Source organism: Pseudoalteromonas sp. 5Ae-yellow (assembly GCF_014077565.1).
Classification (GTDB): Bacteria; Pseudomonadota; Gammaproteobacteria; order Enterobacterales; family Alteromonadaceae; genus Pseudoalteromonas.
Genome location: NZ_JACGWD010000040.1, coordinates 1 through 41,204 on the forward strand (window position 1 = coordinate 1; position 41,204 = coordinate 41,204).

Here is a 41,204-nt window from a genome sequence, read left to right on the forward strand (position 1 = left end):
GATAGCCACGCGGTATGAAAAGCTTGAACGAAATTATCATTCAATGCTCGCTTTAGCATTTACTATGATGTGGCTACCAATGTGGGCTGATTGATATATGTACTACAAAGATCAACAGCCCCTAGTGCGTTAAATAATGCCATGAAGGAATTTCGACTATGATGGGTGATTTTTTATTTTCAGATGAACCAGAAGAAACAATCGATGAGATTGAACACGGTACCTGGAAAGTATTAATCGTTGATGATGAACCTGAAGTTCATGCTGTTACAAAACTAGCACTGAGTGATTTTGAATTTCAAAATAAACGCTTAGAGTTTATTAGTGCCTACTCAGGTGCTGAAGCGAAAGAGCTCATAAAAGAGCATCCAGATGCCGCTATTGTGCTACTTGACGTGGTAATGGAAACCGACGACGCTGGTTTGCAGGTTGCTAAGTTTATTCGTGAAGAAGCTAAAAATAATCATATACGGATTATTTTAAGAACAGGCCAACCTGGCCAGGCACCTGAACGTCAAGTCATTATTAATTATGATATTAACGATTACAAATCGAAAACGGAGCTAACGGCTCAAAAATTATTTACTGTTATTATGTCGAGCCTACGCTCGTATCGGGATATTATTTCGATTGAGCAGTCACGCGAAGGGCTTGAGAAAATAATTATAGCGTCTCGTGATATTTTTTCTGCGCATTCAATAGAGCACTTTATTGAAGGCGTTATGCAGCAATTAACATCTTTATTGGGTATTGCTGATCAAGCTATGTATGCCACCACTTTAGTTGCACAAAACCCAGAACATGAAAAAAATAAAAAACTAATAGTTTGCTCTGGCACTGGCGATTTTGAAAAAAGTGAAGGTAAAGAGCTTGATGAGGTATTACAAGCTGAGCAGTTAAGTGCGTGTCATCAGGCGCTTAATGATAAAAGTATCATTTATAAAGATAATTACTTATTTGCGTACTGCAGTAGTGAGTACAATCATAATTCAATGCTGTTCATATCAGGTGTCCCAAAGGATTTAACGGATACTCAGCGTCATTTAATCAAAATATTTTCTCAAAATGTGCAACTTGCCTTTGAAAATGTGCAGCTTCAGTCTGAAATAGAAGCGACACAACAAGAGCTTGTTTATAGGTTAAGTGAAGCAGTAGAGCAGCGCTCAACCGAGACAGGTAATCATGTTAAACGTGTAGCACATATTTGTCATATTTTAGCTGAGGGCTATGGTTTATCTAAACATGATGCAGATTTAGTAAGGTTGGCGTCTCCTCTTCATGATGTAGGTAAAGTGGGTATTCCTGATGCGATTTTAAACAAACCAGCAAAGTTAGAACCTCAAGAATGGGAAGTGATGAAAACCCATACTGATAAAGGCTATACTATTTTAAAAGACTCTCCCCATGAAATTGTGAGTACAGGTGCAATTATTGCAAAAGAGCATCATGAAAAATGGGATGGGTCTGGTTACCCACAAGGTCTAAGCGGAAACGCAATTAATGTATTTGGTCGCATAGTCGCACTTGCTGATGTATACGATGCACTTCGCCATAAACGGTGTTATAAAGAGCCTTGGACATTACAAAATGTGGTTGATGAAATTAATGCTGAAAAAGGCACACATTTTGAACCAAAAATGGTTGAAGTATTTAACGAAAAGCTTGATGAGTTAGAGGCGGTTCTTAGCCGTTTTCCTGATTAAATTTTTATAAAACAGAAGTACAGGGGCATATGGATTATTTAGCAGTAAAGCACTCGCACATGGCAATTGCGATGTTAAGTGTAATATTATTTTATGTTCGCGCTTTTTCGCGAATGGGCAGTGGTAAATTAGCAAAAAATAAAGCGGTAATGATTGGTAGTCACAGTATAGATACTTTGTTATTAGTGTCTGCACTTACGCTTATATTTATGGCTAAAATTAATCCGTTTGAACAATATTGGCTATTAGAAAAAATAATTTTAGTGGTTATATACATCTGTATTGGGGCTAAAAGCGCCAGACAAACTAAAATGACGGCGAAAGTTGCTTACGTTTTAGTTAACACCGCTGTTATTTTAGCGATAGGTTATTTAGCGACGTCTAAATCAGCTTTTTTGCTTTAAGTAATATCTGACTATTTGAGCTTTATAGTTGTTTTGTAAAGCTCAAATACAACTCCCTCTCAGAAAATATTCAAATACACCTCTATATTGGTATATAGCTTTAAAGTTAGGTAAACTACGCCTTCGTTTTCTAAAATGTTGCAGTATTAATGACTACCCTCGGGTTTGACGAACACGATGAATCTTATCTTGATGATGCTTACGATGAATTTACACCTCCAGCGATTTACCGCTGTATTAAAGCAGAGTCAAAGTGGGACCCTCAGATAGATTTAACACCATGTTATGAAACTTTAACTGACTTTGAACAGCAAATTTCAGCGCTGTGTTTAAAAGTGAGTGATGAGCACGATCGCCTCGAAAAATTATTAGATATGTTTTACAGTGATTGGCTATTTAGTGCATCAGGTTTAAAAGTGCCTGAATATAAATTAAATACATTAAGCTATACGCTTTCTATGCGCAGTGGTTCACCTACAACACTGGCAATTATACTTTGTCATTTTTTACAACAAGCTAACTGTGACGCGAACCTTAGTCTTACCCAAGGTGATATTGGCGTACATGTGGCGATTAGTGACGAAGAAGGCTACATAATAGAGCCAAGCAGTGGACAACAAAGTTGGTATATTATCCCTGAAAACGCAGATGAAGATGATGGTCAAGAGCAAGAGCCACTAGAACTGATTTTTGATGACGAAGTATATAAGTTATTTTTAGCTCAGCAAAAATGGTCTTTCATTAGCGAAAATAAATTTGGTCATGCTTTAACCTGTGTAGAGATGCTAATGGAGTTAATAGGCGACGACCCGTATGAGAGACGCGACAGAGGTTACTTATTAAATCAGCTCGGTTGCCCTAAAATGGCACGTGATGATTTACAGTTTTTTGTAGATGAGTGTCCGGACGATCCTGCAATAGAGATTATTCAACACCAAATAGAAGAACTAGAAGATAATAATAAAACGCACCATTAAGAATAGGAATAATTATGGTTGAAACTCAAAGCGCATTAATTACAAATGATGCCGTTGTGCTTGGTTTGCTTGCTATTATTTTGGGGTTTATTTTTAAAACCTCAAACAGTGAGCGTCCAGCTTTAAAACGATTTTATAAATACGTACCTGCTTTATTACTGTGTTACTTTTTACCTTCGTTATTAAATACCTTTGGTATTGTAGATGGTAATAAATCTAATGTTTATTATGTGGCTTCGCGCTACTTACTACCAGCCTGTTTGATACTACTTACCATTAGTATTGATTTAAAAGCGATTATTAACTTAGGCCCTAAAGCACTTATTATGTTTTTAGTGGGTACTTTAGGCATTGTTATTGGTGGGCCATTAGCTATTTTAGTGGTGAGCGCATTTGACCCAAGTATTGTTGGTGGGCATGGCCCAGATGCCGTATGGCGCGGTATGACAACTGTTGCAGGTAGCTGGATTGGCGGCGGTGCTAACCAAGCATCAATGAAAGAAATGTTTGAAGTTGGTGGTGATATATTCTCAGTAATGATTACAGTAGATGTAATTGTCGCTAATATTTGGATGGCTGTTTTATTGTTAATGGCAGCAAATCATAAAAAGATTGATGCAGCGACGGGTGCTGATACAAGCGCAATTGAAGATTTGAAAAAGCGTGTGGAAGAATATCACGCAGAACATGCACGCATCCCAACTCTTAATGATTACATGACGCTGATTGCAATTGCATTTGGTATAACTGGCTTAGCACACTTTTGCGCTGACTTTTTGGGGCCGTACTTTGGCACTACTTATGAATGGGCAAAAGAATACAGCTTAAACAGTAAATTCTTTTGGCTAATTGTTATATCAACAACGATTGGTATAGGCTTATCGTTTACTAAAGTGAGGCAAATAGAAGCGTTTGGCGCTTCAAAAGTAGCTTCTAGCTTTTTATATATTTTGGTTGCATCGATTGGTTTACACATGAATGTAACCGCTATTTTCAATAACCCTGGGCTATTTTTAGTGGGTGCAATTTGGATGTTAGTGCATGCAAGCATCATGTTAATTGTGGCTAAACTGATTAAAGCACCGTTATTTTATATGGCAGTGGGTTCTCAGGCTAATGTGGGCGGCGCAGCGTCAGCACCTGTTGTAGCATCAGCGTTTCATCCGTCATTAGCGCCTGTTGGTGTCTTGTTAGCTGTACTAGGCTACGGTGTGGGTACTTATATGGCTTATATTTGTGGATTAATGATGCAAGCAGTTGCACCTTAAGGAATTTAAATGAAAGACCAAATTATTAAAATTAATGAAATTGAACTTGCAAACAACAAACCGTTTGTATTGTTTGGTGGTATTAACGTATTAGAATCTCGCGATTTAGCAATGCGTGTTGCAGAGCATTACGTAGAAGTTACGACGAAACTAAATATTCCTTATGTATTTAAGGCCTCATTTGATAAAGCTAATCGCTCTTCAATCAATTCGTACCGCGGTCCAGGTATGGAAGAAGGTTTAAAAATATTCGAAGAAATTAAAAACACGTTTAAAATTCCACTAATTACTGACGTACATGAACCGCATCAAGCTGCACCTGTTGCAGAAGTTGTTGATGTAATTCAGTTACCTGCTTTTTTAGCGCGTCAAACAGATTTAGTTGTGGCGATGGCTAAAACAGGTGCAATTATCAATGTGAAAAAACCACAGTTTTTAGCGCCACATGAAATGCGTCATATCATTACTAAATTTAATGAAGCTGGTAATAACAACGTAGCTCTTTGTGAGCGTGGTTCTAGCTTTGGTTACAACAACCTTGTGGTTGATATGCTGGGTATGGATGACATGAAGGCAATGGCACCTGTTATTTTTGATGCAACACATGCGCTACAACGCCCTGGTGGACGAACTGACTCTGCTGATGGTCGTCGTGCACAAGCTGCAGAGCTTGCGCGCAGCGGTATGGCATTGGGTATTGCTGGTTTATTTATCGAAGCGCATCCAAATCCTAACGAAGCTAAATGTGATGGCCCATGTGCGCTAGCACTTAGTAAGTTAGAAGGCTACTTAACGCAAATGAAAGCGGTTGATGATTTAATTAAAAGTTTTGCCCCACTTGATACAAGTGCAAGCGATTTATAATTAAGCATGATGTTTATTAAAAAGCGACTCAGGTCGCTTTTTTTATGCCTTTAATATACACAAACTTATATGATGTATATAATCTCACGCATAAGAAAAACTAATTCTAAGCTTGGTTATTATGTCAAGACGGGTACCTCCATTAAACGCATTAAAAGCCTTTGAAGCGGCTGCACGCCATTTAAGTTTTACAAAAGCTGCTGAAGAGCTTTATGTAACGCAGGCGGCAGTAAGTCATCAAATAAAAACACTTGAAGAGCATTTAGGGCTGAAGTTGTTTTTACGTAAAAACCGCTCTTTATTATTAACTGAAGAAGGCCAAGGCTATTTTTTAGATATTAAAGAGATTTTTACTCAGCTTATTGATGCAACTGAAAAGCTATTAGCTCGTGGCGCTAAGGGCTCACTAACGGTAAGCCTAACCCCTAGTTTTGCTATTCAGTGGTTAGTGCCTCGTTTGAGTTTGTTTAATGAGTTACATCCAGAAATAGATGTGCGAATAAAAGCACAAGACCAAGATGAAAACTCACTCACTGATGACGTAGATATTGCTATTTATTATGGAAGGGGTCATTGGAATGGCGTACAAGCGTACAAGCTTCATACCGAATATTTAGTACCACTTTGTAGTCCTATGTTATTAAGCGGGGTAAAGCCGCTTGATCAACCTAGTGATTTAGCGCATCACACACTATTACACGACACTACACGTAAAAACTGGAAAACGTGGATGAAAACCGCAGGCGTGCGTAACATCCAGGTAAATCAAGGGCCTATATTTAGCCACTCTTCTATGGTGTTACAAGCAGCGGTACATGGACAAGGTGTGGCAATTGGCAATAGTGTATTAGCTAAACCCGACATAGACGCAGGGCGTTTGGTAATTCCGTTTAATCATAGCCTAGAGAGTAAAAATGCGTATTACTTAGTGCTTCGTGAGTCGCAAACAGAGCTTGGTAAAATAGTTTCGTTTAAAGAGTGGATGCTGAGCCTAGTAGAGCATGAGCAAGAACATGAGTATTAATAATGATTGAATGGTTTAAAAGCACGGAGCAACCTACAATAGCACAGTTTATATTTGCACATGGCGCAGGTGCTGGTAGCGATTCTGACTTTATGCAGCACATGGCAAAATTAATAAGCGAGCAGGGTGTTGATGTTGGTTTATTTGATTTTGAATATATGCAAATCGCTAAACAAACTAATAAACGCAGGCCTCCTGAGCGGGCACCAAAGTTACTTATTTATTATGAACGAGTGCTAACGAATGCGCAGCCAGATTTACCGTTGTTTATAGGGGGTAAATCGATGGGCGGTCGCATGGCATCAATGCTTGCATGTAGTACAGAGCAAAGCCTTTCAGGTGTTATAGCATTTGGTTATCCATTTCATCCGCCTGGTAAGCCAGAAAAATTACGCACCGATCATTTTGCTGATATTGTTTGCCCTTTTTTGGTATTACAGGGCGAGCGAGATACATTTGGTACACGTGAAGAACTTCTTACTATGAAAATGCCAAAGCAGCCTTTGTTTACTTGGCTGAGTGATGGCGATCACTCATTAAAACCACGTAAAAAAAGTGGCGTAACTGAACTGCAAAATAGAGAAACAGCAGCGTTAAGTGCCGTTGAATTTATTAAGCAACAAATTGAGATACGTTAAGACTCGAGCAGGGGGTTAGATGATTAAATTATTTTTAATGACCGGTAGTATTTTTTGTATGCTTTCGGTGATGTTAGGTGCATTTGCTGCCCATGGTTTAAAAAGCCGCTTATCGGAGTATTCATTAGGCGTTTTTAAAACGGCTGCTGAGTATCAAATGGTACATGGACTTGCACTTATTGCGGTGGCTATTTTAATTAAATGGGGCATAAACCTGAGTTGGGCTGGTGGCTTTTTTATAATGGGCACACTACTTTTTAGTGGTAGTTTATATTTACTCGCTCTAACAGGAATGAAGTGGCTTGGGCCTATAACACCGCTTGGTGGGTTGTGCTTTATTATTGGTTGGATTGTTATTTTAGTGCAAGTTGCACGATTTAAGTTTTAAAGAGTTTAAGGGTTAATATGTCTAGTGTTGTGATTTTTTGTCGTAGTGGTTTTGAAAACGATGCCGCTGCTGAAATAACGTTTCATGCTGCAGAGCAAGGTTTTGCAGGGTATGTAAAAGCAAAACCAAATACAGGTTATGTTGTTTACGAATGTTTTGAAGCGCATCACAGCGATGAAATAATCAAAAAAGTTGATTTTAAAAACATGGTGTTTGCACGTCAATGGTTTGCCGGCACATTACTTGAAAACATGCCAGTAGAGGACCGTGTGAGCGCAGTAGTTGAAGCTGCTAAAGATTTTACATTATGCTCAGAACTGCGCGTTGAAACGCCAGACACAAACGAAGGCAAAGAGCTTTTAACGTTCTGTAAAAAAATATCAACGCCGCTTAAAAAAGCCCTCGAAAAACAAAATACAGTACTGCGTGAGCCAAAAGCAAACCGCCCAGTAATGCATGTCATGTTTTTAACAAACAATACGGCTTATGTTGGTTACTCGTATAGCTTTAATAATTCTCCATTTTTCATGGGTATTTTACGCCTTCGTATGCCAAGCGATGCACCGAGTCGTTCAACGTTAAAACTCGACGAAGCGTTTAATGTATTTATTCCTGAGCAACAACGTGAATCACGCGTGGCAGCAGGTATGCGCAGTGTTGATTTAGGTGCATGCCCGGGTGGTTGGACTTATCAGCTTGTACGCCGAGGTATGTTTGTAAGTGCGATTGATAACGGCCCAATGAATGACGATTTAATGCAAACTGGGCAAGTTAAACATTTTAGAGCAGATGGTTTTAAATATCGCCCAGAAAAAAGAAATATTACTTGGTTAGTGTGCGATATGGTGGAAAAACCAACCAAAGTGACTACGCTAATGATTGACTGGGCAGTAAATGCATACGCAAAAGAGTTTATATTTAACTTAAAACTACCTATGAAAAAACGCTTTGATAGTGTTTATGAATGTCTTTCGATGATAAGAAAAGAGCTTGAGAAACATAGCATTAATTACGAGTTACAAGCTAAACATCTCTATCATGATCGTGAGGAAATAACCGTTCATTTAAACGTTACTAAGGTGCCACAAAATTTGTATAGTTAATATGTAGAGGCTAAAAGTGGTAAAAAACAATATTAATAAATGGCTAAGTTTACTTTTTTTATCACTTTTAATCACAGGTTGTGGCGGCGGAGAAGGTAGTGATTCAACTAGGCCTCTGGTAACGCTGCGCCCAGTGTTACGCTCTCTGTTAGTAGTAACGTTATTGTCTCTAACCAATCGTTTACTATTACTGCGCTTGCAAGTGATAGTGACGGGCAAATAGCCAATTATCAATGGCAACAACTTAGTGGTCCTGAATTTACATTTATTGTTAAAGGCAATACGCTTACAGCTACTGCACCGAGTGTAACCACTGACACGACCTTTAGTTTTTCAGTTACTGTTACTGATAATTCAGGTGCTACTGCACAACAAGTATTTTCAGGCACTATCACTTCTCAAAATAATGCACCTACAGTTAATATTACAGGCCCAAGTAGTGCACTTGCTAACACACAAGTAAGCTTAGTTGCTAACGCTCAAGATACAGATGGAACCATAAGCACTATTAGTTGGATTCAGTCAGCGGGAGATAATGTTGATTTTAGCCAATCAGATGGTGTACTTAGTTTTACTGCCCCCAATGTATCTGAAAATACAACGCTAGGCTTTAGCGTAACCGTAACAGATAATGCCGGTAAAAGCGCTCAAGCGAGTAAAACAGTTTTAATTAATCAAGTAAATAGCGCACCAACAGTCATTGTTACAGGCCCAGATGAAGCTGAAAAAGATGACAGTGTAACCCTAGTTGCAGATGCACAAGACAGCGATGGTAGTATTAATAGCATAACCTGGCAGCAAACAAGTGGCCCTGTAGTTGAACTTACCCAAACAGAAACAAGTATTAGCTTTAATGCGCCCACTGTTGCGCAAAATACCAATGTAACGTTTGTAGTAACTGTTACCGATGACGATAACGCTACAAATAACGCCCAGAAAATAGTTGTAATATTAGCCCCAAATAACCCACCGACTGCCGATGATGTAAATATAAATGTGCAATATAACCAAGCCACAGAATTTAGCTTAGTGGTTAGCGACGCAGATAACGATAGTGTACAGATTGACTTTGGTGATGATTTAAATGGAGCGCAAATCAGTGTTATTGATGACCAAGTCTTACGTTTTAGTTACACACCTCCTGCAAACAGTATCACTCCACAAAGCTATACGTTAACGGCGACTGATACAAAAGACACAACCGAATTTGTAGTGAGTGTTACCGTTGTTGATTCAACGCCCGCTACAATTAGTAATGTAACGCCCCAAAATAGTAATGAACCAGTATTTGTAGATAGCCCTGTTAGCATTACATTTTCAGATATTATGCTCGTGAGTACTTTAGCCGTTAACTCTAGTAGTGGTACTTGTACTGGAAGCGTACAAGTGTCAGCAGATAATTTTACTACTTGCTTGGCCTTAACTATTGAAAGTTTGTCGGGTACTACCAGCGACACAAGTACTTATTTTCATACTGTAAATTTAAGCGCAAGCTTTGATGAAGACACTCAATATATTGTTCGTGTTACAGCTGATTTAGCTAATTTTGATAGCACAACTATTTTGGCGCAAACTGCCACCTCGTTTACAACTTCTAGCCAAGATATAAAAATAACAGAGCTTTCATCTGTGCAATTTAGTAATGACTTACCTTGGATTGAACTTTATAACGGCACCGGTGCGACAGTAAATTTACAAGACTACTCTCTTAAAGCTCGCAGTATTAATATGTCTGATAGTACGTTGAGTGATGAGCAAGTATTTGCGTTGCCTAATAAAGAGCTTTTAAATGGCGCCTATATTATTTTACAAAGCCGCTTTGGCGATGATTTTTTAGCAAGTGCGTCATTAAATAACACTAAGCTTGTGCTTGTTGGTAGCGCGAATGACCAAATTAGGCCTTATTGGTACATAAATGGTTTTGCAGAATTACTTAATAGTGCGGGTACACAAACTATCGACTTTGTTAAGTTTGGAAGTTCAACCCAAGAGCCTGTAACAGCCTCGCAGTGGCAAGGCGAAAATGCTGCAAAAATACTGCCAGAGCAGGGCGCCAGCTTAAAGCGTACGCTCGGCGCAACCGATACTAACCAAAATACAGACTGGAACTACTCAGTATTCAATACTCCGGCAGGGCCTAACGATATATCTTGCTCAATAGATGATGATGAAGACGGTATTCCAGATTGCGCAGAGGTAGAGGGGGCAACATTTGGTGGGCTGCCTTTATATGAATGGGGAGCGCGTACTTCACAAAAAGATATATTTATTGAAATAGATTATATGGATAGTAGTGATGTTGGAATAACGCCTCATCGAACTGCACTCGAAAAAATTGTTAGTGTATTTGCAAATAAAGGCTACACCGTTCATTTTGATGTAGGTGATTTATTTGATCAAAATAGCGATATTGCGCCGGAAAACTTTGATTTAGGTGGCGGAAATGTTGTCCCTTTTAATAGCTATACTCCGTTTGAGTATGATTTAAGTAGCCCTAATTTATTTACTTATAAAATGGAATATACCGATATAACCCGCAGACCCATTTTTCATTACTTATTAATGGCAAGTAGTGGAAATGAAGATGGCAGTATTAGTGGATCGGGTATTGCTGAGATCAGCGGTAATGATTTAATGGTAACTATGGGGGGTGGGGCTTAACTTTGGATACGCAAACAGCAACCAATGTAACTTATAATTATCAAGCATCAACTATCTTTCATGAGCTAGGTCATAACTTAGGCTTATACCATGGTGGCGATGAAGAGGTTAACTTTAAGCCTAATCATTTAAGCTCTATGAATTATTTATATCAATTAGCGGGTTTATCAACAATAGGTAATAACGAAGGCGATCGTTATTATGAGCGCTTTTATCCAGGCAATGTTAGTTGTGATATTACACCAAATACTAATAGTCATTTAGGCTCTACAGATGATTTTATTATTGATTATTCAAGTGGTAGTTCAGCAGATTTAAATGAGAGCACAATACTTGAAGCACAGGGGTTAAATCGAAATGGATCACTACCTGTTGATTTTAACTGTAATGCAATTAACACAGAAAGCTTAACTGGCTTTGATACTAACCAAGATAATACAATATCAATACTTAGTGATGTAGATGAGTGGAACATGCTTAATTTGCAGTTTTATATGCAAAGTGCAGGTAATCGATTTGGCGTACCAAATACCAATAATAGTAAGGTGTATAATTTACAAAGTAATTTACAAAGTAATTTACAAAGTAATTTACAAAGTAATTTACAAAGTAATTTACAAAGTAATTTACAAAGTAATTTACAAAGTAATTTACAAAGTAATTTACAAAGCTCGCCTACTTATATTGAAACGCTGCCAAGTTATATAAAAGAAGCGCAACCAAGTAGTGCAATTATTGCTGAGTTAAAAGCAATTAAAGAGCATTAATATGAAACTAGGGTTAAGTATTAAGTTTATTGTTTGTAGTAGTTTTTTAAGCTTACTAATAGCGTGTAGCGATACTAACAATGCACGTGAATGGTTACTAAAAAATGACAATTTATATTACAAAAATACAGCTATTGACTGGCGAGTTGAATCAGTAAAGGGCTGTAAGACATGCGTTATAAGCCAAGATGTTGTTTATCAGCCTGAAGGCATTAGTAGTTATAATACGTTAATGCAGAGTCAAAATTGGGTGGCGGTACATGAGTTAAGTAAAATCAATGTTATCCGTTTAAAGATGCCAGATCAAACACCTTACTTATTCGTAGAGCGTATAAACGGGCGAACATTAACGCTGTTTAACCAGCAGCAAAACTACAGTATAAAAATAGGTGAAGTTACAGCCGTTAATTTTAACAATCAGCGCTTTAGTATTTTGATTAAAAACTTCGAAGAAGTAGATAAACAAAGCGTTGCATTACCAAGGCGTGCATCGCTTGAGTTTATTGCTTTAAAAATAGATTAAAAAAAGCACCTTAGGTGCTTTTTTATCTCGGGTGCGGTGACCTTTGAATATTGAAAAATCAGCAACCTATTAATTAACTACGGTATTTTGGTCGATAATTATCGACCCACAAACGTGTTGCACCACACACAGCTACAGGCATAACTATTAAGTTTACAAAGGGTATAGCGGTTAATAACATAACGGCAAAACCAAACCCATATGATAAACCTTGCTTAGATTTTAAATCGTCTTTCATCTGCTTAAAGCCAATTTTATGGTTATCAAATGCATAGTCTTCATACTGCACCGCGTACATCCAGCAGGTAAATAAAACCCATAGTATTTGACCTATGACAGGTAAAATCCAAAGAAGTATAAAAAAGCCAATAGCGCGAGGAAGGTAATAGCACAGCTTTGTCCACTCACGGGCAAGCATTCGAGGTACATCTTTAACTAATTCGGAAAAACCGTCATCATTAATTTTTTGACCCGTTAAATAGAGCTCAACTTTTTCACTTAATAAAGCATTAAAGGGGGCCGCAATAAAATTAGTGATTACAGTAAATAGCATGCTGTAGCTAAATAATACGACTAATACTGCAATTGGCCACATTAGCCATTCAAGCCAGCTTAACCACTCTGGGAGCATATTATTTATGTAGCTAAAGCTATCACTTAGCCATCCAAATAAGAAAAACAACGAGCTACCAAATAGTAAAACATTAATTAAAAGTGGGATAAGTACAAAACGCTTTAACCCTTTTTGGCTAATTAATTTAAACCCCGAAAAAAAATATTCCATACCTTGTGTGATCTGCACTGTAACCTCAAAAAATATTTATCACTAGCTACAGTATAAATAGCTTAATAATTTTGAACAGTATTTTTAAGTAACAAAGTGTTAGCTTTAATGTTGCGGTTTTGGTTATATAGTACCTATAGGTGTTTAGTAATATGCAATTATGATTAATCAATGTAGATCAGGTTAGTTTTTTATTAATAAAAGAATAAACTTACTAATCATGACTATACTGAACTTTACTACATAGAAAAAAGCATCTGCATGAGACTTTTTGTTGTATCAATATGTATAAATAATGCGAGCGAGTGGAAATGGGTACGGATCGGTTAAAAAAGTTATTATCTCACCAGCAAGGCATTTTATCTAAAATTGCATTAGGGGTACCCTTAAATGAGGTGCTTACTGAAATTTGTTTATCAATAGAGCAGATTATTGATGATGAGTCTGCAAGGTGTTCCATTTTATCAATTAAAGGCCAGCAGCTCTTTCATTGCGCAGCCCCTAATATTCATCCAGAGTACTGTGATTTGCTTAATGGTATTTACATAGGGCCAAAAGTCGGCTCATGTGGTACTGCCGCATTCTCGAAGTCGCGCACAATTGTAGAAAATATTGAAACTTCACCGCTGTGGGAGGACTTTAAAGATTTAGCGCTAAAGTTTGATCTTAGGTCATGTTGGTCAACACCTATTTTTTCGACTCAAGCTGATTTGTTAGGCACCTTTGCTATTTATCACAGCACACCTAAAACCCCATCAGAGCAAGATTTAGAATTAATAGATTTTTTTGTACACTTTTCAAGTATCGCTCTTGAGAAAAGTAACGAATTTGCGAAGGCAAAACAGCTTGTCGTTAATTTACAGCACAGTAATGAAAAATTTAAAGCCTTCACCAAAGTAATGCCCGATCTCATCCTCATTTTAAGTGAAGATGGCACATATACCGATGTTTATGGTACCTCTAATGAGTTGCTGCTTGATTCGTCGACGGATCTTATTGGTCAAAATGTTAAAGACCTGCTTCCTCAAAAAGATGCGCAGATGATAATTGACGTTATTGAAAAAACACTTTCGACTAACGAGATGCAAATTTTTGAGTACGAATTAGATGTACCAAAAGGAAATATAGTTTTTGAGGGACGGGCTGCGGTTTTAGATCATTACAATCCCAATAGCCCTACAAAAAGACATGTAATATGGATGGCCAGAGATATTTCAATAAAGAAAAAAGCTGAGCAAGAAGTCCACAAACTCGCCTTTTACGATCCATTAACTAAACTTCCAAATAGAAGAATGCTTAGTGACAGATTAAGCGCGTGTGTAGAGAGTATCAAGCGCAATAAAAATATAGGGGCGTTATTGTTTTTAGACCTAGATAACTTCAAGCGTATTAATGATTCACTTGGGCACAGTGCGGGTGATGAAGTACTTGTGGAATTATCAAAAAGGTTAAGCGCAATAATAAAAGGCTCTGATACGTTGGCCAGAGCGGGTGGCGATGAGTTTATTATTTTACTAAAACACGTTGGAGAAAATACACAGCAGGCGAGCATCGAGTGCAAAATAGTAGCCAAAGAGATTCAAAGAGCTTTTCATGATAAATTTGAAGTGGGCAACCTTGCATTTCAAGTAAGCTGCAGCATAGGTATTTGTCTAATTGATAGCGTAAATGCGCAGGCAGGCAATATATTAAAATTTGCAGACACGGCTATGTATCATTCTAAAAATAAAGGGGGGAATAGCAGTAGCTTTTACGATCCAGCCTTACAAACACTGCTTGAAAAACAAACTGAACTAGAAACCGATATAGTCAGAGCGATTGCATCTGATGAGTTTTGTGCTTATTTTCAGCCTCAGGTAAATACGTATGGTGATGTTATTGGTGCTGAAGCACTCATTAGGTGGAACCATCCTCAAAAAGGGTTAATAGCGGCAAACGAATTTATACCAATTGCAGAGCAATACGGGCTTATTCAAAAACTACAAAATATTGTTTTACATGATATATGTATTTTAATAAACGAACTTAAAGCAGATAACATAATAGACGACTCGTTTAGTGTTTCAATTAATATTAGTCAAAGCCAGTTTAATTCATCAAATTTAAAAGGAGAGCTGTTTAGCACTATCAATAAATTTGATATTCGAGCTTCACAAATTAAGTTGGAAATAACCGAGTCGATGATTTCAAACGATATAGAATATACAATTAAACAAATGAAAGAGCTTATTGCTGCAGGCTTTTTGTTTTCGATTGATGATTTTGGAACTGGGTATTCTTGCTTAGCTTATTTAAGTGCGTTTCCTGTTAAAGAACTAAAAATAGATAAGAGCTTCATTGATAAAATTTTAGACAATGACATTGGTTTTAATATCGCGCAAACAATTATCAGCTTAGGAAAAAGCTTAAACTTAGCGGTAGTGGCAGAAGGTGTAGAAACCGCTGAGCAGTACAATTTACTTAAAAAAATGAATATTGATTCGATGCAAGGTTACTTAATCGCAAAACCAATGGATAACGAGCGCTATTTAAAATGGCATAACGCTAAAAATAAGCCTCACGATCTAATTACTTAAAGCTCAACGCAATTTAAGAGCAATAATCTAACTGCTCATTTTTGTACTGGATTATTTATTGCTCTTATTGATGAAATTTCACAATGCAGTCTCCCCTAAAGATTTTTTTGTTAAACAGTGCTAAGCTACGCCCGCTTAAATATATTATTTAAAGCTTAATCAACTTATAACAATGAATGGAAGCTTTATGCAGTTAGTCGATTTGAACCCTAATGACCCCGATGTAGTCAATGTATTTGATGATATAGACCGACTTATAAACTCTTTATATCCTGTTGCTACCGCGCAGTCTCTGGAGTTAGACGAATTAACCTTACCTAATGTGTATGCGATTGGTTTAAAAACCGAAGAGGGAATTATAGCCTGCGGGGCGATTGTAGAGAAATTTGATACTCAACCTTATGGCGAAATAAGACGTTTATACGTTAAACCAAGCCATCGTGGTAAAGGGCTATCGAGACGTATTATGCAAATTTTATTGCATCAAGCTGGTGAAAAGCAAATCCCGTTAATACGTTTAGAAACAGGGCCAAAGCAAATAAAATCGATCAGTTTATATGAAAATTTAGGCTTTAAACGTTGTGGCAGCTTTGGCTCATATGTCGATAATCCACAAAGTGTATTTATGGAATTAGGGCTTAATCAATAAAAGCCTATTAACCTACGGCATATAAGATTCATATGTCGTAAGCTTTCTTCCTTTATTATTGCTTAGCAATAAATGACATAATCGCTGTAAACATACCTTTTATGGCTTAGTAAAAATACTTCACTGTTTTTAACACCTATCTTCGTATAAAATCCGCCACATTAATTAATACTAAATACGCAAAGCGAGAATTTTTATCTTTTTTAAAAGTAGCAATGAACCAATGAGCGAAATAACAGTAGTAACCCACAATGGTAATTTTCATGCAGACGACGTTTTTAGTATTGCGGTACTTAAACATACTTTGCCAGCGTTTAAGCTTGTTCGTACTCGCGATAAAGCGCTTATAGAAAGTGCTGATATTGTTGTTGATGTAGGCGGCGAATATAACCCAGATACAGGTCGGTTTGATCACCATCAACGCGGTGGTGCGGGTGAGCGTGAAAATGGCACTCCTTTTTCGTCATTTGGTTTAATTTGGAAAAAGTACGGTTTAACGCTTTGTAATGATAATCAAGCAGTAGCAGATAGAGTTGACTCTGGCCTGGTATCGACTATAGATGCCATTGACTGCGGTTACGTAAAAGGCGTGGTTGAGGGCATAACACTGAGCCAAACAATTTCAATGTTTAACCCTACATGGGAAGAAGAAAGTAACTTTGATGCCTGTTTTGATGAAGCTGTTGAATTTGCAGCGCGTATGTTAACGCGTTTTATCGCTTCAGCTCACGGTAGTGTTAATGCAAAAGCGATTGTTGCTAAAGCAATTGAAAATGCAGAAGATGCCCGAGTAATTGTGCTTGAAAAATACACCCCATGGAAAAAAACAGTGCATATTTTATCAAGCGATGCGTTATACATGGTTTATCCATCGCATTCAGGGCAGTGGATATTACAAACAGTGCCAGTTGAGCCAGGATCGTTTGAGGATAGAAAATCGCTTCCTAAAGCATGGTCAGGTCTATCTGATGAAGCGTTTGTAGATGAAACAGGTATTGAAGATGCCGTATTCTGTCACAATGGTTTATTTATAGCGGGTACTAAGTCGTTTGAAAGTACAATGAAGCTTGCCGCAATGGCGTTAGCTGAATAAGTAAAATAGCTAAGTAACAACATTTGTATGTTACTTAGCTAATTAAATTACGTGAGAACGTTATGTTTGAAGTAAAAACTATCGCGCTATTTGTCATAACCGCTCTTGCCGAAATTATTGGTTGTTACCTTCCTTATCTTTGGCTTAAAGAGGATAAAAGTATATTACTTTTAATTCCTGCGGCTTTAAGTTTAGCTTTATTTGCTTGGCTATTATCTCTTCACCCTGATGCAGCTGGTCGTGTATATGCAGCTTATGGCGGCGTATATATTTGCGTTGCGCTATTGTGGTTATGGGTTGTTGATGGCGTAAAGCTCACTATGTGGGATGTTATTGGTGGAGCTGTTGCTTTACTTGGTATGGCCATTATTATTTTTGCACCTAAAAGTGTTTAATCTCGTCCAATCTCCTTTTGTTAGAATATCCTATACTCAAATAAATTAAACTGCAGAGATAGGAAGCCAATTATGAATATTTACAAATCACTGCTTTTACTCTTTGGATGCCTTGTTTTGATAGCTGCTTGTAGCAAAAATCCTTTAAAAACCAATGTTACTACCTCGCTACCTACGCCTTGGTGGGAGCCATTAACGCCTGATGTTGTTATTAATAACAATAAATTTTATTTACAAGGTTGCTCGTCCATCACTCGAGTTGCTAGTGAAGGCAGTATAAAAACAGCAAGCATTGTTTTAAATATACCAACTCGGTTATTGTCTAGTTGCCCAGAAAACCAAAGCAATAAACGCCTTAAATACGATGGCACGTATCTTACATTAACGCTTTGCAGAGTTGCATTTGGCGCTGGTGGCTGCGCAGATGAGCGCTATAAAACTCTCGATTTTGTTAATTGGGAAGAGTACATAGGTATTACATGGCTCAAAAATGAAAAGTACGAAGCATGGCGCAAACTTGGATCTACATCTTCAAAAGCAGACTCAATAACCAAAGTAGTAATCAATTGAACAAAAACTTATATAGTTCTGGAAGTGAAACTCATCTGCATAGTCCACTATATACTGCTAAATCATAAAGTTAATTAGCAGCTAAGCCTTATTAATTGAGGGCTCGTTGGCTGTGTAATAAAATGGGTATTTGTAATCTTAAAAATTACTCGTTACGAGTAAAAATACTTGTTGGACTTGAATCCCTATTTTTCTTTTAATGCGCGCAATCAGCCGATACTCACTATTGGCATTCATCAAATAAAAGAGAAAGATAAATGAAAGAAACAACATCACTAGAACAAGCTCGTACGAGCTACAATGTTCGTCATTGGAGCCAAGGTTTTTTTGGTATTAATGATCAAGGTGATGTGTATGTTGCGCCCAAGGCTCATGCCCCAGAGCAAACCATTGCATTAACAGATATCGCAAAGCAACTACAAGATAAAGGTTTAAGCTTACCTGCTTTAGTTCGTTTTCCGCAAATTTTACACCATCGTGTACACAGCTTATGCGGCGCATTTAATACTGCGATTGAAAACTATGGTTACCCTAAAGACTACCTATTAGTTTACCCGATAAAAGTAAACCAACAACGTGAAGTGGTTGAAGAAATAGTAGCAAGCCAAGCACAAGTAGAAAAAAAGCAACTTGGTTTAGAAGCCGGTAGCAAGCCTGAATTACTAACGGTACTAGCACTGGCTGAAAAAACCAGCGCCGTTATTGTATGTAACGGCTACAAAGATAAAGAATACGTACGTTTAGCACTTATTGGCGAAAAGCTAGGTCATAAAGTGTATATCGTACTTGAAAAGCTTTCTGAGCTAGACATGGTGCTTAGCCAAGCAAAAGAGCTTAACGTAAAACCACGCATTGGTATTCGTGTACGTCTAGCGTCGCAAGGTAAAGGTAAGTGGCAAGCGAGTGGCGGCGAAAAATCAAAATTTGGTTTATCTGCATCGCAAGTTTTACATGTAGTTAATCGTTTAAAAGGCGCAAACCAGCTTGATTTATTGCAGCTTGTGCATTTTCACTTAGGGTCACAAATGGCGAACATTCGTGACGTACGTTTAGGTGTAAGCGAAGCTGCGCGTTTTTACTGTGAGCTACGTAAACTAGGCGCAGAAATTGATTGCCTTGATGTAGGTGGCGGTTTAGCTGTTGATTACGACGGCACGCGTAGCCAGTCGCATAACTCTATGAATTACAGTTTAGCTGAATATGCGAATAACATTGTGTACACCATTGGTGATACATGTAAGCAATATGAGCAACCAATGCCGACTATTATTTCTGAGTCGGGTCGTGCGCTTACGGCGCATCATGCTGTGCTTATTTCTAATGTTATTGGTACTGAAAGTTACACGCCAGAAGAGTTAGTAGCGCCAGCGGCAGATGCACCCCTGTTATTAAAAAATATGTGGGCATCGTTTGTACAGTTAACTGATTTAACAGATGACCGTGCATTAATTGAAATTTATCACGATAGCCAAGGTGACTTAGCTGAAGCGCATAACCAGTTTGCACTCGGGTTACTTGATTTATCGCAACGTGCATGGGCTGAACAAATTAATATCCGTATTTGTTATGAACTTAACAAACACATGGATAATAAAAACCGTTTTCATCGTCCTATTATTGACGAGTTAAACGTACGTTTAGCCGATAAGTTTTTTGTAAACTTTTCGTTATTTCAATCGCTTCCAGATGCATGGGGCATTGATCAAGTGTTTCCGGTATTGCCATTAAGTGGCTTAACTGAAACACCAAAAAAACGTGCTGTATTACTTGATATAACCTGTGATTCAGATGGCGCACTTGAGCATTACGTAGATGGACAAGGTATTGAAAGCACATTACCTGTACCAGAATTTAGTGCCGATAAACCTTATTTAATGGGCTTTTTCTTAGTGGGTGCTTATCAAGAAATTTTAGGTGATATGCATAACTTGTTTGGTGATACGCACAGCGCAATTGTTAATATGGATGAGCAAGGCGTTGCAAGTATTACCGAGATAAACCAAGGTGACACTGTTGCCGATATGATGCGCTATGTACATTTAGATGTTGAAAGTTTTCAGCAATCATACGAGCAGTTAGTAAGCACTAAAATTGAAAAACACGAACAGCAAAGCGTTTTAGACGAGTTGCAAAGCGGCCTTGATGGCTACACTTATTTAGAAGAGTTATAAGCAATGTCAACTTTGTTTGGTCACGCAGATCACTCATTGTACTCAAATGGGATGACATTTTTACGTCGTCCTATGGTGCAAAACATTAATGCAATTGATGCAGACGTAGTGGTTTTAGGCTTACCATTTGATTTAGCGACCTCGGGCCGCCCTGGTGCGCGCTTAGGCCCTGATGCAATTCGTCGTGCATCGGTTCATTTAGCATGGGAAGACACTAAATACCCGTGGACGTTCCCGTTGTTTGAGCGCTTAAAAGTGGCAGACGCAGGGGACTTTACTTACCCTGTCGGGGATCCTGAGTATTTTACTGCGCAACTAGAAATGGCTGCTGATCAAATACTTCGCCAAGGTAAAACACTATTAGGTTTAGGGGGCGATCACTTTGTAACGCTTCCGCTATTACGTGCTCATGCAAAAATACATGGCAAAATGGCGTTAGTGCATTTTGATGCGCACACCGATACTTATAGCAATGGCTCGCGATTTGATCACGGCACTATGTTTTATCATGCACCAATGGAAGGGCTGATTGATGTTGAGCACAGTATACAAATAGGTATTCGTACCGACTTTGATCAAAGTAAACATGAGTTTGCTGTGATTGATGCAATGCAAGCCAATGATTTACATGCAAATGAAATTGCAGCGCAAATACTTGAGCGAGTAGGTGACCTACCTGTTTACTTAACGTTTGATATAGATTGTTTAGACCCTGCGTTTGCGCCTGGTACAGGCACTCCTGTGTGTGGTGGTTTAACATCAGATAAAGTACTTAAAGTACTGCGTGCGCTAAAAGGTATAAATATGGTGGGTATGGATGTGGTAGAGGTATCACCTTCGTATGACCAAAGCGAGCTTACCGCCATTGCCGCAGCAACAATTGCCAGTGAATTATTGCATTTATGGACGCATAAAAATAAGTACTAATTTTACAAATTAAGTACTACAAAAAAGGGTATGCATTTGCATACCTTTTTTATTTAGAGATATCGATTATTCAACAGCTTAATCTCTTTTAACCAAATAACGCTTAGCCCAATAAGAGGCAAGTTAGTAGTAACAGGGTTAAATGCTTCAATAAGTAATTGTGGCTGCATAACAACTACAGCGAGTAAAAGCCCAATAAGCACTAATATATTTAAAGTGACTAGATGTTTATTTTTATAAAACACAAATAAACACAGTCCAAATATAATTTCGCCAACACCCGCCGAACGTGTAATTAAGTCAGACACTTCTGCTGAAAAGCCAGCACTGCCCGTCATTAACTTTTCAAGTGGCGCTACGTGATAAAGCTTTGGAAAAAAACCGTGGTATATCCAACTTAAACTCACTATGTAGCGAGCAAGTTGAATATAACCACGATTATTTCCTAGCATTGTTAATACGCTCTTGTGCACTTGGATGGCTAGATAAATATTCTAATAAGTTATTCACTTTTTCTAGGTGTTCGTTTTCGCTGGTATGGCTTTCTTGCAGGGCTTCTATTGCATCAGCAAAGTCATTGCTCGAATACCCCAATGATTCTAATTGGGTAAGTGCAAAGCTGTCGGCTTCGCGTTCCATATCACGTGAAAACCCTTGCTGAGCAAACGATGCACCGGTACCTAGCGCAACCTCTGCAACACCCTCTAAATCACCAAATACAACCGCTAATACAATCGTACTTGCGGCAGATTGTGCTGTAATACGTACGCTATGTTGATGCACTACATGACCCATTTCGTGTAGCAATACCGCTTTTAGCGCATTGGGTTTATCGGCAAGTAGATTAGCTAACTCATCGGTGACCACGATACGACCATGGGGCAGTGCAAATGCATTAGCGCCAAAGCTGTCTGACTTATAAAATGATAATCTATAAACCGATTGATCAAGCGATAACGCCTTAAGCATACTTTTGAAATGCGCTTGTACTTTAGCTTGCTGCTCTGCGGGCAGCTCACTTGGGTCAAGCGCAATCTTTTTAATTAATGTAAAGCTCTGCTCACCCATTTGCTCTACAACATTACGTGGCAGGGTATCAACACTGTAAACAGCAATGGCCGGTACGGCTTTATAAAGCACTAACCACATAAACAATGGTGTAAATATGACAGCGGCTAAAATGGTCCATTTACTTTTTTCGAGGCGTTCCATTACGTGATGGTTATTTTCTTTAAATGGCCATCTGTAATTTACATCAAGTGGAATAAAACGACTGCCATCTTCGAAGTCTAGTTCGTCAGCAAGTCCAGCCATTCCCGAACTTAAGTTAAGACTTGTGATTGCGTGGCGAGCAATAACATATTCATCGTCAATAATTTCAATGTGTGTGTCGCTAATAGTTGCCACACACACATGATAATTACTCGATGCTTTGGGAAAAAAATGCCCCTTTACATGCATGGTGAGCTCTTAAGTTAAAGAAAGGTCAATATCGAATACGTTTGCAGCTTCTTCAGCAAATGATGATTGCTGATCCTGCTCGGTATCAATCAGATTCAATGCACCAGGATAAATAGTGACGTTAGTTACATCTGCAAGCATTTTTGATGTGCGTACTTTTGTCCATGGGTATGCAAGCCCTAAAGAGAATACAATAGCCAACATATTAGTGAGTAATAAAACTGCGAAAGGAATTGGTTTTAGCTCTGATTTAAATGTAGCAACGCCTTCAAAATGGCTGTTATCAAAAATGTGATTACGAATAGCGGCGTGCCATACAGCTGAAACAATAGCAATCATCAGCACGTAGGCAATAGTCATAAATATAGGAAGCATAACCATAGCTGCAGAGTTTTCTAAATTTTGTTGATTTTCAATATCTATTAAATTGAGGCCAAATAATCCTAAAATCCCCATAAATACCACCATAGTGATAGAGCTCACTACAAAGCAAATAAGCGCTGTTAGGTAATAGGTTTCGCCTTTTAGATTTACAGTAAGTGGTTTGTCACCGTAACTAATGTTGCTATGGATATAGCTATCAATACGTTTTATAACATAAGGCATTAATAAATAAAGTGTAAATACGCTGGCAATAGGTAAAAGTATAAAGTTAACAAAAGCTTCGCCATAACTGCCTTTAAAAGCAAAGCGAACATTACGATGGCGCGTCATACGTAGATTAAAACGTAAACCTTGGTTAATAATCCATGGCATTAAAAAGATAAAACCAATCGCAATAAACAGGCCTAGTATAGGCATAAAGCTGATAGAGAATGTGTAAATAAAAAACACAATAACCGCTAAAATCCGGCCTTTTAAAATTTGTATTGGCGTTGCTAGATAGTCAAAGCTATGTCCATCTATACGAGTATGGCCGTAGAAGTATCGGTGTGTACGTACTTTAGCCCACGCTGAGTATATGCCGAGCGTAATAACACTAAGTAATATATTTACAATCCAAATGCCAAAAAACTCACCACCTTTACCGCTAAATTGCACTTTACCGCTAAAAATTGGTCCAGCGGGTTCATTTACTGGAGGGTTTGTTTTAGGGGGAGTAGGGTGTATTGATTCCATTAAAATTATATCCATGTTGTTTTTTTGTTAATTTACCTAAATTTGGTGCAAAATTCAATGTTTATAATTACACCACAGTTTTGCAAGTGGCTGATTAAAAGACTATAAGTAATACCAGTAGGCTTAAAACTGTGTGGCTATTAATTTTAAATTAAGCACAAAATTAATATAATCAGTTATCTGCTTTATCGCACTCTACTTTTAACCGTTTTTAAACACGTATGGACTTTTATTATGCTGCAAGCTGTTGTTTTAGGCGGGGTAGAGTTTAGCCCTTTGATTATTTACTTTCCTATCGCTTTTATTTTAACAGCCATTACACGTTTTATATTACATCGTTTAGATTGGCACGACCGTATTTGGAAGGTGGCTTGGTTTGAGGTGTCTTTATTTATTTGTTATTTGGCCTTAACCGTTTACCTACTCAGTGGAAGATAAATTAGATGACAAAATATCTACGTACACTTTTAACCATAATCGTTGTTATAGCCGCTGTATTTGCTGGACGATGGGTATGGACTGATTACATGCATACTCCTTGGACTCGAGACGGCCGTATTCGAGCTGAAGTAGTCACCGTTTCGCCCGATGTGTCGGGATGGGTAACTGGGCTAAACATTAAAGATGGTCAAAATATAAAAAAAGGTGACTTACTTTTTAGTGTTGACAACAAACGCTACCAAGCGGCACTTGATAGGAGTAAAGCGACTACTGAAAATACTTTATACACCTGGGAGTTGGCAAAACATAAACTAGAGCGCCGAAAAGGTTTAAACACTCAGCAAGCAATTAGTGAAGAAGGGCTTGAGTCAACACGCATTAATTCAAAAATAGCAAAAGCCAATTATGAACTTGCAAAAACAGATCAAGCTATAGCTCAACTTAACTTTGATAGAACAAAAGTGTATGCCCCCGTTAGTGGGCAAATTATTAATTTAAACTTACGCCAAGGTAATTACGTAGCTCAAGGCACATCAGTATTTGCCATTGTAAAATCAGGCTCGTTTTACGTTACGGGTTACTTTGAAGAAACTAAAATTCCTTTAATACATGATAATCAAAAAGCTAAAATATCACTGTTAAGCGGTGGCAAGGCTTTAGGCCATGTGATTAGTGTGGGTAAAGCTATTGCAAATACAAACACACAAAGTAATACACAACTTTTACCCGTGGTGCAGCAAACATTTAATTGGGTGCGTTTATCTCAGCGAATTCCTGTTGATATAAAGCTAGATTCGGTGCCAGAGGATATACAACTTAGCGCCGGAATGACCGCCACAATACATCTAAATACTCAATAGGGAGAATGCTTTGGGTGATGTATTGAGGAATTTGTTTTTTCCTAAAAAACAGGCAATTATTTTTGCTGTTAAGGGCGTTATTGCGATGGTAATGGCGCTGACTATTGCTATGTCGCTTAATCTTGATAGACCTTATTGGGCGCTAGTATCAGCTATATTTTTGCAATTACGTCCACAAAGCGGACTCGTTATTGAAAAAGCAATATGCCAAATAATAGGCACCATAATAGGTGGTTTATTTGGCATACTGCTTTTAACCCAGTTAATTCTTTATCCTTATTTAGCGTTAAGTGCACTTGCTTTATGGTTAGGGGTAAACTCTGCGTTATCGGCAATGGTGCGCCAAGCAAACTTTATTTATGCATTTGCTATGGCAGGGGTTACCGCCGCTATTATTGTACTTTTAGTTATGGTTACACCGGCAATGGTGAGCAGTCAAAGTATATTTGATATTGCTCAGGCGCGAGTAAGCGAAATAGTGATTGGGTCGATTTGTGCGGGCATTGTTAGCCATTTATTTTGGCCAGTAAAAGTTAAACATTTACTGCAAGCACAAGCACGGTCGGTTATAAATCAAACTTTAGATTATTTAGTAACGGAACTTGATTCTAAAGGATCGCACGAAAATCGCCATCACCAAATAGATGGCATTATGGCAACGTTAGGGTCTATAAACGAAGACTCTAGCGCAGTGAGGTACGAAGGACCGAAAGGCCCCGGACGCTCGCGTGCGGCAAATCAATTGTCGCAAAAAGTACTTTCTTTACTGGCTTCAATTCAAATAATTGGTCGCCTACAACGAAACCACTCAGACCTCATTACTCCTACATTAGACAAATTAATAAGTAAACTTAAAAACGTATTCGCACAAATTAAAGAATCTGACGATTTTGATTACTGCGCCGAGCAGATTAAAGCCCTGCGCAAAGAGCTAACCGACTATAGAGCAAATACGGTGTGTGATTCGCCATTTGAATCTCACATGCTCAATGTGAGCATGGAAGTGGCTAACGATTTAACAATTTTACTGCGGGCTTACAGAGCTTTAGAACAACGCGATAAAACATTGTTAAATGCACCTAGTATGCTTACATATCGCGACCCATTGGCTGGCATTATAGTAGGGTTCAGAACTGCTTTGGTCTTTTCTATCGGCGCATTTATTTGGGTTAATACAGGGTCTTCAGCTGCATTATTAATAATGATTTTACCGGTGATTTTTTCGATAATGTTAGCGCGAATACCGTTAGCTATTTTGCAGGTGGTAATAAAACGTTTATTGGCAGGTATAATTGTTGCTACTTTTGTGACTGTTTTTTATGCGCTAAATTTACTGTCGCAAAGTGGTGGGCAACTAGAAATATTATTACTTGTATTAGCGGGTCCGTATTTTCTTGGTTTACTGCTTTTAGCTGAGCAACAAACATTGCCATACGGCTTAGGGTTTTGTATTCCATTTACTATTTTGGTTAGACCCAGCACGGATATGAGCCTAGCGTTTTCAATTGATTATACATTAAGCTCTGCAATCGCTATTTTTGCTGGCGTGAGTATTTTATTTTGGATTTTTCAGTTATTTACCGGCCCCAGTGTTCAGTTACTTGTTCATCGTGTTTTTAAAGCAACTTACAAAGATTTACTCGAAATAAATACTCATCAAACTCCTACTATTTGGTATAACCGCCGCATGGCAGATAGATTAATACGCTTAACTAATTATGATCAGGGCTCACACACACGGGCCATTACTGACCTTGCATTAACAGGTTTAAACTTAGGGCATGCTTCAATACGATTAAACTCAATTTGCGAGAACCTTGCTGGTGGTACCACACTCAAATATTTAAATGAGTGGCAACGCACGTTGGCTAGTGCATTTATGTTGGCAACCAAAGGCAAGTTTGATGAAAACTTTAAGCAAGCGTCTGATGATCTTTATAACGAATTAGCAGCAACCGTTGATGATTCAAACCAATTAGAAGCAATTAAAGGTATGTTTATTCGTATTAACCTGACCTTTGAAAGAAGTGCCAGCAAGATTAATTAACCCTATTCGCTGCTTTTCGAGTTCAGATGTTATAACGAAATCTGTTATACTTAATGGACAATTTTATGGGGCTGTTATGATTTCAAAAAACCAACTCAAACTTATTCGCCAACTTGGCCAAAAAAAGTACCGAAAGCAATATAATCAATACCTTGTACAGGGTGAAAAAAACGTACTTGAGTTATTAAACAGCCCATTAAATGCGGTTAATATTTTTGCTACGAACGAATTTATAAATGCGTATCAAGGTGAGTATCAGCACGCTAATTTTATTGAAGCGGATGAAGAGACCCTCACTAAAGCCAGCACGCTAGTTAGCAATAATGCAGCCATTGCTATAGTTGATATGCCAAATGCAGAGCTACCTAAAGCAAGTGGCTTAATACTCGCGCTTGATGGCGTATCAGACCCTGGTAACTTAGGCACAATAATTAGAGTGGCAGACTGGTACGGTATTAAACATATAGTAACTAGCACCGACAGCGCTGACGCTTACAACCCTAAAACAATTAGCGCCACAATGGGCTCATTTGTAAGGGTATCGGTAAGCCAAGTAGATTTACCTGATTACTTACGCTCTTTAAAGTTACCTGTTTACGGTGCTTTTTTAGATGGACAAAGTGTACATAAAACCCAATTTACGGACTCAGGCGTTTTACTAATGGGCAGTGAATCGCATGGAATACGCGAGCAGTGTGCAAAATTAGTGAGCGACAAAATAACCATACCTGCTTTTGGCGGTGCAGAGTCGCTAAATGTGGCAATGGCCACCGGTATTATTTTAGATAACTTTAAACGCCAAGCTTAACAATTTAACTATTTATGAGTTAAATTGTTTGTAGTCAATAACAATAATAAATTGGTAATAACAATAAGATGCGCTTAAGCACTATTAAATTAGCGGGCTTCAAATCGTTTGTAGAGCCCACTAAAATTCCATTTCCTGATCAAATGACATGTGTTGTAGGCCCTAATGGCTGTGGCAAATCTAACGTTATTGATGCAGTGCGATGGGTGCTAGGTGAAAGCTCTGCTAAAAATCTGCGTGGCGATGCCATGACCGACGTTATTTTTAATGGTTCAACTAATCGAAAAGCCATATCGCAAGCCTCTGTAGAGCTTGTTTTTGATAACGATAAAGGTAGCCCTTCAAATACATTTGCCGATCGAAACCAAATTGCCATTAAGCGTCTAGTAACGCGCGACGGACAGTCACTGTATTTTTTAAACGGTAGTAAATGTCGTAAGCGCGATATTACCGATATATTTTTAGGTACCGGTCTTGGTCCGCGAAGTTACGCAATTATTGAGCAAGGGATGATCTCGCGCTTAATAGAAAGTAAACCACAAGAATTACGCGTATTTTTAGAAGAAGCCGCCGGCGTTTCTAAATACAAAGAACGCCGCCGCGAAACCCAAACACGTATTAAAAGCACCCGCGAAAACCTTGAGCGTTTACTTGATGTGCGTAAAGAGCTGCAAAGCCAGTTAGATAAATTAGCTGTGCAGTCGGTTGATGCAAAAAAATACCGGGAGCTAAAAGCGCAAGAACGCATGCTAAAAGGGCAAATTGCGGTTTTAAAATGGCAAAAGTTACACCAGCAGCAATTAGAAAAAAGTACTCAAATTAAAAAACTGAACGACCAAGTTTCGTTTTTTAAAACCGCTAACTCAGGGCATGACGATGTACTTGCAAGCTTAGAAGGTCAAGTACAAGCTCAGCAAGACAAATTAAGCGATGCACAGCATCAGCAACATGTAATACACACCGAGCTTACCCGCGCTGAGCAACAACAAATAAATGTAAAGCAACAAACTCAAACGCTTAAACAAAATTTAATTAAATTACAGCAGCGCCAAACTCATAGTACGGAGATTAAAACGCAGCAGCAGATTGTGTGTGAACAACTAAATGAAACCCTGCAAGAAGCAAGTGAAAACGCTTTAATGTGCGAAGAGCAAGTTAGGACGTTAACACATGAGCTTGAGGACTTATTAGCACTGAAACTGCGCCACAATACACACTGGCAAACTTTGTGTGAGCAACAGCAACAATTTAAGAATAATGCACAACTGCATAGCAGTCACATCAAACAAACTCAGCAGCAAATAAGCCACGTTAACGAGCAAATTGATCAGTCAAATGCGCAGCTTACTGACTTACAAAGTAGTGATGTAGAGCAACAATTAACAGAGCAAAAACAGCAAACACAAACATTAACTCAAGAACTTGCCGCTAAACAAACAGCGCACACGCAGTGCAGTGCTAAGCTTGAATTACAAAATGAGCTTGTTAATAACTCACAGAAGCAATATTCGACGCTTACTCAAACAATAAACGAGTTAAAAGCCAGTATAACGGGGCTTAAAAGTACATTAGGGCTTGATGAAGAAAGTGAAAGTACTCATGGTTTGTTTAATCAGCTAAGTGTTAAAGAAGGCTTTGAGCCCTTAATAGAGCAAGCACTTAAATCGCTAGAGCACTTAAATGTAAGTGAGCAGCAAGCTGATAATAGTGTGTGGCCAATGAGTGGTAAGCACATTGCTGAAAATAGCTTAGCGGCACTCATAACAAGCGGTGTTTATCCAGAACATTTAACGCGTATTGCTTATAGCGAGAGCGGTGATTTAACGCTCTTAAACGATGCTTTTTATACAGCCGTTATGGATAAAAACGGTGCTTTATATGGTCGTAACTGGCATGTAAGTGCTGATCGAAATGCAGAAAACTCATTGCTTTTAAAACATAAGCAATTGCAGGATAAAGCTCAGCAGTTAACCAATACCGAGGATGAGCTAAAACAAGTAACGCGTACTCGTGATGAACATACAGCCGAGCAAGTAAAGTTAATTAACGAGCAAAACGAGCTAAAAGAAGGCATACATGAGCTTGCGCAAAATATAGCAGTAGCCGGTACTCGCAGTGACATGCTTAAACAGCAAGTAGCGCACTTTAAGCTGCAACTAGAAAAGCTACAGCAACAAAAACAGCAATTAACTACTGTGCTTTTGCAATTAAATACCGTGCTTGATGAGCAAACAGAGCAATTTGAAGTGTTAAATGAGCAGCAACTCAACTTAACGGATGAGGTAGACACTGCAAATAGCCTGCGCTCACAAAGTGATAAAAGTTATAGCGAAGCATTAAGCATGCTTGAGCAATATAAAACGCAAGCGCATAAGGCAACGCTCTCAGAGCAAAAGGCACGCAGTGAATGGCAGTTAAGCCAAACCAAATTGAGCCATGCAGAGCAGGAGCACATTAGTGCATCTGAAGGTGCGCAAGAACTACTTAATGAAATAGAAGAGCTGCTTATACCAGAGCAAGAACTGGACGATAAAATAACGCAGCTTTTAGCGCAACATCAAAAAGGTGAGCAGGCGCTGATATTACTACAAAAAGAATTAGCTCAGGCTAAAGAAAGCTTAAATACCAAACAGGCAAGCCTTAAAAGTTCGCAAAGCGAGCTGGCGGGCTTGCAAGAGCAGCATCAAAAGTTAACAATTGAAGAGCAAAGCTTGCTAATAAAAGCGCAAGTTGCGCTCGAGCCATTAGAAGAATTGAAACAAAGCTTAAAAGCAATACTTGATGAATTACCAGATTCATTGAATTTAAGTGCGGCGCAAAATCAGTTAACCGGATTCACTAATCAGTTAAATAAATTAGGTGCAGTAAACTTAGCGGCAATAGAAGAGTTTGATTTAGCCAAAGCTCGTAGTGATTATCTTGATAATCAATTAGATGATTTAACAAAAGCGTTAAGTACCCTTGAAGGTGCAATTCGTAAAATTGATATTGAAACCAAAACACGCTTTAAAGCGACGTTCGATCAAGTTAACGAAGACTTCGCTGAACTATTTCCTAAAGTTTTTGGTGGTGGTAGTGCGTATTTAGAATTAACCAGTGACGATTTACTCGAAAGTGGTGTTAGTATAATGGCACGACCACCTGGTAAGAAAAATTCAACAATTCATTTGTTAAGTGGTGGAGAAAAAGCGCTGACCGCATTATCATTAGTGTTTTCTATATTCAGGCTCAATCCAGCTCCTTTCTGTATGCTGGACGAAGTAGATGCACCATTGGATGATGCCAACGTTGTGCGTTTTTGCCGTTTGGTTGAAGAAATGTCACAATCAGTGCAGTTTATTTATATTAGTCATAATAAAATTGCGATGGAAATGGCAGGTAGATTAACAGGTGTTACTATGGCAGAACCTGGCGTATCGCGAATGGTTGCTGTAGATATAGAGCAAGCTGTGCAACTTGCACATGCATAAATTTTTATAACAAGTATATTAGTTTTTGATTAATATACAGGTTTTAGGCATATCAAATAATAAAAGGTGAGGGGATGGCCGAACAATTAAGATGGGTTTTAATCATTATCAGTGTAGTTGTCATTGGTGGTTTATTAATACATGGATTGTGGTCTGTTAGAAAAAAAGACCGCCCAGAAGTATCTGATAACGAACGGGTTGAGCCATTACAAGAAAGCACATCAGCTTCATTTAAACCGTTTCGTACTGAGGCTGAGCCAACAGAGCCAATGCAAAACGAACGTGATGAGCCACAATTTGGTGAGCTTAACTTTGATGCAAATGAGCCGCAAATTGATACAAGCGTGCCAGAAGTGCCGATTGAAGATGACCTAGAAATAGTGGATGACCAAGAAGAAAAAGAGCAAAGCGCTGAAAATGCACCAGCTCAAATGTCTGACTTTGTTATCGTACATATTCAAATGCCAGAAGAGCTTAGCATGCAGGGTAGTAAATTATTGCCAGCAGTTAATACTTTAGGTTTTAAATATTCAGAGGAAGGCTTTTTTAATCGCCACTTAGATCCTGCTGGCCAAGGCCCTGTTTTATTTAGATTAGTAAATATGTACAACCCAGGTACGTTTGATATTGATAATATGGAACAATTTAGTACCGCTGGAGTAAGCTTATTTATGACGTTACCGTGCGACGGCGATGGCCTAGCTGCATTTAATATGTTGCACAGCGCAGCTAAAAAGTTAGCGGATGAATTTGGTGCACAAATTTTAGATGCTGAGCGAAATGAAATGACCGTAGATCGCGTAAGACAATATGTTGAGCAGGTCCGTTCTTTTTCAGCGTAAATAACGCACACATTATATTTTTATAAGCCACTGGACGGTGAATCGTCAAAGTGGCTTTTTTTATGTTTATTGAGGTTTAAATGTCTAGCAGCATTAGTGAGCAAGTTAATCATCTTCGTACTATATTAGAGCAACACAACTATAACTATTATGTGCTCGACACCCCCAGTATTCCTGATTCTGAATACGATAGGTTATTACGCGAACTAAGCGCACTAGAAACCGAGCACCCTGAATTTTTAACCGCCGACTCACCGACACAAAAAGTAGGTGGTGCAGCACTTAGTAAGTTTGAGCAAGTAGCTCACCAAGTACCCATGCTCTCACTTGATAACGCCTTTAGTGAAGAAGAATTTACTGCGTTTAATCGCCGTATTAAAGAGCGCTTAATGAGTACCGATGAGCTTACTTTTTGTTGTGAGCCAAAACTTGATGGTTTGGCTGTCTCAATTATTTATCGCGATGGTGTGCTTGTACAAGCAGCGACACGAGGTGATGGTTTTACTGGTGAAAACATTACTCAAAATGTAAAAACAATTCGTAATGTACCACTTAAGCTGCGTGGCGATTACCCGAAAGAGCTAGAAGTGCGCGGTGAAGTATTTATGGACAGCGCTGGCTTTGACAAACTAAATACTGAAGCAGAAAAACGCGGTGAAAAAGTATTTGTTAATCCGCGTAACGCAGCGGCAGGTAGTTTACGCCAACTCGACTCTAAAATTACCGCTAAACGCCCACTCATGTTTTATGCCTACAGTACCGGGCTTGTGGCTGATGGCAATATTCCTGAGGATCATTATCAGCAATTAGAAAAACTGACTGATTGGGGGCTACCTTTGTGCCCAGAAACAAAATTAGTTGAAGGTCCAAAAGCCGCGCTTGCGTACTACAGCGATATTTTAACGCGTCGCAGTGAGCTTAAATATGAAATTGATGGTGTAGTAATAAAAATCAATCAAAAGACCTTACAAGAGCGTTTAGGCTTTGTAGCACGTGCTCCTCGTTGGGCCATTGCATATAAGTTCCCGGCGCAAGAGGAAATAACCCAATTACTTGATGTTGATTTTCAAGTCGGTCGTACTGGCGCCATTACACCGGTTGCACGTTTGAAGCCTGTTTTTGTGGGTGGCGTTACCGTATCAAATGCAACGCTTCATAACAGTGATGAAGTTGCACGTTTGGGCGTCAAAGTAGGTGATACAGTTATTATTCGCCGCGCTGGGGACGTGATCCCGCAAATAACACAAGTTGTACTTGAGCGTCGCCCTGATGATGCCAGAGACATTGAATTCCCGACGACTTGCCCAATCTGTGATTCTCATGTTGAAAAGGTTGAAGGCGAAGCTGTAGCCCGGTGTACGGGTGGGCTTGTATGTCCTGCACAGCGAAAGCAAGCTATTAAGCACTTTGCTTCGCGCAAAGCGCTTGATATAGACGGTCTTGGCGATAAAATTGTTGATCAGCTAGTAGATAGAGAACTTATAAAAACACCTGCGGATTTGTTTATTTTAAAGCAAGGGCATTTTGAGTCGCTTGAACGTATGGGACCTAAGTCAGCTAAAAACTTAGTAACAGCACTTGAAGAGGCTAAAGGCACTACGCTTGCTAAGTTTTTATATTCATTGGGTATTCGTGAGGCGGGCGAGGCGACGGCACAAAATTTAGCTAATCACTTTCTAACCCTTGAAAATGTAATAAATGCCAGCATTGACAGTTTAACGCAAGTAAGTGATGTGGGCGAAATAGTAGCTGCTCATGTTCGTGGTTTTTTCGATGAGGAGCATAATTTAGCGGTTGTTAATGCGCTGATAGATCAAGGCGTAAACTGGCCAGCGTTGAGCGCACCTTCTGAGGAAGAACAACCGCTCGCTGGGCTTACATATGTGCTTACAGGTACGCTTAATACACTTAATCGCAATGATGCAAAAGCACGATTACAACAATTGGGCGCTAAGGTGTCTGGTAGCGTATCGGCTAAAACAGATGCGTTAGTGGCGGGTGAAAAAGCAGGTTCAAAACTCACAAAAGCACAAGACCTAGGCATAGACATACTAACTGAAGATGAATTAATTGAGTTGCTTATAAAGCATAACGGTTAGGAAAACGATAATGAGCCGATATGGGCCAGAATACTGGGATAAGTACGGAAGTTATCGTACGCCTATTGCATTTCATTTAAGTGTGATTGTGCTTTTACGTGGCTATTTTATTTGGGTTATAGCGGCTTTAAGCCGCAGACCTGAACTGGATTTAATGTCTTTATTTTTTAAAAATAAAAATGATTTTTTTATCGCAATAGCAATTGGAAGCGTTGCGATAATACCGACTATTTTATTTTGCTTACGCAGGCCACGAGATTCACACAGTGCGAGCGACAGGTTAGCAAAAATATGGCGACATATGCGTTGGCCCCTTATTTTATGTGCCGTTGTTGATTTAACATGGTTAAGTATTCAAGCTGCACATAGTCATTATCGGTTTTCATCTTTTTTAGCAGTACAAATGATGATTGTTTTATGGGTGCTGTGGTATTTGATGAAAAGCCGCTATTTAACTGTTTTCTTTAATGATTGGCCTGAGCCGACAGAAAAAGCATCAGAAGAAAAAAAGCGACTTAAAAAGGATTAGTTGTGGACGCTGTAAATAAAAAAATAGCGATAGCTATATCGCTAATAGGCTTAGTGCTTATTATTTTAATGATTAGCACTGATTTTTTAGAGTTTATGTGGTTTAAAGCGCTATTTGGGTTGTGGGTATTTGTTTTTTGCTCAAGCGTTTATAGGCTAACGCCTTTATTTAAATCAAGGAACAGGTTAGAGGATTTTATTCAGCGAGACGCCCAACACCTATTACTTTTTAGTTTGATGGGGTTTTTTGATAAAAAGCACGGTCCAGATTGGTTATTTATTGAGAGTATTGAACGCATAACGACAAAGGATGACGAGCTAATAATTTACAGTAATAACGAGCGCCAAATAAGTGTTAGTTTACCTGCAAAAAAAGCAGAACTAGATAGTTTTATTAAACGAATACTTACCGACTCAGAAAAGCAAAATATTACCTTTAGCTAAGGAGATTTATTTACGGCTGGGTAATTTCAGCCTTAAACGGTCAACACTCTTTAGCTGATCTTTAGAGTATTCAATAACGTAATAATTAACCGTACTTTTTATAAATTTATTAAGTATGGTTAATCAACTATTCAATGAGGCTATTATGTTGAAGTGGAATGATGTTATTAACTTTGCCACCAACGGCAATCCTACCCCAAGTAAAAAAGTAGTCAAAACTGACGAGCAGTGGCGGATGCAATTATCAGAAGATGAATATTACGTAACACGTAAAAAGGGAACAGAGCGCCCAGATAGCTCGGGTAGTTGTACATTACTTGAGCCTGGTAAGTATGTGTGTATTTGCTGTGATAATCTATTGTTTGATGCTGATGAGAAGTTTGATAGCGGTACTGGTTGGCCGTCATTTACGCAACCTGCGACAATTGAAGCGATTGGCTATGTAAGCGATACAAGCCATGGTATGGAGCGCATAGAGGTGGTTTGTAACGTGTGCGATTCGCACTTAGGCCATATTTTTCCAGATGGTCCATTACCAACGGGTTTACGTTATTGCGTTAATGCCGCATCAATGAAAAAGCTCTAATATTTTATTTACTAGCGCTTTGAATATCTAAATTCATTTCTTTTGCTATGTGCAAAATCTTATCTAAACGCTGCGTCTGATCTGCTTGTAATTTAGCTTTATCAAGAAGGACGTAGCATCTTTTCGCAAGTTCCATATTAAATGAACTACCTGATTGCTTGGTTGAATCAAATAGGCACTGTAATAAATTAAGTGCGATACTTTGATTACGAGGCATGACTCTAAACGCTTGTGTAAAAGCTTCTAGCGCAGTATTTAATTGGCCTTTATTAAATTGATTAACTGCATGGTTATTAAGCTCTTTTGGACCCATTTTAATATCGCGTCGCTCACTTTGTTGCTGCTGAATATAACGCAAGTAAGTTGTGTCGCTAACTGCAGGGTGTCTTTCACAGTGGCTAATTATTTGTGTGAATAAGGTTTGCGCCTTCTGATGAAACCCCAGTTCATGAAATGCTTTTGCTTTATCAAGTGCTCCATCAACCGATCGGATATGAGTATCGTCGTCATCAAGCTGCTCAATTAGCTTTTTCGCTTTTTGATGCTCGTCTTTTAAGTAATGAAGTCGTGCATTTAGTACATCAATCTGAGCTTGATTTGCATTATTAGGAAACTGTTTTTTTAAATCATTAATGTACTGATTTGTTTGTCTAGAAATTCGTTGAATTTGATCAGTTTGATCAGTCGTTAACGCAAAGTCGATACCGGCACGTGCTGCATTCAAATATACATCGGGGTGGTCGTGTATTGAGTGCTTTGCAAAGGTGGCTATATCTTTTTGAGTTAAATAGCTTTTTTCGTAGTCGTGATTAATTAGCGACACATTACTTAACGATTTTTGGCGTGTGATGTTTCGCGGTGCAATGTCTGCTGCTTGACTTAAAAAGCTTTGTGCTAGCTCAAACTGATTTAGCTTTATTTCTAATCTGCCCAACAAATCAAGGGCTACTAAACGAGTTTCTTGGCGCTCTAACATTGTCTTGAGCATTCGCTGCGCCAAAATATGTTCGTTATTCGCTATAAGTGCCTCTACTAAACCTACTTTTGCCCAAGCAAATTTTTGAATATCGAGAACAGACTTAAAAAAGTCTTTTGCATCTTGAGCACGCTTTAAGCGAAGTAGGGCATCGCCTTTTAAGCGAAGTAGGATAGGACTGTAATTATTATTTTTTTTATCCAGAGCGGTATCAATAAATTTAATAGCTTTTGAATCGTTACCATCATCAATTAATGAATACACTGTTTGTAAGTCGTGTTTACGCTTTAAGATTCGTTCAATGCGTGTTTTAAGCTCTTGTACTGTAAAAGGCTTAACTAAAAAGTCATCTGGCTGCAGCTCAAGAACACTATGAACGAGTGAGCCACTTGTTTCTGCTGAGATAAAAATAAAGCCAGTCGAACTTTTTATGAGCTGCTTTACACGTAGCTCTTCATAAAGCTGGTAGCCATCTTGGTGTTTGTTTAAGTTGAATGAGCAAACTATTAGATCAAATTCTTCACTTAAACACTGCTCTTTTGCAGAGTTTGCATGATCAGCAAAGCGCAACTGCCGAAAGCCAAGCCTTTCTAACGATTGTTTCATATAGCTTTGAGCAAGTGGCTGCTCCTCTACTATAAGTATTTTGGCTTTTGAATAGATCTTAGTTGGCATTGGCTTAAGCGTAATTGTATTTAACACAGACTATAATCAACAGTTTAACTCCTTACAAGGGAATTTAAATGATAGCTGTATTTATTAGGTACTTAACTTTGTCTAATACGTTTATCTAACTTCGAAAGTACTGAGCCGAATAGCATAATTAAAAACTAAATAAGTAAAATGGAAACGCTATATTTGATGAGCGCTTTGATATGGTAATTTAGATTTTAATAAAAATATGAAATGTATTTAAGGTAAAAAGAGGAGTTAAACGTATTTAATATGGGAAAAAGTTATTACTAGAGAGGTTATCTGATGGTATTTATATGTGGTGGGTGATTACTTGGCTTGATATCAGTGATCCTCGCCATTACTTGTAAAGGGTGGTGATGCTCTTTTTCTTACGGCTAAGTTAATTACATACGATTTATATATTGAGTTTTTATAAAGTTCTTAAATGTATTTAATATGAAAAGAAAGAGTCATTACTAGAGAAGTTATCTGATGGTATTTATATGTGGTGGGTGATACTGGACTTGAACCAGTGACCCTCGCCTTGTAAGGGCGATGCTCTCCCAACTGAGCTAATCACCCACATATAATAGGTATGCCTGTTATTTAATTCTTTATTATCAATTGACCGCTTGATGTAATTTGGTGGGTGATACTGGACTTGAACCAGTGACCCTCGCCTTGTAAGGGCGATGCTCTCCCAACTGAGCTAATCACCCAAATTACATTTTAATATGCACCATTCTAAGAATGGTGGGTCGTACTGGACTTGAACCAGTGACCCTCGCCTTGTAAGGGCGATGCTCTCCCAACTGAGCTAACGACCCATATTAAATTTTAAAACGCGACTATTGATACAATAATAGGTTTATATGTGGTGGGTGATACTGGACTTGAACCAGTGACCCTCGCCTTGTAAGGGCGATGCTCTCCCAACTGAGCTAATCACCCACATATAAATTAAAACGCTACTATTAAAATAAATAGTACTGGACTTTAACCAGTGAACCTCGCCGTTACTTCTAAATAGCGGTGATGCTCTCTTTTTTCTAACTGAGCTAACGACCCATTTAGATTTTCTTGTAATATGCACCATTTAAAAAATGGTGGGTCGTACTGGACTTGAACCAGTGACCCTCGCCTTGTAAGGGCGATGCTCTCCCAACTGAGCTAACGACCCATATTACATGCTACTACCGATATAGATAGTACTGGACTTTAACCAGTGAACTTCGCCATCTATTATAAAAGGCGGTGATGCTCTCTTTTCTTGTAACTGAGCTAACGACCCATATTACAATTTTAAAACACGACTATTAATATAGTAATAGGTTTTATATGTGGTGGGTGATACTGGACTTGAACCAGTGACCCTCGCCTTGTAAGGGCGATGCTCTCCCAACTGAGCTAATCACCCACATATAAATTAAAACGCTACTATTAAATAAATAGTACTGGACTTTAACCAGTGAACTTTGCCGTTACTTGTAAGTAGCGGTAATGCTCTCTATTTTCTAACTGAGCTTATGACCCATATAGAATTTAGATGTGAACACTTTAACTAAAAAGTGGTGGGTGATACTGGACTTGAACCAGTGACCCTCGCCTTGTAAGGGCGATGCTCTCCCAACTGAGCTAATCACCCACATCTAAACAACATTGCATTGCTGCGTTGTTGTGGGGCGCTATTATAGATAGAGTTGGAAATGTGTCAACACTTGAATGATAAAAATGTGCTGAATGAAGGTTTTATAAACAATAGGATATGGTTGAAGTCTATTTTATCATCAAATTTGATATTGCAGTTCAATTAAGCACCTAAAAGTGAGTAGGGAATTGTACTTTATTAACCTTAAATTTAGTTTTACGATACTCATTGTTTTTTTACTGGAGTCGTTTTTATGATTATGAGCAAGATGGATTAATATTAGGGCGAGTTATTTAGTGAATAGAGCGGTCCTTTAAAAATGAATTTAATCTAAACTTCCCAAAACAAATGCTATTTCAGCATTCTAAACTCTATTTTTGTACTTACTTTATTTTTATAAGCCAACCTAGCCATCTCGTAAATACGTATTCCTCGCTACTAGCCTTCGGATTAAGACTAAATAGATCACATATAACTAGGGCGTGTTGACCTTTGTGGATTCAAATTTGTTCAATCTAGGACGATTAAATCGCGGCGCGAGGTTTGTAACCTAGTGGGCTCGGTAACTGCTCCTGCGTTACCCTAATGGCTTACATCCATGTAAGAATAAGTAAAAACCGAGCAAAGCTTCCGCTTCACCCACCAAAGATCAACCCGCCCTGAAGTTTTATACATAGAATTACGAAGCAACAGTGCTCTTTTAAAAATGCTCTTTAAACAATAATCGAATTTTTTAGTACGAGTTACGCTGGTTATTAAGCAAGTAAAGGCTGCGGGTACTCTCAAACCCACATTTAAGTTTTGGTTATTATAAGCAATTGTAACTTTTAAAAGATTAAGGCGATTGGCGGGGCCTTAATTGGTAGTTTTTAGATAAGTTTAATTTGCATATAAATGTATACCTTTGCTTTGATGCAATTTTGTTTCATTAAATGGGGGAGTGGGGGCTATTGAGTATTCGCTGCAATATAGTGATGTTATTATAAGCAGTAGGGTTAGAATCTTATTCAAATTGTATTTTTTAGCACGCTTGATAGCCAGTTTGTTGAAAATTAAACCATTTAAATAAAGCTAGGTAAAAAACTGTTGACTTTATTTTGGGTGGTGCATAGAATGCGCCCCGCACTAAGCGATACACGATGTGTTTATCACGACGCGTATTGATTAAGTTGGGGCCATAGCTCAGCTGGGAGAGCGCTTCGCTGGCAGTGAAGAGGTCTGCGGTTCGATCCCGCATGGCTCCACCAAAAATTAGTGTTTTGTCCTAGGGTAGCAGTTTTCTGTGTCCCCATCGTCTAGAGGCCTAGGACACCGCCCTTTCACGGCGGTAACAGGGGTTCGAATCCCCTTGGGGACGCCACTTAACTTTTATTAGTTAAAGGCGGTTTTACCGAGAAAATAGCGTCACAATTAAAGCTCGAGTCTTTACTTGTATTAAACGCAATTACCTTAAAGCTCATGATGTGAGTTAAACTTATCAACTGTCCTAGTGACACATTTATGTGTCCCCATCGTCTAGAGGCCTAGGACACCGCCCTTTCACGGCGGTAACAGGGGTTCGAATCCCCTTGGGGACGCCACTTACTTATTTTAATAGGGAAGTGTAGTGTTATTAAGAAAGCTCGCCTGAAACGAGTCTAAAAATTCAGTTGTCCTAGTGACACATTTATGTGTCCCCATCGTCTAGAGGCCTAGGACACCGCCCTTTCACGGCG

The 41,204-nt window shown here is 38.6% G+C and carries 34 protein-coding genes, 10 tRNA genes and 2 pseudogenes; 34 read left to right on the forward strand and 12 right to left on the reverse strand.

Going from position 1 to position 41,204, the window contains the following annotated elements; all coding sequences use genetic code 11:
• The 14 genes and pseudogenes from H4J63_RS11865 to H4J63_RS11920 all read left to right on the forward strand — a co-directional run.
• Positions 1-94, forward strand: a pseudogene (locus tag H4J63_RS11865) (IS5/IS1182 family transposase); the annotation flags it as partial.
• Positions 95-158: 64 nt separating this feature from the next.
• Positions 159-1,703, forward strand: a complete 1,545-nt coding sequence (locus tag H4J63_RS11870; RefSeq protein WP_024595292.1) for a response regulator — start codon at positions 159-161, stop codon at positions 1,701-1,703.
• A 29-nt stretch (positions 1,704-1,732) separates the two neighbouring features.
• Positions 1,733-2,107, forward strand: a complete 375-nt coding sequence (locus H4J63_RS11875) for a SirB2 family protein (RefSeq protein ID WP_182196719.1) — start codon at positions 1,733-1,735, stop codon at positions 2,105-2,107.
• A gap of 149 nt (positions 2,108-2,256) precedes the next feature.
• Positions 2,257-3,084: a tetratricopeptide repeat protein gene (locus H4J63_RS11880; RefSeq protein WP_182196724.1), complete on the forward strand. Its 828-nt coding sequence runs from the start codon at positions 2,257-2,259 to the stop codon at positions 3,082-3,084.
• Between the two features lie 14 nt (positions 3,085-3,098).
• A complete protein-coding gene (locus tag H4J63_RS11885; protein WP_024595290.1) occupies positions 3,099-4,352 on the forward strand; it encodes a DUF819 domain-containing protein in 1,254 nt (417 codons plus the stop codon).
• Positions 4,353-4,361: 9 nt separating this feature from the next.
• Positions 4,362-5,216, forward strand: a complete 855-nt coding sequence (gene kdsA / locus H4J63_RS11890) for a 3-deoxy-8-phosphooctulonate synthase (RefSeq protein WP_165743030.1) — start codon at positions 4,362-4,364, stop codon at positions 5,214-5,216.
• Positions 5,217-5,337: 121 nt separating this feature from the next.
• Positions 5,338-6,240, forward strand: a complete 903-nt coding sequence (locus H4J63_RS11895; RefSeq protein ID WP_024595289.1) for a transcriptional regulator GcvA — start codon at positions 5,338-5,340, stop codon at positions 6,238-6,240.
• A gap of 2 nt (positions 6,241-6,242) precedes the next feature.
• Positions 6,243-6,878 (forward strand): alpha/beta family hydrolase, encoded by a 636-nt coding sequence (locus H4J63_RS11900; protein WP_182196727.1) that lies wholly within the window; start codon positions 6,243-6,245, stop codon positions 6,876-6,878.
• Between the two features lie 19 nt (positions 6,879-6,897).
• Entirely contained in the window at positions 6,898-7,266 is a 369-nt protein-coding gene (locus H4J63_RS11905; RefSeq protein WP_024595287.1) for a DUF423 domain-containing protein, read from the forward strand.
• 17 nt (positions 7,267-7,283) lie between these two features.
• On the forward strand, positions 7,284-8,369 hold the full coding sequence (rlmM, locus tag H4J63_RS11910; protein ID WP_182196729.1) for a 23S rRNA (cytidine(2498)-2'-O)-methyltransferase RlmM: 1,086 nt from the start codon (positions 7,284-7,286) through the stop codon (positions 8,367-8,369).
• A gap of 219 nt (positions 8,370-8,588) precedes the next feature.
• A pseudogene (locus tag H4J63_RS20650) lies at positions 8,589-9,245 on the forward strand (PKD domain-containing protein); the annotation flags it as partial.
• 120 nt (positions 9,246-9,365) lie between these two features.
• Complete coding sequence (locus H4J63_RS20325) at positions 9,366-11,030, forward strand: hypothetical protein (protein ID WP_259365634.1); 1,665 nt, start codon at positions 9,366-9,368, stop codon at positions 11,028-11,030.
• A 2-nt stretch (positions 11,031-11,032) separates the two neighbouring features.
• Positions 11,033-11,797 (forward strand): hypothetical protein, encoded by a 765-nt coding sequence (locus H4J63_RS20330; protein WP_259365635.1) that lies wholly within the window; start codon positions 11,033-11,035, stop codon positions 11,795-11,797.
• A 1-nt stretch (position 11,798) separates the two neighbouring features.
• On the forward strand, positions 11,799-12,320 hold the full coding sequence (locus tag H4J63_RS11920) for a hypothetical protein (protein ID WP_182196732.1): 522 nt from the start codon (positions 11,799-11,801) through the stop codon (positions 12,318-12,320).
• A gap of 73 nt (positions 12,321-12,393) precedes the next feature.
• Here the strand turns inward: H4J63_RS11920 and cysZ are convergent, their stop codons facing one another.
• Complete coding sequence (gene cysZ, locus H4J63_RS11925) at positions 12,394-13,104, reverse strand: sulfate transporter CysZ (protein ID WP_182196775.1); 711 nt, start codon at positions 13,102-13,104, stop codon at positions 12,394-12,396.
• A gap of 311 nt (positions 13,105-13,415) precedes the next feature.
• On the opposite strand from cysZ, the gene H4J63_RS11930 reads away from it, so the two are divergent.
• From H4J63_RS11930 to speB, 7 genes are all read left to right on the forward strand, one after another.
• Complete coding sequence (locus H4J63_RS11930) at positions 13,416-15,680, forward strand: EAL domain-containing protein (protein WP_182196735.1); 2,265 nt, start codon at positions 13,416-13,418, stop codon at positions 15,678-15,680.
• Between the two features lie 187 nt (positions 15,681-15,867).
• The gene (locus tag H4J63_RS11935; protein ID WP_182196738.1) at positions 15,868-16,329 is read left to right on the forward strand and encodes a GNAT family N-acetyltransferase; all 462 of its coding nucleotides are present in this window, start codon (positions 15,868-15,870) and stop codon (positions 16,327-16,329) included.
• A 223-nt stretch (positions 16,330-16,552) separates the two neighbouring features.
• Positions 16,553-17,422: an MYG1 family protein gene (locus tag H4J63_RS11940; RefSeq protein ID WP_182196740.1), complete on the forward strand. Its 870-nt coding sequence runs from the start codon at positions 16,553-16,555 to the stop codon at positions 17,420-17,422.
• 62 nt (positions 17,423-17,484) lie between these two features.
• Positions 17,485-17,817, forward strand: coding sequence for a YnfA family protein (locus H4J63_RS11945; protein WP_182196743.1), 333 nt, complete (start codon positions 17,485-17,487; stop codon positions 17,815-17,817).
• Positions 17,818-17,889: 72 nt separating this feature from the next.
• Complete coding sequence (locus tag H4J63_RS11950) at positions 17,890-18,387, forward strand: hypothetical protein (RefSeq protein WP_182196745.1); 498 nt, start codon at positions 17,890-17,892, stop codon at positions 18,385-18,387.
• Positions 18,388-18,644: 257 nt separating this feature from the next.
• Complete coding sequence (speA, locus tag H4J63_RS11955) at positions 18,645-20,558, forward strand: biosynthetic arginine decarboxylase (protein ID WP_182196748.1); 1,914 nt, start codon at positions 18,645-18,647, stop codon at positions 20,556-20,558.
• A gap of 3 nt (positions 20,559-20,561) precedes the next feature.
• A complete protein-coding gene (speB, locus tag H4J63_RS11960) occupies positions 20,562-21,485 on the forward strand; it encodes an agmatinase (RefSeq protein WP_008138249.1) in 924 nt (307 codons plus the stop codon).
• Positions 21,486-21,538: 53 nt separating this feature from the next.
• Here speB and H4J63_RS11965 read toward each other — a convergent pair whose 3' ends face one another.
• Genes H4J63_RS11965 through H4J63_RS11975 form a run of 3 tightly spaced genes read right to left on the reverse strand, consistent with a single transcriptional unit; the run spans position 21,539 to position 24,065 of the window.
• Positions 21,539-21,937, reverse strand: coding sequence for a DoxX-like family protein (locus tag H4J63_RS11965; protein ID WP_182196752.1), 399 nt, complete (start codon positions 21,935-21,937; stop codon positions 21,539-21,541).
• On the reverse strand, positions 21,924-22,946 hold the full coding sequence (locus H4J63_RS11970) for a M48 family metallopeptidase (RefSeq protein ID WP_182196754.1): 1,023 nt from the start codon (positions 22,944-22,946) through the stop codon (positions 21,924-21,926). The genes H4J63_RS11965 and H4J63_RS11970 overlap by 14 nt, the downstream gene beginning before the upstream one ends.
• Positions 22,947-22,955: 9 nt before the next feature.
• Entirely contained in the window at positions 22,956-24,065 is a 1,110-nt protein-coding gene (locus tag H4J63_RS11975; RefSeq protein WP_182196757.1) for a YjgN family protein, read from the reverse strand.
• A gap of 234 nt (positions 24,066-24,299) precedes the next feature.
• On the opposite strand from H4J63_RS11975, the gene H4J63_RS11980 reads away from it, so the two are divergent.
• From H4J63_RS11980 to msrB, 10 genes are all read left to right on the forward strand, one after another.
• Positions 24,300-24,503 (forward strand): DUF1656 domain-containing protein, encoded by a 204-nt coding sequence (locus tag H4J63_RS11980; RefSeq protein WP_024600681.1) that lies wholly within the window; start codon positions 24,300-24,302, stop codon positions 24,501-24,503.
• 5 nt (positions 24,504-24,508) lie between these two features.
• Positions 24,509-25,366: an HlyD family secretion protein gene (locus tag H4J63_RS11985; RefSeq protein WP_182196759.1), complete on the forward strand. Its 858-nt coding sequence runs from the start codon at positions 24,509-24,511 to the stop codon at positions 25,364-25,366.
• Positions 25,367-25,376: 10 nt separating this feature from the next.
• Complete coding sequence (locus H4J63_RS11990) at positions 25,377-27,413, forward strand: FUSC family protein (protein WP_182196762.1); 2,037 nt, start codon at positions 25,377-25,379, stop codon at positions 27,411-27,413.
• Positions 27,414-27,489: 76 nt separating this feature from the next.
• On the forward strand, positions 27,490-28,221 hold the full coding sequence (locus H4J63_RS11995) for an RNA methyltransferase (protein ID WP_182196765.1): 732 nt from the start codon (positions 27,490-27,492) through the stop codon (positions 28,219-28,221).
• 68 nt (positions 28,222-28,289) lie between these two features.
• The gene (locus H4J63_RS12000) at positions 28,290-31,691 is read left to right on the forward strand and encodes a chromosome segregation SMC family protein (RefSeq protein ID WP_182196767.1); all 3,402 of its coding nucleotides are present in this window, start codon (positions 28,290-28,292) and stop codon (positions 31,689-31,691) included.
• Positions 31,692-31,765: 74 nt separating this feature from the next.
• Entirely contained in the window at positions 31,766-32,533 is a 768-nt protein-coding gene (gene zipA, locus H4J63_RS12005; RefSeq protein ID WP_182196770.1) for a cell division protein ZipA, read from the forward strand.
• 80 nt (positions 32,534-32,613) lie between these two features.
• Complete coding sequence (gene ligA / locus H4J63_RS12010) at positions 32,614-34,632, forward strand: NAD-dependent DNA ligase LigA (RefSeq protein WP_170072197.1); 2,019 nt, start codon at positions 32,614-32,616, stop codon at positions 34,630-34,632.
• 10 nt (positions 34,633-34,642) lie between these two features.
• Positions 34,643-35,161 carry a DUF2919 domain-containing protein gene (locus H4J63_RS12015; RefSeq protein ID WP_076924847.1) on the forward strand — a complete coding sequence of 173 codons (519 nt, stop codon included), beginning with the start codon at positions 34,643-34,645 and terminating at the stop codon, positions 35,159-35,161.
• 2 nt (positions 35,162-35,163) lie between these two features.
• A complete protein-coding gene (locus tag H4J63_RS12020; RefSeq protein WP_024600688.1) occupies positions 35,164-35,604 on the forward strand; it encodes a hypothetical protein in 441 nt (146 codons plus the stop codon).
• 145 nt (positions 35,605-35,749) lie between these two features.
• Entirely contained in the window at positions 35,750-36,190 is a 441-nt protein-coding gene (gene msrB / locus H4J63_RS12025) for a peptide-methionine (R)-S-oxide reductase MsrB (protein WP_024600689.1), read from the forward strand.
• Positions 36,191-36,194: 4 nt separating this feature from the next.
• On the opposite strand, the gene H4J63_RS12030 is transcribed toward msrB, so the two are convergent.
• The 8 genes from H4J63_RS12030 to H4J63_RS12065 all read right to left on the reverse strand — a co-directional run bounded on the left by H4J63_RS12030 (position 36,195) and on the right by H4J63_RS12065 (position 39,486).
• The gene (locus tag H4J63_RS12030) at positions 36,195-37,841 is read right to left on the reverse strand and encodes a tetratricopeptide repeat-containing response regulator (protein WP_182196772.1); all 1,647 of its coding nucleotides are present in this window, start codon (positions 37,839-37,841) and stop codon (positions 36,195-36,197) included.
• Between the two features lie 506 nt (positions 37,842-38,347).
• Positions 38,348-38,423: transfer RNA gene (locus H4J63_RS12035), tRNA-Val, on the reverse strand.
• Positions 38,424-38,484: 61 nt separating this feature from the next.
• Positions 38,485-38,560: transfer RNA gene (locus tag H4J63_RS12040), tRNA-Val, on the reverse strand.
• 32 nt (positions 38,561-38,592) lie between these two features.
• Positions 38,593-38,668: transfer RNA gene (locus H4J63_RS12045), tRNA-Val, on the reverse strand.
• A gap of 48 nt (positions 38,669-38,716) precedes the next feature.
• Positions 38,717-38,792, reverse strand: a tRNA-Val gene (locus H4J63_RS12050).
• Positions 38,793-38,945: 153 nt separating this feature from the next.
• Positions 38,946-39,021, reverse strand: a tRNA-Val gene (locus H4J63_RS12055).
• 161 nt (positions 39,022-39,182) lie between these two features.
• Positions 39,183-39,258 (reverse strand) — tRNA-Val (locus H4J63_RS12060).
• Positions 39,259-39,410: 152 nt separating this feature from the next.
• Positions 39,411-39,486: transfer RNA gene (locus tag H4J63_RS12065), tRNA-Val, on the reverse strand.
• Positions 39,487-40,660: 1,174 nt separating this feature from the next.
• Here H4J63_RS12065 and H4J63_RS12070 point away from each other — a divergent pair.
• From H4J63_RS12070 to H4J63_RS12080, 3 genes are all read left to right on the forward strand, one after another.
• Positions 40,661-40,736, forward strand: a tRNA-Ala gene (locus H4J63_RS12070).
• A 37-nt stretch (positions 40,737-40,773) separates the two neighbouring features.
• Positions 40,774-40,849, forward strand: a tRNA-Glu gene (locus H4J63_RS12075).
• 144 nt (positions 40,850-40,993) lie between these two features.
• Positions 40,994-41,069 (forward strand) — tRNA-Glu (locus H4J63_RS12080).
• Positions 41,070-41,204 lie beyond the last annotated feature (135 nt).

Coding starts and splice junctions, on each gene's coding strand:
- H4J63_RS11870 (WP_024595292.1), top strand. CDS start 159: ATGATGGGTGATTTTTTATTTTCAGATGAACCAGAAGAAACAATCGAT.
- H4J63_RS11875 (WP_182196719.1), top strand. CDS start 1,733: ATGGATTATTTAGCAGTAAAGCACTCGCACATGGCAATTGCGATGTTA.
- H4J63_RS11880 (WP_182196724.1), top strand. CDS start 2,257: ATGACTACCCTCGGGTTTGACGAACACGATGAATCTTATCTTGATGAT.
- H4J63_RS11885 (WP_024595290.1), top strand. CDS start 3,099: ATGGTTGAAACTCAAAGCGCATTAATTACAAATGATGCCGTTGTGCTT.
- kdsA (WP_165743030.1), top strand. CDS start 4,362: ATGAAAGACCAAATTATTAAAATTAATGAAATTGAACTTGCAAACAAC.
- H4J63_RS11895 (WP_024595289.1), top strand. CDS start 5,338: ATGTCAAGACGGGTACCTCCATTAAACGCATTAAAAGCCTTTGAAGCG.
- H4J63_RS11900 (WP_182196727.1), top strand. CDS start 6,243: ATGATTGAATGGTTTAAAAGCACGGAGCAACCTACAATAGCACAGTTT.
- H4J63_RS11905 (WP_024595287.1), top strand. CDS start 6,898: ATGATTAAATTATTTTTAATGACCGGTAGTATTTTTTGTATGCTTTCG.
- rlmM (WP_182196729.1), top strand. CDS start 7,284: ATGTCTAGTGTTGTGATTTTTTGTCGTAGTGGTTTTGAAAACGATGCC.
- H4J63_RS11920 (WP_182196732.1), top strand. CDS start 11,799: ATGAAACTAGGGTTAAGTATTAAGTTTATTGTTTGTAGTAGTTTTTTA.
- cysZ (WP_182196775.1), bottom strand. CDS start 13,104: ATGGAATATTTTTTTTCGGGGTTTAAATTAATTAGCCAAAAAGGGTTA.
- H4J63_RS11930 (WP_182196735.1), top strand. CDS start 13,416: ATGGGTACGGATCGGTTAAAAAAGTTATTATCTCACCAGCAAGGCATT.
- H4J63_RS11935 (WP_182196738.1), top strand. CDS start 15,868: ATGCAGTTAGTCGATTTGAACCCTAATGACCCCGATGTAGTCAATGTA.
- H4J63_RS11940 (WP_182196740.1), top strand. CDS start 16,553: ATGAGCGAAATAACAGTAGTAACCCACAATGGTAATTTTCATGCAGAC.
- H4J63_RS11945 (WP_182196743.1), top strand. CDS start 17,485: ATGTTTGAAGTAAAAACTATCGCGCTATTTGTCATAACCGCTCTTGCC.
- H4J63_RS11950 (WP_182196745.1), top strand. CDS start 17,890: ATGAATATTTACAAATCACTGCTTTTACTCTTTGGATGCCTTGTTTTG.
- speA (WP_182196748.1), top strand. CDS start 18,645: ATGAAAGAAACAACATCACTAGAACAAGCTCGTACGAGCTACAATGTT.
- speB (WP_008138249.1), top strand. CDS start 20,562: ATGTCAACTTTGTTTGGTCACGCAGATCACTCATTGTACTCAAATGGG.
- H4J63_RS11965 (WP_182196752.1), bottom strand. CDS start 21,937: ATGCTAGGAAATAATCGTGGTTATATTCAACTTGCTCGCTACATAGTG.
- H4J63_RS11970 (WP_182196754.1), bottom strand. CDS start 22,946: ATGCATGTAAAGGGGCATTTTTTTCCCAAAGCATCGAGTAATTATCAT.
- H4J63_RS11975 (WP_182196757.1), bottom strand. CDS start 24,065: ATGGAATCAATACACCCTACTCCCCCTAAAACAAACCCTCCAGTAAAT.
- H4J63_RS11980 (WP_024600681.1), top strand. CDS start 24,300: ATGCTGCAAGCTGTTGTTTTAGGCGGGGTAGAGTTTAGCCCTTTGATT.
- H4J63_RS11985 (WP_182196759.1), top strand. CDS start 24,509: ATGACAAAATATCTACGTACACTTTTAACCATAATCGTTGTTATAGCC.
- H4J63_RS11995 (WP_182196765.1), top strand. CDS start 27,490: ATGATTTCAAAAAACCAACTCAAACTTATTCGCCAACTTGGCCAAAAA.
- H4J63_RS12000 (WP_182196767.1), top strand. CDS start 28,290: ATGCGCTTAAGCACTATTAAATTAGCGGGCTTCAAATCGTTTGTAGAG.
- zipA (WP_182196770.1), top strand. CDS start 31,766: ATGGCCGAACAATTAAGATGGGTTTTAATCATTATCAGTGTAGTTGTC.
- ligA (WP_170072197.1), top strand. CDS start 32,614: ATGTCTAGCAGCATTAGTGAGCAAGTTAATCATCTTCGTACTATATTA.
- H4J63_RS12015 (WP_076924847.1), top strand. CDS start 34,643: ATGAGCCGATATGGGCCAGAATACTGGGATAAGTACGGAAGTTATCGT.
- msrB (WP_024600689.1), top strand. CDS start 35,750: ATGTTGAAGTGGAATGATGTTATTAACTTTGCCACCAACGGCAATCCT.
- H4J63_RS12030 (WP_182196772.1), bottom strand. CDS start 37,841: ATGCCAACTAAGATCTATTCAAAAGCCAAAATACTTATAGTAGAGGAG.